Source organism: Variovorax paradoxus, assembly GCF_009755665.1.
Taxonomy (GTDB): Bacteria; Pseudomonadota; Gammaproteobacteria; order Burkholderiales; family Burkholderiaceae_C; genus Variovorax; species Variovorax paradoxus_G.
Genome location: NZ_CP046622.1, coordinates 1,123,883 through 1,181,426, shown reverse-complemented (window position 1 = coordinate 1,181,426; position 57,544 = coordinate 1,123,883). Strand labels below are relative to the sequence as shown.

The window sequence follows — 57,544 nt, the reverse complement described above, 5'->3', positions numbered from 1 at the left end:
CCGCGCGCCTGCGGAAAGCAGCAACGGCGCGGCCGGCAACATCTACGTGGTCTACCTGAAGAACGCCGACGCCGTGCGCCTTGCGGCCACGCTGCGCGCCGCCATGGCCGCCAACCAGCTGCCCGGCACGCCGGGCTCACCGGGCGCTGCGGGCGGTGGTGGCCAGGCGCAGCCGCAAGCCAGCATTCCGCAGGCCATGCAGCAGACGAGCCTCAGCGGCCAAGGCGGCTCGGCGGCCGCCAATGCGCCGCTGAACAACGCCAACCAGCCCTCGACCGGCGGGCAGATCCAGGCCGACCCCTCCACCAACTCGCTGATCATCACGGCGCCCGAGCCGCAATACCGGCAGATGCGCGCGGTGATCGACAAGCTCGACGGCCGGCGTGCACAGGTGATGATCGAGGCGCTGATCGTCGAGGTCAGCGCCAAGAAGGCCGCCAACTTCGGCGTGCAGTGGCAAAGCGCGCTGGGCAACAACGCGGTCATCGGCACCAATTCGAGCCTGGCCAGCGCCAACATCCTGGCGCTGACACAGGCGCTGGCCACGCGCGACGTGGCCGGCGTGCGGCCTTCGTCGGGGCTGAACCTCGGCATCGCCGGCAAGATCGGCGGACAATACATCCTGGGCGCCATCGCAAACTTCTTCAACAGCGACGGCGACGCGAACGTGCTCTCGACGCCCAACCTGCTGACGCTGGACAACGAAGAGGCCAAGATCGTCATCGGCCAGAACGTGCCCTTCGTCACCGGCCAGTACGCCAGCACTTCGGGCTCGGTGGGCATCAACCCGTTCACCACGGTGGAGCGCAAGGACGTGGGCCTCACGCTGCGTGTGCGCCCGACCATCAACGAGAACGGCACCGTGAAGATGAGCATCTTCCAGGAGACCTCGACGGTCGACGGCAACACCATCAACAACCCCAACGGCCCGACCACCAACAAGCGCTCGATCGAATCGAGCGTGCTGGTGGAAGACGGCGGCCTCGTCATGCTCGGCGGGCTGCTGTCAGACGACTACGGCAACACGGTCGAGAAAGTGCCGGTGGCGGGCGACATTCCGGTGCTCGGCAACCTGTTCAAGAACGAGATCCGTACGCGCAACAAGAGCAACCTGATGATGTTCCTGCGCCCGGCCGTCATGCGCGACGGCGCCTCGACTGAAGCGTTTGCCTACGACCGCTACGACGAGATCCGCGGCATGCAGCAGCGCACGCAGCCGAACACCGACAACATCATGCTGCGCGGGGTGGACTCCGCACCCGTTCTGCCAGAAGCACCGGCGCCGCGCCCCGACCGCACAAGCAGCAGCAACAGCAGCAGCGAGCGCATCCAGGGCACGCAGCTCATTCCGCCGCCGCGCCCACCGGCCGACACGCGCAGCCTGCGCCCGAGCCCGCTGCGCGGCGCCTTACCGCCCACGGCCGACCCGACCAGCTCGCGCGAATTGCCCTGACGCCGCGGCCCGCCGCCCCTACGAAAACGCACCGCCGATCCTGCCCATGCGCCACCCCCTGCCCTACGCGTTCGCACGCAGCCAGCAGTTGCTGCTCGAAGAGGCCGACGATGGTCGCTACACGCTGTGGATGTCGAGCCATCCCTCGCGCAGCGCGCTCGGCGAAGTCACGCGCAAGTACGGCGTGCAGGCCTTCGAAGTGCTGGCCGACGGTCCGCTGGCGCAGCGCATCAGCGCGGCCTATGCGCAGGGCGAATCGAGCGCCGCCGCGGTGGTGAGCGAGGTGCAGAGCGACGCCGACCTCTCGCGCATGATGCAGGAACTGCCCGCGGTCGAAGATCTGCTCGAAAGCGCGGGCGATGCACCCATCATCCGCATGCTGAATGCGCTGCTCACGCAAGCCGCGCGCGACGGCGCGAGCGACATTCATATCGAGCCCTATGAGCGCACTTCGTCCGTGCGCTTTCGCATCGACGGCACGCTGCGCGAGGTGGTGCAGCCCAACCGCGCGCTGCACGCCGCGCTGATCTCGCGCCTGAAGATCATGGCCGACCTCGACATTTCCGAGAAGCGGCTGCCGCAGGATGGCCGCATCAGCCTTCGCATCGGCACCCGCGCGGTCGACGTGCGCGTTTCGACGCTGCCAAGCGCCCACGGAGAACGCGCGGTGCTGCGCCTCCTGGACAAGACCGAATCGAAGCTCACGCTCGAATCCGTCGGCATGCAGGGCGATACGCTGGAGCGCTTTGAAAAACTCATCGCACAGCCGCACGGCATCATCCTGGTGACCGGCCCGACCGGCTCGGGCAAGACCACCACGCTGTACGCCGCGCTGGCCCGGCTCGACGCGAGCCGCAGCAACATCATGACGGTGGAAGACCCCATCGAGTACGAGCTGCCGGGCGTGGGCCAGACACAGATCAACGCCAAGATCGAGCTCACGTTTGCGAAGGCGCTGCGCGCCATCCTGCGGCAGGACCCGGACGTGATCATGATCGGCGAAATCCGCGATTTCGAAACCGCGCAGATCGCCATCCAGGCTTCGCTCACCGGCCACCTGGTGCTCGCCACGCTACACACGAACGACTCGGTCAGTGCCGTCACGCGCCTCACCGACATGGGCGTGGAACCGTTCCTCTTGAGCTCGTCGCTCCTGGGCGTGCTGGCCCAGCGCCTGGTGCGCAAGGTGTGCACGGCATGCGGTGGCGCCGGCTGCGAGGTTTGCGGCCAGACCGGCTACCAGGGCCGCACTGGCATCTTCGAATTGCTGGTGGCCGACGACGAAGTGCAAGCGCTGATTCACGGCAAGGCCGCCGAGAGCCAGCTCTTCGAAGCCGGCGCCCGCGGCGGCCTGCGCTCCATGCGCGAGGACGGCGAGCGGCTGGTGCAGGCCGGCATCACGTCGCGCGCCGAGCTGTTGCGGGTCACACGCGAGTAATCTGTTCGCTCTGCCATGCCCGCCTATTCCTTCGAAGCCATCGATGCCAGCGGCCAGTCGCGCCAGGGGGTGCTCGAGGCCGACACTGCCCGCAGCGCCCGCAGCCTGCTGCGCGCGCAGGCGCTCATTCCGCTGTCGGTCACGCCGGTCGGTAGCAGCCACGTCAACGGCACGGGCAGCGGCGGCCTGCGTCGGTGGCTGGGTGGCGGCGCCAGGATCTTCAGCTCCACCGGTCTCGCGGTGTGGACGCGGCAGCTCGCAGGCTTGGTGTCTTCGGGCCTGCCGCTCGAGCGCGCACTGACGGCGCTCACCGACGAAGCCGAGACCGAGCCGCAGCGCAACCTCGTCGCGTCGCTGCGCGCCGAAGTCAACGCGGGCTCGCCCTTCGCGCGTGCGCTCGCGGCCCACCCGCGCGAGTTCTCGGCCATCTACACGGCCGTGATCGGCGCGGGCGAGCAGAGCGGCAATCTCGGCCTCGTGCTCGACCGCCTGGCCGACGACCTCGAAGAACGGCAGGCGCTCCAGCAGAAGCTCTTCGGCGCGGCGCTGTACCCGGCCATCGTCACGCTGGTGGCGATCGTGATCGTGATCTTTCTCGTGAGCTACGTGGTGCCGCAGGTGGCGCAGGTGTTCGCGGGCACCAAGCGCTCGCTGCCTTTTCTCACCACGGTAATGCTGTCGCTGAGCGCGGCAGTGCGCAACTACGGCTGGTGGATGCTGGGCGGCGTGGTGTTCGCTGCCATTGCCGCCCGCCTGGCGTTGGCGCAAGAAGCCTTTCGCCTGAAGTTCGATGCCGCATGGCTCAAGCTGCCGCTGGTCGGCAAGCTCGCACGCGGCTACAACGCGGCGCGCTTCGCAAGCACGCTGGCCATGCTTGCGACCGCGGGCGTACCCATCTTGCGCGCGCTGCAGGCCGCCTCTGAAACGCTTGGAAACCGCGCAATGCGTGCGGACGCACTCGACGCACTGGTGCTGGTGCGCGAAGGCGCGCCGCTCGCCTCGGCGCTGGCGCAGAAAAAGCGCTTTCCCGGGCTGGTGTCGATGTTCGCCCGCCTTGGCGAGCAGACCGGCACGCTGCCGCTGATGCTGCAGCGCGCAGCCAACCAGCTCGGCGCCGAAGTGCAGCGCCGCGCGATGCACCTGGCCACCATTCTCGAACCGCTGCTGATCGTGGCCATGGGCGGCGTGGTGATGCTCATCGTGCTGGCGGTGATGCTGCCTATCATCCAGCTGAACCAGTTCGTCAAGTAACCCCCGCCAGGGAATCCGAAAACTCATGCCCGTCACGCTCGAAGACAAGCTCGTGGTCGCGATATCGTCGCGCGCGCTGTTCAACCTCGAAGAAGAAAACAAGATCTTCGAGGCCGGCGACAACGAGGGCTACATGCAGCTGCAGCTCGACCGCATCGACGTGCCGGCCGCGCCCGGCATAGCGTATTCGCTGATCCGCAAGCTGCTGCGCTTCAACGACGACGGCGTGCAGCGCGTCGAGGTGGTGATCCTCTCGCGCAACGATCCGGTCTCGGGCATGCGCATCTTCCGCTCCAGCGCGGCCGCCGACATCAAGCTGCAGCGCGGCGTGTTCACGCAAGGCCGCCCGCCCTTCGGCTATCTGCGGCCGCTGCGCGCGCATCTGTTCCTTTCGGTCAACGCGCAAGACGTGCGCGAGGCGCTCAACGCGGGCTTTCCGGCCGCGCGGGTGCTGGTCGAATCGGTGAAGGCCAGCGATGCCTGGCCCAACGAAGTGCGCATTGCCTTCGACGGCGACGCGGTGCTGTTCTCCGACGAGGCCGAGCGCGTGTTCCAGGCCGAAGGCCTGGACGCCTTCCAGGCGCACGAGCTCAGCAAGGCCGACCTGCCGCTGCCCGAAGGCCCGTTCAAGCCGCTGCTGTCCGCACTGCACCGCCTGCAGCTGGCCGGCAATGCGCAGATGCGCATCCGCACCGCGCTGGTCACCGCACGCAGCGCGCCCGCGCACGAGCGTGCGATCCGCACGCTGATGAAGTGGAACATCCGCGTCGACGAGGCGATGTTTCTCGGCGGCCTGCCCAAGGGTGAATTCCTGCGCGAGTTCGAACCCGATTTCTTCTTCGACGACCAGACCGGCCACGTCGATGCCGCGGCACGCCACGTACCCGCGGGCCACGTCTCCAGCGGCATCAGCAACGAGGGCTGAGCCTCTCGCGGGGCGGGCGCCTTCGCGGCGCCCCGCTCCCTTGGCGCGTCCAGCGCTTTTGCGTTGTCATCGCTCCTTCATGGCGATGTAACGGGTTTTCCCTAGTCTTGCGGTCTGTCCGGTGCGGGGTGCCTTCATGGCGCCTTTTTTTCGTCGCATCCGACCGTCCATACACGACAACACCAAGGAACCCACCATGCGACTCTCCTTCCCCTCCGTGCGGCTCTTTTCCGCACTGGCCCTGGCCTGTGCCCTTTCCGCCTGCGGCGGCGGCGATGGAGGCGGCGGCTTCTCCGGTTTCCCGCCCGGCACCGGCGTGCCCACTACGCCTGAAACGCCGGCCAACCCGCCCGCACCCGACACGGGCGTGAAGCCCGAGATGCGCTGCGCGCCTTGAGCGCATCCACGCAACGCCCACCGCATCTCCTCATGACCAAACACAACAAGACCATGAACTCACGCCGCAAATTCCTGCAGGGCACGGCCACCACAGGTGCCGCCGCGCTCGCACTCGCCGCCTTCCCGCCGAGCATCCGCCGCGCGCTGGCCATTCCCGCCAACAACAAGACCGGCACCATCCAGGACGTCGAGCACATCGTCATCCTGATGCAGGAGAACCGTTCGTTCGACCAGTACTTCGGCACGCTCATGGGCGTGCGCGGCTTTGGGGACCGCTTCACCATTCCGCTGCCCGACGGGCGCAGCGTGTGGCAGCAACTCGACGACACGGGCAAGGAAGTGCTGCCCTACCACCTCGACGGCTCGAAGGGCAATGCACAACGCGTGGCCGGCACGCCGCACAGCTGGAGCGACGGCCAGGATGCGTGGGCCGGTGGGCGCATGCATGAATGGGTGAAGTACAAGAAAACCAAGACGGCGCCTTTCACCCAGTCGATGGGTTACCTCCAAGAGGCGGAACTGCCCTTCCAGTTCGCGTTGGCCAACGCGTTCACGCTCTGCGACGCGTACCACTGCAGCATGCACACCGGCACCAATTCGAACCGCATGTTCCTCTGGACCGGCACCAACGGCCCCACCGGCGCGAACGTGGCCACGGTCAACAATGAGTGGGACGGCATCGATAGCTCCGCCAACGGCTACAGCTGGAAGACCTATCCCGAGCGCCTGCAGGAAGCCAAGGTCAGCTGGATCGTCTACCAGAACATGCCCGACAACTTCACCGACAACTCGCTGGCCGGCTTCAAGCAATACCGCCTCGCCAACGAAGCCTCCGGCAAACCAGTGAGTGGCAGCGCCATCTCGCCTGCCTACGATCCGGCCAGCGACGACGCCGGCAATCCGCTCTACAAGGGCATTGCCAACACCATGCCCGACGGCGGCTTTCTCGAACAGTTCCGCCAGGACATCAAGAACGGCAAGCTGCCCCAGGTGTCGTGGATCGTCGCGCCCGCTGCCTATTCCGAGCACCCCGGCCCTTCGAGCCCGGTGCAGGGTGGCTGGTACACCCAGGAAGTGCTCGACGCGCTCACCGCGGTGCCCGAGGTGTGGAGCAAGTCCGTGCTCTTCATCAACTTCGACGAGAACGACGGCTACTTCGACCACGTGCCTTCACCGGCCGCACCGTCGATCAACGCCGACGGAACGCCTGCCGGAAAAACCACGCTGCCGCTCGAAGCGCTCTCGGCCGAGTATTTCAATCACCCGAGCCCGCCCGGCACCACCGACCAGCCCCCGCCCGATGGCCGCGTCTACGGCCCCGGCGTGCGCGTGCCGATGTACGTGATCTCGCCATGGAGCCGCGGCGGCTGGGTCAATTCGCAGGCCTTCGACCACACCTCGGTGATCCGCTTCATCGAAGCGCGCTTCGGCGTGAAGGAAACCAACATCAGCGGATTCCGCCGCGCGGTGTGCGGCGATCTCACCAGCGCCTTCAACTTCGTGTCGCCCAACGACGAAGCACTGCCCACGCTCGCAGGCCGCAAGACCAAGGCGCAGGCCGACCAGCTGCGCACGGATCAACAGGCACTTTCGCAGGTGCCGTTTCCGGCGCTGCCTCAGCTGCCGCTTCAACCCAAAGGCACGCGCCCCTCGCGCGCGCTGCCCTACGAGCTGCACACGAGCGCCCGCATCGACGTCACCGGCGGAAAAGCCCAGCTGCTGTTTACCAACACCGGCACGGCCGCCGCGGTGTTCCACGTGTACGACAAGCTCAACCTCGACCGCCTGCCGCGCCGCTACATGGTCGAGCCCGGCAAGACGCTGGACGACGCCTGGAACTCGCTGAGCGACAACAGCGGCTTCTACGACCTGTGGGTGCTGGGTCCGAACGGCTTCCATCGCCACTTCAAGGGCGACCTGAACGCCCTTCGCAGCGGCGACGCGGCCGCGCCTGAAGTGCGCGTGTGCTACGACATCGCCAACGGCAACGTGTACCTGGAAATGCTCAACGGCGGCAAGAATGCCTGCAAGTTCACCGTGCGCGCCAAGGCCTACCGCACCGACGGCCCGTGGACCGCGACGGTAGCGGGCGGCGCCAAGGCCGAACTGCACTGGGAGCTGGCTAGCAGCGGCGCCTGGTACGACTTCGAGGTGACCTGCGATGCTGACGCGAAATTCGCGCGCCGCTTTGCAGGCCGTGTGGAAACCGGCAAGCACTCGGTGAGCGACCCCGCCATGGGCCTGGCCGACCTGTGAGGGCTGCACACGCAATGAACTCACGCCGCAGATTTCTCACAGGCGCTGCCACCACGGGCGCCGCGGCGCTCGCGGTCTCGGCCTTTCCGCCGAGCATCCGGCGCGCACTCGCCATTCCCGCCAACAACAAGACCGGCACCATCCAGGACGTCGAGCACATCGTCATCCTGATGCAGGAGAACCGTTCGTTCGACCACTACTTCGGCACGCTCATGGGCGTGCGCGGCTTTGGCGACCGGTTCACCATTCCGTTGCCCAAGGGCCTGAACGTGTGGCAGCAGACCGACGCCAGCGGAAAGCTGGTGCTGCCCTATCACCTGGACAGCCGCAAGGGCAACGCACAGCGCGACGGCGGCACGCCCCACGACTGGGCCGACAGCCAGAACGCCTGGGACGGCGGCCGCATGTACCAGTGGCCGCGCTACAAGACCAGCAAGGCGATGGGCTACCACAAGGAGGCGGAGATCCCGTTTCAGTTTGCGCTGGCCAACGCCTTCACGCTCTGCGATGCATACCACTGCAGCATGCACACCGGCACCGATGCGAACCGGGCCTTCCATCTCACCGGCACCAACGGTGCGACCGCCGCCGGCACAGCCTTCGTTACCAACGAGTGGGACTGGGTCGACGGACGCCCCGAATCGGTGAACACCGGCTACACATGGAAGACCTATGCCGAGCGCCTCGAAGAAGCGGGCGTGCGCTGGATCAGCTACCAGAACATGCCTGACGAATGGGGCGACAACATGCTGGGTGCGTTTCGGCAGTTCCGCCAGGCCAACCTCGACTCGGGCTTTCCGGTGTCCAGCGGCGGCAAGCCGAACACGCCCTATGCCAACACCGGCCAGCCGCTGCCCTACCGCGCCTACGACCGCGCCACCGACGACGCGAAGAGCCCGCTCTACAAGGGCGTGGCCAACACGCTGCCGGGCACCCGGCCCGAGGACTACCTGGACGCCTTCAGGCGCGATGTCCGCGAAGGGAAGCTGCCCCAGGTGTGCTGGATGAACGCGCCTTCGATCTACTGCGAGCACCCGGGCCCGTCGAGTCCGGTGCAAGGCGCATGGTTCCTGCAAGAGGTGCTGGACGCACTCACGGCCGTGCCCGAGGTCTGGAGCAAGACCGTGCTGCTCGTCAACTTCGACGAGAACGACGGCTACTTCGACCACGTACCCTCGCCTTCAGCACCATCGCCCGTCGGCGACGGCGCCTTTGCCGGCAAGACCACGCTGCCCGATGCGGACCTGGCTCCGGAATATTTCACCCAGGCGGCGCCGCCCGGCAGTACCAAGCAGCCTGCGCCCGACGGCCGCGTGTATGGCCCCGGCCCGCGCGTGCCGATGTACGTGATCTCGCCATGGAGCCGCGGCGGCTGGGTCAACTCGCAGGCCTTCGACCACACGTCGGTGATCCGCTTCATCGAAGCGCGCTTCGGCGTAAAGGAGCCGAACATCGGCGCGTTCCGGCGCACGGTGTGCGGTGACCTCACCAGCGCCTTCAACTTTGCCAACCCGAACGACGAGCCTCTGCCCACGCTGGCGGGCCGCAGCACCCGCGACCAGGCCGACCAGTTGCGCCTGAGCCAGGAGGCGCTGGGCCAGGTGCCGCTGCCGATCGACCCGCAGCTGCCACGCCAACCGACCGGCACCCGCCCCTCGCGCGCGGTGCCTTACGAGTTGCACGTCAGCGCGCGCGCCGATGCGGTGGCCGGCACGGTGCAATTGCTGTTCTCGAACACGGGCAAGGCGGGCGCGGTGTTCCACGTGTACGACAAGCTCAACCTCGGCCGTCTGCCGCGCCGCTACACGGTGGAAGCAGGCAAGACACTCGACGACACCTGGAATGCGGCCGTCGACAACAGCGGCTTCTACGACCTATGGGTGCTTGGCCCCAATGGCTTTCACCGCCACTTCAAGGGCAACCTGGACGCGCTTCGCACGAGCGGCGCCAACCCTGAAGTACGGGTGTGCTACGACATTGCCAACGGTAATGTCTACCTCGACATGCGCAACGGCGGAACAAAGAGCTGCAAGTTCACTGTGAGCGCCAAGGCTTACCGCAATGACGGCCCGTGGATTGCAACGGTCGACGGCGGCGCCGCGGCCGAACAGCACTGGGAGCTCGCCACCAGCGGCCAGTGGTACGACTTTGCCGTCACCTGCGATGCCGACCCCGGCTACCTGCGCCGCTTTGCCGGCCGTGTGGAAACCGGCAAGCACACCGTGAGCGATCCGGCGATGGGCCTGTCAGACCTCTGACGAGCCTTGCATCGCGGCGGCGCGGGCGTTGCGCGCTACGCCGCCGCGGTGCGAAGCCACAGCTTGCGAACCCTGAACGTCAGCAGTGCCGCGATGCTGACGTTCAGCAGGTTCCACCCAATGCCGTTCAGGAACGCCGCGTGGTAGCTGCCGGTCAGATCGAAGATCTTGCCCGACATCCAGCCGCCCAGCGCCATGCCGAAGAGCGTGAACATCAGCACCGTGCCGACGCGCGCGCCTGCTTCCGCGGGCGGAAAGTGCTCGCGCACGATGATGGCGTAAGACGGCACGAGCCCGCCCTGGAACAGGCCGAACAGCGCCGAGATCACATACAGCGGCACCAGCCCGTCGAACGGCAGGAAGAGCAGCAGCGCCACGCACTGCAGCACGCCACCAAGCAGCAGCGTGCGCAGCCCGCCGATGCGGTCGCAGATGGCGCCCGACACCAGCCGGCTCACCACGCCGAAGCCCAGCATCAGCGACAGCATCTGCGCACCCCGCGCGGCGCCGTAGCCGAGGTCGCCGCAATAGGCCACGATGTGGACCTGCGGCATCGCCATGGCCACGCAGCAGGCCACGCCCGCCACGCACAGCAAGCCTTGGGCGGTGCCCATGCTGAAGCCGAAGGGCCGCATCATGTCGCGCACCGGCGCAGCGCTACTGGATGTCGCTCCCACCGGCGCGGCGGCCAATGCGGGTGGCCGTGCACGGAAGAACAGCGCGAGCGTCGCCATCGCCAGGCCACAGAAAATACCCATGCCGATGTAGGTCTGACGCCAGCCGACCGTCTCGATGAAGTGCTGCGCAATGGGCGGCCAGATCGCGCCGGCCACATAGTTGCCGCTTGCGCACACAGCCACCGCAATGCCGCGCCGCTTGACGAACCACAGCGACGTGTCGGCCACCAGCGGCGCAAAAGCCGCGGCACTTCCCAGCAAACCGACCAGCACGGCCTGCGCCGCAATGAAGGCGATGATGTTGTCGGCCATGCCGCACGCAACATAGCCGACACCGAGGCTCAGCGACCCGATCAGCAGCGGCCACATCACACCGAAGCGATCGGCGAGCCGGCCCATCAGCACGCCGCCCACGCCGAAGCCCAGCATCAACAGGGTGTAGGGCAAGGAGGCATCGGCGCGCGCAACGCCGAACTCGGCCTGCACCGCAGGCAGCATCACCGACACCACGTACATGCCGCTGCTGCCGACCGTCATGACCAGCAGGGTGATGCCGAGCCGCAGCATGGCATAGCGCGAATCCGCCTGGTGGATAGTTGTCTCTGGTGTTCTCATTGTTTTTTCTCCGCACCGAGAATACCCCCGGATGCGAAGACGCATGGACGCGAGCGCGCAATGCCCGGCGGCGCGCGGCCACCTGGCGCCCGATGCGGCGAATCAGCCTGCGGACAGCGCCGGCACCACGACATTCGCCGAAGCCTTGGGCATCGGCCCACCCGGCTTGGGCTTGTCGTTGCAGCCGGCCGTCACCAGGCCGATGCAGAACAGAAGAACGAAGGCTGTGCTTCTCATGCGGCGGATGCTATGCCCGCCACCCTGCAAGTCAAGTCGGACGCGGCGCCGTGCCGCGCGGCATCAAAAAAAAAGCCGTCAGGCGGCAGCCGGCCGCTCGCCGCCGTGCAGACGGCGCTCGATGTCTTCGAGCACATTGGGCAGGTCGGCCACGCTGTCGATCACGTAGTGCGCGCCCGCAGCCCGTAGCTGCGCAGTAGCCCGTTCTCGGTGTTCCTGCTGCTGTGCAGCATCGAGCGCCTGCCATTCGGCGAGCGTGAGGCCGACCGCGTTCCCGCTCACCGCAAGGCCCACGGCCCAGGTCCCCGCGTTGAGGCCTTCCTGCAGGCCCACGCCGGTGTCGTCGACCTTGACCACCATGCGCGGCGGCCACACGCCAAGGTCGGCAAAGCAGCGGTACATCATGAGCGGCGAGGGGCGGCCTTCGGCAAGATCGCCGGCGCACACGAGGTTGTCGGGCGCATAGCCGCCGGCCGCAGCAATGGGCACCACCACTTCCATGATCGGTCGGTTGTAGCCTGTGGTCGAACCGATCTTGAGGCCACGCTCGCGCGCGGCGTCGACGGCCTCCAGCGCGCCGGGAATGAAGCCCGCATGGTCGCGCACGCTGGCGGCGTTCATCGGCGTGAATACTTCGTAGAGGCGGTCGACATCGGCATCGCTGAAGGCATGGCCCTGCGCAGCCTCCCACTGCGACGCGATGCGCGGCAGCGTGCCCAAGGCCTTGATGTGGTCCCACTTCGCCATGCCCATGGGGCCGCGTGCCTCGGCGATGGTGATGTCCACGCCGAACTGCTCGAACAGCTTCACGAAGGCGCCCATGGGCGCGCAGGAACCGAAGTCGATGATGGTGCCGGCCCAGTCGAAAACGACGGCCTGGAGCTTGGAGTGGTTGTGGGCGTTCATAAAAAGGGGTTGATCACCATGTCTCGAATACGTCGTGCGCAATGCCGAAGCCGGTGCTCGCGCCGGTACCGCTGGTGACCAGCACCACGCGCGTCGCGTCGTCGGGCGCATCGATCACGCAGGGCGCGCTCTTCGACGAGGGATAGACGCCGGTCCACCGCTCGGTGACCTGCGCGGTTTCGAGATTGAGCGTGCTGCGCAGGTGGCGCAGGATGAGCTGGTCGACCTCTTCCATTGCAAACGGCTCGGGCGCATCGCCGTAGTGATGCGAGTCGCCGACCACCAAAGAGCCGTCGGCGCTCTGCACCACGATGAGGTGAATGCCGCGCGCGAGCGAAGCGTCCTCTTCCTCCCGCAGCCGCGCGCGCAAGGCGGCCGCTTCGGGCAAGGTGCTGTAGCCCTCGTAGCGCACCAGGCTCAGGTCCATCATTACCGAGCCCGGCAGGCGAAAGCCGGCCTCCGGCTTGACGCGCAGCATCTGCAGGCGGCACAGCGTGAGCTCGTATGCCGCAATGCGCTCGGCAAACAGGCCGTGCAGGTCGGTGTTGGTGCACACCACCACGCGCTCGCCGCGCAGCGTGCCGCGCGACGTGCGCACGCGCGGCGTTTCCACCTCGTGCACCGTCTCTCCGAAGCGGAACACCACGCTATGCACATCAGCCAGCCACTTCGCAAGCAGGCCGATGGCGGTGCGCGATTCCACGCGCAGCTCGTGCGGGCTGAAGAGCACCGAGCATGCATCGGCCAGGCTCAGTGCCGGCGCCTTGGCCTGCGCGTCGACCGCATCGAGCAGTTCGCAGCCTTGGCCCATGGGGGTTCGCATGAAGGCTTCGAGCACATCGTGCGCCTCGCGGCGGTAGGCCGCGAGCCAGAGGTTGCGATGCACGATGTCGATGCCCGCCTGCGGCGCGATGTGCTGCCAGACCTCGCGGGCGTGCATCGCGCGGCGCCAGGTGTCGCCCCGCGCCTGTCCGGTGATGGTGATGAACCCGAAGTTGCGGATCGATGCGCCGATGCAGGCCGCATCGCGCTCGACCACGCACACCTTCAGGCCGCGCTGTGCCGCGGTGTAGGCATGGGCCATGCCCACGATGCCGGCGCCGACGACGATCACGTCGAAGCTGTCTTTGCTGTTGCTGCTGCTGAATTGGGGGCCGGGCATTACCGGTTTCTCCAGGTTTGGGTGCGCGCGAGCGCCCAGTGCCCCGCCAACGCGAAGACACCCCGGCCTATAGCAGCCGTGAGCATGATCAGCGAAGCCATGGCGGCGGCGGGCGCCACGTCGCCGGCATCGTCCATGTTGAGCACTGCAATGGCGGCCAACGTGGTCTGCGGCGAGTAGAGGAACACGACGGCCGACACGGTCGTCATCGCGTTGACGAAGAAATAGCCGGCCACGTTGAGCACAGTGGGCAGCGCCACCGGCAGGTGCACGCGCCAGAGCGTGCGCCAGAAGGGAACGCCCATCGATTCGGACACCAGCTCGTATTCGCGGTCGAGCTGGCGCAGCGCGGTGACCGAAGTCAGATGCGCCACCGAGAAGAAATGCGCCACGGTGCACACCACGAGGATGGTCATGCTGCCGTAGATGGCGCGCAGCGGGTTGGCCGGAGAGATGAAGAAGAAGATGTAGCCAACGCCCAGCACAAGCCCCGGCACCGCGAGCGGCAGGTTGGCCAGCAGGTTGAGCAGCTCGCGTGGCAAGCCGAAGTGGCGCGGCTTCTCGACCAGGTAGGCCGAAATGAAGGTAACGAATGCACCCACCACTGCGGCACACACGGCGAGCCGCAGCGAGTTGAAGTAGCTGCCCCAGCCGCCGCCGTCCATGTTGCTGAAGTCGTAGTTCTTGAGCGACGGCGCGAGCTTGTAGGGCCAATAGGTGGCGAGCGATGCGAACACCGCCATGCCGATCATCACGAGGATGGCACAGGCCGTGATCGTGCAGAACACGAGCAGTGCGCGGTCGCGCGTCTTAACTGGCTCCGGTCGGTAGGGCGTGGCGCTCGCCGAGAGCGCTGCGGCCTGCTTGCTGCGCACGTGCCGCTCGACGAGGAACGACAGCACCGCCGGAATCAACAGCACCAAGCCGACCACCGCGCCCATCTGAAAGTTCTGCTGCCCGACCACCTGCTTGTAGATGTCGGTAGCAAGCACGCCGGTCTGTCCGCCCACCACTTTGGGGACGCCAAAGTCGGTAATCACCAGTACAAACACCACCATCGCCGCCACGATCAGGCCGTAGCGGGAAGACGGCAGTGTGACGGTGCGAAAGGTGCGCCAGCGAGAAGCACCGAGCGTTTGCGCCGCCTCGTAGAGCCGGCCATCCGAAGTGCCCATGGCGGTGGTGAGAATCAGCAGCGCATGCGGCAGTGTCCAGAACACCGACCCCAGCACAATGCCGAGCGGGCCATAGATCGACACGTCGCCGAGCAGCCCCTTGAAGATCCCCTGGTTGCCAAACAGATAGACCAGGCTGATGGCCGGCAACAGCGAAGGTGCAAGCAGCGGGATGAGCGCCACGGCACGCAGCACGCCCTTGGCCGGCATGCGAGAGAGCGTGAGACCGTAGGCGTACACATAGGCAATGGCCGTACAGATCACGGCGCTGATCGCAGCGAGCCCCAGGCTGTTGAAAGCCGACTGCACCAGCGCAGGGTTCTCGAGGTAGCGCGCAAAGTTGGCAAGGCCGACGAACACGCCGGTGCGGTCGAAGAAGCTCTGGCCAACCAGTGCGCCAACGGGCAGTGCGACGATCACCACCAGCAGCAATACGACGAGCCACACGGCGGCGCCTGTCAGCCAGCGCTCGCGGTCCAATGCGCTGCTGCGTGGCGCCACCGTCGGAAGGGTGGCGATGGCTTCAGGAGAGCTGCTCATGTCAGCAGGGCCCCGCTCGCGATTTGGTGGTGGTTGAGTTCAGGGCGGGTGCAAAGGCCACCGGGTACTCCCCTCCGCGAATGTCCCCCGCCTTCGGCTCCTCCTTTATTTCGCTGCGGGGAGCACCCGATGCCCTGTGCACCGAGGCACGCTGCTGGTGCTCGGCCGATCGACGACCACCGTTCATAACGCTCCCGTCGATGGGGTGCCTTGCGCAGCGAAATAAAGGAGGAGGCCGAAGGCCGGGGGACATTCGCGGAGAAAGGTACCCCGTCGGCGGGAGCGCACCCCGATCGACCCACCGCAATCAGAAAGCGAACTCTCATTCAATGCGCCAGAACAGACAGCGCATTCAAAGGCAACTGGATATGTACCATGCTGCTGGGCACCAGCGGCTCGCCGCCATCGCCACGCGCATCGGCCGGCAGCTCGGCCTCGATCTCGATACCCAACGGCTCGCAAGCCAGCCGGGCCGAGGTGCGGTTGCCGAAGAATTCCGTGTCCAAAAGCCGCGCCGCAAAGCTGTTGGCGCCGAGCTCCGAGCCGAAGCGCTTGACCACCACATGCTCGGGCCGAATGCCCACCGTGGCCTGCGCACCGACGCTCAGGCTACCCGGCGCGCAGAACAGTTCACTGTCGCGCACACGCACCTTGCCATCGGCCAACACCGTGGCGGGCAGCATGTTCATGCGCCCGACAAAGCCCGCTACAAAGCGCGTGCGCGGTTGCCGGTAGAGCTCGTCGGGTGTGCCCGCCTGCTCGATGCGGCCGTTGTGCATCAACACCACGCGATCGGCCATCGAAAGAGCTTCTTCCTGATCGTGCGTGACCATGATGGTGACGATGCCCAGGCGCTTCTGCAGTGAGCGTATTTCACTGCGCAGGCTTGCGCGCACCTGCGCATCGAGTGCCGACAACGGCTCGTCGAGCAACAGAAGGCGCGGGTTGGGTGCCAGTGCACGGGCCAGTGCCACCCGCTGCTGCTGGCCGCCCGAAAGCTGCACCGGGTATTTGTCGGCATGGGCGGCCAGCCCGACCAGGTCGAGCATTTCGCGCGAGCGCTTGGCCATCTCGCGGGCCAGTGCACCTGTGGGATGCAGCCCGTAGGCAATGTTCTGCGCGGCCGTGAGATTGGGGAACAGCGCATACGACTGGAACACCACGCCAAAGCCGCGTGCTGCCGGCGGCAGGCCCGCGATGTCCTGCCCGCCGAGCAGAATCTGCCCGCTGTCGCCACGCTCGATGCCACACACGATGCGCAGCAGCGTGGTCTTGCCGCAGCCCGAGGGTCCGAGCAGGCAGACGAACTCGCCTGGCTCGATGTCGAGGTCGATGCCGTCGAGCACCCGCGTGGCGCCAAAGGACTTGCCGATGCCGCGAAGGGAAAGAAAGCTGGTCATCACATCGGCTTCTTTTCCGACTTGGATTCGTAGCGCTTCGACCATTCCGTCAGGATGCGGTCGCGGTTGGCAGCGGCCCAGGTGAAGTCGTTCTTGGCGAGAAGCTTCTCCACGTCGCCCGGCACGAACTCGAGCTTTTCCTGGATGCCCGGCAGCGCGAGCACCGCAAAGTTCTTTGCATACAGCTCATTGGCCTGCTTGGTCACGGCCCAGTCAGCGAGCGCCTTGGCTGCTTCCTGCTTCTTGCTGGTCTTCATGATGCCGGTGGCTTCCATGTCCCAGCCCAGGCCTTCCTTGGGCAGCACGATGTCGATGGGCGCGCCGTCGCGCTTGGTCTTGTTGGCGCGGTATTCGAACGACATGCCAAGCGCGAACTCGCCGGCGCCGGCCTGGCGGCAGGGCTTGCTGCCCGACTGACTGTAGATGCCGATGTTCTGGTGCAGCGCGTCCATGTACTTCCACGCTTTTTCTTCGCCCATCATCTGGATCCAGCCCGACACCATCAGGTAGCCCGTGCCCGACGCGGCGGGGCTGGGCATGGTGATCTGGCCCTTGTAGACCGGGTTGGTCAGGTCGGCCCAGCTGGTAGGCTTGGGCAGGCTCTTCTTCGTGGCTTCGGCGGTGTTGAAGCAGATGGCCGACGACCACACGTCCATGCCCACCCACTTGGGCGGGTTGGCCGGATCGCGCATCGTGGGCTTGATGGCATCGAGACCCTTGGGCGCATAGGGCTGCAGCATGCCTTCCTTGTCGAGCAGCATCAGCGAGGTGGCGGCCAGGCCCCACACCACGTCGGCTTGCGGGTTGGCTTTCTCGGCCAGCAGCTTGGCGGTGACGATGCCGGTGGAGTCGCGCACGAACTTCAGTTCGATGGCCGGGTTCTCCTTTTCGAACGCGGCCTTGTAGGCCTGCACCTGGTCGGCCTCGAGCGCGGTGTACACCAGCAGCTCGGTGCGGCCCTGTGCCGAAGCGGCAAAGGCCAGCGAAAGCAGAGCGGCCGGCACGGCGGCCCAGCGGATAGAACGACGCAGCATGGGGAATACCTCGGAAGGAAAAGAAGACGAAGCGGGAAGTAACGCGGAAGAAGAAAGTACCCACGGCTAGCGCCATGAACGCGGCGATGCTGGCAGCGGCATGTGACAGGCATTTGTCAGAAGGCACGCGCCGGCATGGTGCTTGCAGGGCTTCGTCACGCCCTCGTCACCGCAATGCACGAAGCTGGCGCCCTGCCGCCTGCGCTTTTCGCCTTTTGTTTCAGAGCCATGACACTCGACCTCGCCGAGATCGCCCGCCTGTTCGCCGACCGGGGCGGGGTTGCCTATGCAGGCGAGCCGGTGTCGCAGCTCGAACATGCGCTGCAATGCGCCTGGCTGGCCGAGCAGGCCGGCGCGGACGATGCGCTGGTCACGGCCTCGCTGCTGCATGACCTTGGCCACCTGCTGATCGCAGAGCACCAGACGCTCTCGCGCTCACCCACCGAGCTGGGCATCGACGACCGGCACCAGTACATTGCCATGCCGGTGCTGCGCGGCGCCTTCGGGCTGGAGGTGCGCGAACCCATCCGCCTGCATGTGGATGCCAAGCGCTACCTTTGCGCGACCCGGCCCAGCTACTTCGCGCGGCTTTCGCCCGATTCGGTGCGCAGCCTGGCACTGCAGGGCGGGCCGATGAGCGCCGAAGCCGCCCGGCGCTTTGCCGACCATCCCTGGTCGGGCGATGCGATCCGGCTGCGGCTCTGGGACGAAGAGGCCAAGGTGGCTGGACTGGAGACGCCGCCGCTCAAGCACTTTCTGGAAATTGCGGCTCGAGTCATGCTGCGCTGAGGCTGCGGCCCCGCGGGCCTGCGGGCCTGCGCGCGCGAGCTTCAGGCCGGCTTAAGAAATTTGTCTAGGATGGCTTCCTCAAGATCTCCGCGCGCAAGCGCCTCCGAGGAAAACCCCGCATGTCTCCTTCCGTCAATGAACGCGCCAAAACCTTCGTTCAGGTGCTGCGCCGCGTCTTAGCGCTCGCGGCCCCCTACTTCCGGTCGGAGGAGAAGTGGCGTGCGCGGATCATGTTCGCGGCCATCGTCGCGCTCAATCTGGCCTATGTCTATGCGCTGGTGCTATTCAACCAGTGGTATGGCCGTTTCTACGACGGGCTGCAGAACAAGGACGCGGTCGTGTTCTGGCGCGAAGTCCGCGTGTTCTGCGTGCTGGCCTTCTTCAATATCGCGCTGCAGGTGCTCAAGTTCTACGTGACGCAACTGCTGCAGCTGCGCTGGCGCGCCTGGATCACGCGCAATTATCTCGGCCGCTGGATGGCCAACCGCACCTTTTACGAGCTGGAGCTTGCGCGCTATGCCAAGGGAGACGGTGCCACGCCCGACAACCCCGACCAGCGCATCCAGGAAGACATGCAGCTCTTCACGGCCGCGACCATGACGCTCTCGATGGGCCTGCTGAACGCCGTGGTCACGCTGATCAGTTTCGTGGGCATTCTCTGGGGCCTGTCGGGCATGGTGGCGCTGCCGATCGGCGGCAGCACCTACGAGATCGCGGGCTCGATGGTCTGGCTCGCGCTTGTCTACTGCGTGGTCGGTACCGTGATCACCCACTACATCGGCCGGCCGCTGATCGGGCTGAACTTCCGTCAGCAGCGCTTCGAAGCCGACTTCCGGCACCACCTAGTGCGTGTGCGCGAGTACAGCGAGGCAATCGCCCTCGATCGGGGCGAGACGGTGGAACGCGGCCAGCTCGACCTGCGCTTTGGTGCGGTGTTGCGCAACTATCTCGCGCTCATCAAGCAGCAGAAGAACCTCGTGACCTTCACCGCCTTTTTTGGCCAAGCGGCGGTGATCTTCCCGTTCGTTGTGGCGGCACCGCGCTTCTTCAGCGGCGCGATCCAGCTGGGACAGCTGATGCAGATCTCGTCGGCCTTCGGCCGGGTGCAAGACGCGCTGAGCTGGTTCGTCGACAACTACGACAACGTGGCTTCCTGGCGCGCCACGGCCGACCGCCTCACCAGCTTCGACGACGCGATCCGTGCGCATGCCGAAAAATCGAACGCCTTCGAACGCAGCGATGCAGAGGTGCTGCGAACCGACGGCCTCTCGCTGCGTCTGCCGGGTGGCAGCAAGCCGCTGCTCGCGAATGCAGCGCTTTCGGCCGCGGCCGGCGACAGCGTGCTGGTGCAGGGCCCCTCGGGCAGCGGCAAGTCCACGCTGTTCCGCGCCTTCGCGGGCATCTGGCCGTTCGGAAGCGGCAAGGTACAGGTGCCGGCGGACGCGATGTTCTTGCCGCAGCGGCCGTACGTGCCCAACGGACCCCTGCGCCAGGCACTGGCCTATCCCGAAGATGCCGCCAAGTACAGCGACACCGAACTGCGCCAAGCCTTGGCCGACGCCCTGCTGCCTGACCTGGCCGCACGGCTGGACGACAGCGACGCGTGGAGCCAGAAGCTCTCGGGTGGTGAGCAGCAGCGGCTCGCGATCGCGCGCGTGCTGCTGAAGAAACCGCGCTGGGTCTTCGCCGACGAGATCAGCAGCGCGCTCGACGCGCCGGCCGAGCACACGCTTTATCAGCGGCTTTCGGAGATGGTGCGCAGCCGAAACGGCGCAATGGTCTCCATTGCGCACCGCGCAGCCGTGGGCGAGTTCCACACCCAGCGTTGGACGCTGGTGCCGGAGGCAGAGGGCTCTGCCGCGCGCTATCGCGTGGAGGTGACGCCGGCAGGCGCCGCCGCCGCGTAGCGCTCCCACCCCTTCTTGCGCAAATCGCAAGCGGGGCATTCGCCGCAGCCGTAGCCCCAGGCCTGGCGATGCTCCCGATCGCCCAGATAGCAGGTGTGGGTTTCTTCCACGATCAGGTCGACCAGCGGCTCGCCGCCGAGGCGGTGCGCCATCTGCCAGGTCTCGGCCTTGTCGATCCACATCAGCGGCGTTTCGATGACGAGGCGGCGCTCCAGCCCGAGCGAGAGCGCGAGCTGCATTGCCTTCATGGTGTCGTCGCGGCAGTCGGGGTAGCCCGAAAAGTCGGTTTCGCAGACGCCGGTAACGATCACCTGCAGGCCGCGCCGGTAGGCCAGCGCGCCAGCAAGCGTGAGGAACAGCAGGTTGCGGCCGGGCACGAAGGTGTTGGGCAGGCCGTCGGCCTGCATTTCGAACGCTACCTCTTCCGTGAGCGAAGAGCCGCCGAGCTGCGCCAGCGCGGCGAGCGTGAGCACGTGGTCTTCGCCCAGGCGCGGCGCCCAGTCTGGAAAGCGCTCGCGCATCTTCGAAAGGATGGTGCCGCGCACGTCGAGTTCGACGCGGTGCCGCTGGCCGTAGTCGAAGCCCAGCGTTTCGACGCGCTGGTATTTGGAGAGCGCATCCGCGAGGCAGGTGGTCGAGTCCTGGCCACCGGAGAACAGGACGAGGGCGGTGGTGTGCAGGGGCATTTCTCTTCGACGGCAGTGAGCCGTCGCGGGTACAAAAGCCCTGATTTTCGCAGCCTGCTAGAGAAAGCGCTCGAGCAGCTTGCGCGATGGGCGGTCGAGCGCCTTCACGTCGGGAATGCGGAACTGCACGCCGTGCGCGCTGGCAATCAGCAACGCGCCGCCTTCGAGCCGGCGGATGTCTTCCTCGGCCTTGAGCACGAAGGTGGTTTCGCCGCGGTCGGTGTTCACGGTCCAGGTGCTGGGCACGCCGAAGCTCGACACGCCGTGCAGCTTCAGCAGCGTGGGCGCAAAGTCGCGCACCGCCAGCTCTTGCTCGAGCAATGCACGCGTTTCAGGCGGCAGGGCCTCGACGCGATCGATCCAGACCAGCTCGCGGCCTTCGCCGCCAACCAGCGACACGCCCTCTCCGGGCGCGCTGAGCGGAAATGCACGCACTGGCGTCACGCCCACGTGGCGCTCGCCCCCGGCATCGGTCAGCACAAGGCGGTCGAAGGCATCGCGCGCAAGGTCAAAAACCGGGGCAGCGGCTGTGTTGTTGCTGTTGCTCATCACGCGTCTCCCGCCGGGTGCGCCGCATGGCTCGGCACCAACTGCACCTGGGCGCCCGCACGTTCGTTCACCGCGCCTTCGCTCGCATCGTCGTCCGCCTGGCGCAGTTGCGCCTGGTAGAGCCGCCAATAGGCGCCCTGCTTCGCCATCAGGTCGTCGTGCGGACCGACCTCGACCACCTCGCCGCGGTCCATCACAACCAGCCGGTCGGCCTTGCGCAGCGTCGAGAGGCGGTGCGCAATCGCAATGGTGGTGCGGCCCTGCACGAGGTTGTCCAGCGCCTTCTGGATTTCTTTCTCGGTCTCGGTGTCCACGGCCGAAGTGGCCTCGTCGAGGATGAGGATGCGCGGGTCGATGAGCAGCGCGCGCGCAATGCTGATGCGCTGGCGCTCGCCGCCTGAAAGGCCCTGGCCGCGTTCGCCCACGAGCGAGTCGTAGCCATGCGGCAGGCGCAGGATGAAGTCATGCGCATGCGCGGCGCGCGCTGCGGCCACGATTTCTTCGCGCGTGGCATCGGGCTTGCCGTACGCGATGTTCTGCGCAATGGTGCCGAAGAACAGGAATGGCTCCTGCAGCACCAGCCCCACGTGGCGCCGGTAGTCGGCCACGGCAAAGCGGCGGATGTCGGTGCCGTCGACCTTGATGGCGCCATCGGTCACGTCGTAGAAGCGGCAGATCAGGTTGACCAGCGTGCTCTTGCCCGAGCCGCTGTGGCCCACCAGGCCGATCATCTCGCCCGGCTCGATGGTCAGGTCGAGGTCGCGGATCACCGCGCGCGAACCGTAGCGAAAGCCGAGCCCGCTCATCTCGATGCGGCCCTGCACGCGTTCGATCTTCACCGGGTTGGCGGGCTCGGGCACGTTGCTCACGTGGTCCAGGATGTCGAAGATGCGCTTGGCGCCCGCCGCGGCCTTTTGCGTGACCGACACGATGCGGCTCATGGAATCGAGCCGCGTGTAGAAACGGCCGATGTACGCGATGAAGGCGGTGAGCACACCCACGGTAATGCTGCCGCGCGCCACCTGCCAGATGCCGAAGCCCCACACCACGAGCAGGCCGATTTCGGTCAGCAGCGACACGGTGGGCGTGAACAGCGACCAGGTGCGGTTGAGCTTGTCGTTGACCTGCAGGTTGTAGACGTTGGCAATGCGAAACCGTTCGGCTTCGCGGCGCTCTTGCGCAAAGGCCTTGACCACGCGAATGCCGGGAATGGTGTCGGCCAGCACGTTGGTGACCTCCGACCACACGCGGTCGATCTTCTCGAAGCCCGTGCGCAGACGGTCGCGCACCACATGGATCATCCAGGCGATGAAGGGGAGCGGCACCAGCGTGACCACCGCCAGCAGCGGATTGATGGACACGAGGATGACCGCGGTCATCACGATCATCAGCACGTCGTTCGCAAAGTCGAGCGCATGCAGCGAGAGAAATACGTTGATGCGGTCGGTTTCCGAGCCGATGCGCGCCATCAGGTCGCCCGTGCGCTTGCCGCCGAAATAGTCGAGCGGCAAGGTCAGCAAGTGCTCGTACGTGGTGGTGCGCAGGTCGGCGCCAATGCGCTCCGACACCAGCGCCAGCAGGTAGGTGCGCGCCCAGCCCAGGCCCCAGCCGACCAGCGCCGCGCCGAGCAGCCCGCTCAGGTAAAGCGCCACACGTGAGGGATCGATCTTCTGCCCGTTCTGGAACGGAATCAGGATGTCGTCCATCAGCGGGATGGTCAGGTACGGCGGCACCAGCGTCGCGGCGGTCGAAATAAGGGTCAGGAAGAAACCCGCGATCAGCTGCTTGCGGTAAGGCTTGGCAAAGCGGCCCAGGCGCAGCAGCACCCAGGTCGAAGGGGGGGTCTGCAGCTCGGTGTCGGCGGCGCCCGGGTCGTCGCCATCGGGCTCCGCTACCGCTTCGGCGACAACTCCGTTCGCCCGCTGGCCGAACAGCTTGAGCAGCCGCAGCGCGGCTGGCTGGTTGGCCAAGGTGTAGCGCCAGCGCGCCAGCCGGCCCTTTGCGCCGACCAGATCAAGGGTTCCAACGCCCGAATGGTCGTTGAGATACAGTTCCAGGGATTCATCGGCTAGTGACCACTCACACCATTGCCCGCCCGGTTGCAGCGCCATGAGCCGCCGGTCGGTCAGGGCCACGAGGCCAAACGTAAACAGAAGTTCTTCGTCGAGGTCAACCGGTAATGTGACCAGAACGTTTTCCGCGGCAGCGAGCCGGCTTTTCAGCGCGTCTGATGCCGCCTCTGTTTCGCCCTCCCGGGTGCCGACTGGATCGTGATGTTGCATTGTGTTTCTTTGACTCTTGCCCGTCGCGGGCCTCAGGGACCGCGCCATGGCGTCCTTTGTCGGGCGCCGATTCTGACCGATTGCCATGGGCGCGCTTGAAGGCGCCGTGGTGCTCGGCCAAAGCACATCGAACGTTTGCATGACCCGTTTCGACGACATCCGCCTGCTGCGCATCAACTATTTGCGCGGTCCCAACCTCTGGACCTACCGTCCGGTGCTCGAAGTCTGGCTCGATCTGGGCCAGCTGGAAGACTACCCCTCCAACAAGATCGACGGGTTTACCGACCGCCTGACGACCCTGCTGCCGGCGCTCATCGAGCACCATTGCGGCGTGGGCGAGCGCGGCGGCTTCATCCAGCGGCTGACTGAAGGTACCTGGTCAGGCCACGTGCTCGAACACGTGGTGATCGAGCTCTTGAACCTGGCCGGCATGCCGACCGGTTTCGGCCAGACGCGCAGCACCTCGGAGCACGGCGTCTACCGCATGGTGTTCCGCGCGCGCGACGAGCAGGTCGCCCGCGTGGCGCTGGCCGAAGGCCATCGCCTGCTGATGGCGGCCATCAACAACGACCCGTTCACCGCCGCCGACGTGCAGAAGGCGGTCGATGCGGTCAAGGCCAAGGTTGAAGACTGCTACCTCGGCCCGAGCACCGCGGCCATCGTGTCCGCGGCCACCGACCGCGGCATACCGCACATGCGGCTGAACAGCGGCAACCTGGTGCAACTGGGCTACGGCGCCAACCAGCAGCGCATCTGGACCGCCGAAACCGACTACACCAGCGCCATCGGCGAGTCGATTGCCAGCGACAAGGAGCTGACCAAGTCGCTGCTCGCGAGCTGCGGCGTGCCGGTGCCCGAAGGACAGGTGGTGGCCAGCGCCGAAGAGGCCTGGGAAGCCGCCGAAGACATCGGCCTGCCGGTGGTCGTGAAACCGTCGGACGCCAACCACGGCCGCGGTGTGTCGCTCGAACTCACCACGCGCGAAGAAGTCATGGCCGCCTATGCGGTGGCCGAGCCCGAAGGCAGCGACGTGATGGTCGAGCGCTTCATTCGCGGCCACGAACACCGCCTGCTGGTGGTGGGCGGCGAAGTGGTGGCGGCTGCGCGCGGCGAAATCATTACCGTGACCGGCGACGGCAAGAGCACCGTGGCCGAGCTCATCGAAAAGCAGCTCAACAGCGATCCGCGCCGCGGCGCCGAAGAGGAATATCCGCTCGACCTGATCGTGCTGGCCACGGATGCCAAGCTGCAGCTCGAACTCAAGCGCCAGGAGCTCGACGCTGCTTCCGTGCCGGCCGCCGGCCGCGTGGTCACCATCCAGCGCAACGGCAACATGGCCAATGACTGTACCGACCAGGTCCACCCTGAAGTGGCGCATGCCGCCGTGCTGGCCGCGCGCGTGGTGGGGCTCGACATTGCGGGCATCGACCTCGTGGCGCAGGACATCGGCAAGCCCCTCGGCCCTCAGCGCGGCGCTATCGTCGAAGTGAATGCCGGCCCCGGTCTCCTGATGCACCTGAAGCCGGCCGTCGGCTCGCCGCGCCCGGTGGGCCGCGCGATTTGCGACCACCTGTTTCCCAACGACGCGCCGGGCCGCATTCCGGTGGTGGGCGTCGCGGGCTCCAAGGGCACCGCCGTGCTCGCGCGGCTGGTTGCCTGGGTTATCAACCTCGGCGGGCGCCACACCGGCCTTGCCTGCCGAGACGGCCTCTTTCTCGAGCGCCGCCGCGTCGATGCACGCGACAGCGCCAACGGGGACGCCGGCCACCGCCTGCTCGTAAACCGCGCGGTGGAAGCCGTGGTGATCGAGAACGGTGCCGAAACGATTCTGCGCGACGGCCTGGCGTACGACCGCTGCGAAGTAGGCATCGTCACCGACCTCGAAGGCGTCGAGGCGCTGGCCGACTACGACATCACCGAAAGCGACCAGATGGTCAAGGTGTTGCGCACGCAGGTCGACGTGGTTCTGGCCGAAGGCACGGCCGTGCTCAACGCGGGCGATCCGCGCGTGGCCGGCCTGGCGCCGCTGTGCGACGGTTCCGTCATCCTGTATGCCGCCGATCCGCAGGCCCCTGCCCTCACCGCGCACCAGGCCGCGGGCGGCAAGGCCGTGCTGGTGCGGCAAGACCGCGTGGTGCTGGCCACCGGCAGCAGCGAATCTTTCCTGCCCGGCCTTGGCCGCCTCACCGTCTGGCGTGCCACGCACGCGGGTGTCAGCCTCGAGAGCCTGCTGGCCGCCGTGGCCGCAGCCTGGGCGCTGGGCATTCCGCTGAACCTCATCGGTGCGGGCGTCGAGGCTTTCGAGGCCGACCTGCAGGCCGCGCTGGCCTCGCTGCAGCTCTCGCAGACGCAGCCGCTTTCGTCCCAACCCCAATTTGCCTGATGCGCGCCGCCCCATGAAAGTTACCCGTACCCGCGCCTTGCGCGGTCCCAACCTCTGGAGCCGCCACACTGCCATCGAAGCCGTCGTTGCCTGCGAAGGCGATGAAAACGCCGTCAGCCGGTTGCCGGGCTTCGAAGCTCGCCTGCGTGCACGCTTTCCCACCATCGGCGAACTGCATCCGATGGTGCTGGGGCAGCCGCTCGCGCTCGCGCACGTGCTCGAGAACGCCGCCGTGGCGCTGCAGGCCCAGGCTGGCTGCGCCGTCAATTTCGGCCACACCTCTCCCACCGTGGAAGAAGGCGTGTACCAAGTCACCTTCCAGTACAGCGAAGAAGCCGTCGGGCGCCGCGCACTCGCGCTGGCCGAAGAGCTGATTGCAGCCACACTGGCCGACACGGCGTTCGACGCCTCCGCCGCCATCACTGAATTGCGCGACCTCGACGAATCGGAGCGGCTCGGCCCGAGCACCGGCTCCATCGTCGATGCCGCCGTGGCGCGCGGCATTCCGTACCGCCGCCTCACCAGCGGCAGCCTGGTGCAGTTCGGCTGGGGCTCCAAGCAGCGCCGTATCCAGGCGGCCGAAATCGACAGCACCAGCGGCGTGGCCGAATCGATTGCGCAGGACAAGGAACTCACCAAGCAGCTGCTCAATGCCGCCGGCGTGCCCGTGCCGCTGGGCCGGCCCGTCGCCGATGCCGACGACGGCTGGGCCGCGGCCATGGAAATCGGCCTGCCGGTGGTCGTAAAGCCGCAGGACGGCAACCAGGGCAAGGGTGTCACGGTCAACATCACGACCCGCGAGCAGCTCACGGCTGCCTGCGAATCGGCCGCGGCATACGGCGAAGTCATGGTCGAGAAATTTCTGCCGGGCTTCGATTTCCGCCTGCTGGTGGTGGGCGACCGCCTCGTGGCCGCCGCGCGGCGCGATCCGCCGAACGTGATCGGCGATGGCAGCTCCACCGTGCGCCAGTTGGTGGACGCGGTGAACCTCGACCCGCGCCGCGGCGAAGGACACGCCACCTCGCTCACCAAGATCCGGCTCGACGACATCGCCATCGGCCGGCTCGAGGCCCAGGGCCTCACGCCCGAGAGCGTGCCCGCGCGCGGCGAGCGCGTGGTGCTGCGCAACAACGCCAATCTTTCCACCGGCGGCACCGCCACCGACGTAACCGACACCGTGCACCCCGAAGTGGCTGCGCGCGCGGTCGATGCGGCGCAGATGGTCGGCCTGCACATCTGCGGCGTGGACATGGTGTGCGAGAACGTGCTGCGTCCGCTCGAAGAGCAGCACGGCGGCGTGGTCGAGGTCAATGCCGCGCCCGGCCTGCGCATGCATATCTCGCCCTCGTTCGGCCGCGGCCGCGCGGTCGGCGAGGCCATTGTGGACACGCTCTTCGCCCCCGGCGACGACGGCCGCATTCCGGTGGTGGCCGTGACCGGCACCAACGGCAAGACCACCACGGCGCGCCTCATCAACCACCTGCTCGCATCGAGCGGGCTGCGCACCGGCATGACCAACACCGACGGCGTGTACGTCGACGGCCGCCAGACCGACAGCGGCGACTGCAGCGGCCCCAAGAGCGCGCGCAACGTGCTCATGCACCCTGACGTGGATGCGGCCGTGTTCGAAGTGGCGCGCGGCGGCGTGCTGCGCGAAGGCCTCGGCTTCGACCGCTGCCAGGTGGCCGTGGTCACCAACATCGGCAGCGGCGACCACCTCGGCCTGAACTACATCACCACAGTCGAAGACCTGGCGGTGCTCAAGCGCGTGATCGTCCGCAACGTGGCGCCCGATGGCTATGCGGTGCTCAACGCCGCTGATCCCAACGTGGCCGCCATGGCCGCCGGCTGCCCCGGCCACGTGATCTTCTTCACCGCCGACCGCCAGCATCCGGTGATGGCCACGCACCGCGCGCAAGGCAAGCGCACCGTGTACGTCGACCAGGACACGCTGGTGGCGGCCGAGGGCTCGTGGCGCGAGCGCATTGCGCTGCGCGACGTGCCGATCACGCGCAACGGCACCATCGGTTTCCAGGTCGACAACGTGATGGCCTCGGTGGCCGCGGCATGGGCCGTTGGCCTGGACTGGGACACCATTCGCAGCGGCCTCGCCAGCTTCATGAACGACGCGGCCGGCGTGCCTGGGCGCTTCAACGTCATGGACTACCGCGGCGCCACCGTGATTGCCGACTACGGCCACAACACCGACGCCATGCGCGCGCTGGTGTCGGCCGTGGACACCATGCCGGCCAACAAGCGCTCTGTGGTGATCAGCGGCGCCGGCGACCGGCGCGATTCCGACATCCGCGACCAGACAGCCATCCTGGGCCAGGCCTTCGACGACGTGATCCTCTACCAGGACGCGGCCCAGCGCGGCCGTGCCGACGGCGAGGTGATGGCGTTGCTGCGCCAGGGCCTGCAGGGCGCGGCACGCACGCGCTACATCGACGAGATCCGCGGAGAGTTCGTCGCCATCGACACCGCGCTCGCGCGGCTGCAGCCGGGCGACCTGTCGCTGATCCTGGTCGACCAGGTCGAAGAAGCGCTCGCGCACCTGGCGCAACGCATCGCAGCGGGCTGACCGCCGCCCGGGGCTGACGGACACGTCCCACACGCATCGGCGAGTCTGGCCGGGCCTGCTGTCTCTGCAGTCCCACACCCCGCAAGGGGTGCGCCGGGCCAGACTGTTGCTCCGGTCGCGCTTTCGGAGGGCGCGCCTCAACCAGGAGCATCCGATGACAACAACAGTTCGTTCCGCCCTTTCTGCTGCCGCGCTTTTTGCGGCAAGCGGTTTTCTCATACCCGGCCCGGCCTCGGCGCAAGCCCAGGCGCCAGGTTCGGCCGCACGCGCGCAGCAGGAGCGCGCCGTGTGCGACGGCGTCCAGCAGGACCGCGCCGCATGTCTTCGCGAGGCCGGTGCCGCGCGGCAGGAAGCGCAGCGCAATGGCCTGACCAACGTTGGCCCGGGCCGCGCAGACGCCAATGCCATGGCGCGTTGCCGCGAACAGCCGGTTGCCGATCGCGCCGATTGCGAAGCCCGCCTGCAGGGCGGCGCACGCACCACCACCGAAGGCAGCGTGATGGGCGGCGGCGTCATCCGCGAAACCGTGACACCCCTGCCGCCGCAACCTGCCGCGCCTTCGCGCTGAGCAGCAAACCCACGCGTGGAACCCGACGGGAACATGCCTGTCGAACAGTTTTCGTTTCGCGCCACTTAGAGGAGCACACCATGAACAGCACCACACGTTCGATGATTGCCGCCCTGATTGCCGTGGGCGGTATTGCCGCGGCCACATCGGCCTCCGCGCAGCCGCGTCGCGGCGATTCCACCTACCAGCAGGAGATCGCGGTCTGCGGGCACAACCAGCAAGACCGCGCCGCCTGCATTCGCGAAGCCGGCGCCGCACGCCAGGAAGCCGCTCGCGGCGGCCTGACCAGCGCGCCCGACTACCAGCGCAACGCGCTCGCGCGCTGCGGACTGCAGCCGCCGGCCGATCGCGCCGACTGCGAAGCACGCGTGCTCGGTGGCAGCGGCAACACCCGCGGTGCAGTGGACGGCAGCGTGATGGGCGGCGGCGTGATCCGCGAATCGGTCACCACCGTTGTCATGCCGGCCCCCGCCGTGATGCCAGCCCCCACCGTGATGCCGGCTCCGGTGCCCGCGCCTTCTCGCCTACCGGCTCCGGCGATCGCGCCGATGGCACCCATGACGCCGATCGCGCCCATGCAGCCGGCGCCGCTGCCCGCACGCTGATGCAGCGCTGAGCGTCGCAGCTGCGGCACCCGTCGTCGCCTTTCGATGCGGCGACGGGGCTGCATACAACAGGCCCGCACGCTCTTTGATGACCCCGCTTGTCACACGACTGTCATAAAGCACGGCGGGCTGCTAGCTATAGTTCTCGGTCTCTGCCTACCGAGGAAACCTTTCCCATGAATGCCATCAAGGTCGCTCGCCGATTCATAGAAACGGACCCGGCCAACGAATCGGCCAAGATCCTGGCCCAGCTCGTGTTGGCGCTCGAATCCGAACGCAGTTTCGAGCTGGTCACGCTCTACAGCCTTGACTACAAGAGCTTCGAGCTCGCCATGGACATCCTGAAGGAATGGCGGCTCGACCGCTACTACGCGAGCAAGTCGAAGCTGTTCGACCTCTCGCTGCAGGTCAGCGAACTCGAGAAGAGCTGAGCGCCCTTCTCTTTCACGTCTTTTCTCTTCAGCGCGCCCAGCGCAGCACCAGCGGATCGAGCCGTTTCGCGGTTTCGATCAGCCCTGCGCGCGTGTCCGGGTGCATTGCCGGCAGAGGATGCCGCGGTGCCTCGCAGGCGATCACACCGCCCTCCTTCATGAGCGACTTGCAGGCCAGGAGGCCGGCCTGCCGGTTCTCGTAGTTGATGAGCGGCAGCCACTGCTGATAAAGCGCGAAGGCCTTGTCACGGTCCCCCGCGCGATGCGCCTCGATGATCGGACGGATGCCGTCCGGGTAGCCGCCGCCGGTCATTGAGCCTGTCGCGCCGGCATCAAGGTCGGGCATCAGCGTGATGGCCTCTTCGCCATCCCACGGGCCTTCGATGGCATCGCCGCCAAGGCGGATCAGCTCGCGCAGCTTCGAGGCTGCACCGGGCGTTTCGATCTTGAAGTACGCGACGTGTTCGATCTCCTTGGCCATGCGCGCGAGGAACGGCGCCGACAGCACCGTGCCGCTCGCCGGTGCGTCCTGGATCATGATCGGAATGTCCACCGCGTCGGAAAGGCCGGCATAGAACTCGAAGATCTGCGGCTCGGGCACGCGGAACGTGGCGCCGTGATAAGGCGGCATCACCATCAGCATGGCCGCGCCCATGTCTTGCGCGCGCCGGCTGCGCTCGGCGCATACCTTGGTGCTGTAGTGCGTGGTGGTCACGATCACCGGCACGCGGCCGTTCACGTGCTCCAGCATCGTGCGCGTGAGCACCTCGCGCTCTTCGTCCGACAACACGAACTGCTCCGAGAAGTTGGCCAGGATGCACAGGCCGTCGGAGCCCGCGTCGATCATGAAATCGACGCAGCGCTTCTGGCTCTCGAGGTCGAGTGCGCCCTGTTCGGTGAAGGTGGTGGGCACCACCGGAAAGATGCCGCGGTATCTGGGAGTCATGATGAATCAGTGTGAATGACGGGGAACGGCGGAGCCTCTGCAGCCCACCAGAAAATCGAAGTCGCAGCCTTCGTCGGCCTGCAGCACGTGGTTGACGTAGAGCTTCTGGTAGCCGCCGCCGCGCGTGCTCATGGGCTGTGCGTCTTTGCTCGAAAGCGAGGCCAGACGCGCCGCCAATTCTTCGTCGCTGATGTCCAGGTGCAACCGGCCTGCGTCGCAATCGAGCTCGATCCAGTCGCCGTCGCGCACCGCCGCGAGCGGCCCGCCGTCGGCCGCTTCGGGCGCCACGTGCAGCACCACCGTGCCGTAGGCGGTGCCGCTCATGCGGGCGTCCGAAATGCGCACCATGTCCTTCACGCCCTGGCGCAGCAGCTTGGGCGGCAGGCCCATGTTGCCGACTTCGGCCATGCCGGGATAGCCCTTGGGGCCGCAGTTCTTCATCACCATCACCGACGTGGCGTCGATCTCCAGGCTTTCATCGACGATGCGCTCCTTGTAGTGCTCGAGGTTCTCGAACACCACGGCGCGGCCACGGTGCTTCAGCAACTCGGGCGAGGCGGCCGAGGGCTTGAGCACTGCGCCGCGCGGCGACAGATTGCCGCGCAGGATGCGAATGCCGCCATCGGCAATCAACGGCTTGTCCAGCGGCCGGATCACTTCGTCGTCGAGGCTCGGCGCTTCGCGCACGTTGTCCCAGATCGATTGGCCGTTGACGGTGAGTGCGCCAGGGTGCGGCAGCAGGCCGGCTTCGCCAAGGCGCCGCAGCACCGCGGGCAGGCCGCCCGCGTAGTAGAACTCTTCCATCAGGAAGCGGCCGGAGGGCATCAGGTCCACGATGGTCGGCGTGTTGCTGCCGATGCGCGTCCAGTCCTCCAGTTCGAGGTCAACTCCGATGCGGCCCGCAATGGCTTTCAGGTGAATCACCGCGTTGGTGGAGCCGCCGATGGCCGCGTTGACGCGGATCGCATTCTCGAAAGCCTCGCGCGTGAGAATCTTCGAGAGCGTGAGCCCCTCCTTCGCCATTTCAACCGCGCGCATGCCCGACATCTGCGCAAGCACATAGCGGCGCGCGTCCACCGCCGGAATGGCCGCGTTGTGCGGCAGCGAAGTGCCCAGCGCCTCGGCCATGCAGGCCATGGTCGAGGCCGTGCCCATGGTGTTGCAGGTGCCCGCCGAGCGCGACATGCCGCCTTCGGCCGAAAGGAACTGGTGCAGGTTGATCTCTCCGGCTTTCAGCGACTCGTGCAGCTGCCACACGGCCGTGCCCGAGCCGATGTTCTTGCCTTCGAGCTTGCCGTTGAGCATGGGCCCGCCGGTGACGACGATGGCGGGAATGTCGCAGCTTGCAGCGCCCATCAGCAGTGCGGGCGTGGTCTTGTCGCAGCCCGTGAGCAGCACCACCGCATCGACCGGGTTGCCGCGAATGGCCTCTTCCACGTCCATGCTTGCGAGATTGCGCGTGAGCATGGCGGTAGGCCGCAGGTTCGATTCGCCGTTGGAGAACACCGGAAACTCGACCGGAAAGCCGCCCGCCTCGGAGATGCCGCGCTTCACATGCTCGGCAATCTTGCGGAAGTGGGCATTGCAAGGCGTGAGCTCGGACCATGTGTTGCAGATACCGATGATCGGGCGACCGTCGAACTCATGGTCCGGTATGCCCTGGTTCTTCATCCAGCTGCGGTACATGAAGCCGTTCTTGTCGGCCGAGCCGAACCATTCGGTCGAGCGAAGCTTCTTCTTGGGAGTTTGGTCCGGCATGCGGAAGTTTCCTGAAAGCGAGAGAAAAGAGAAAAAACAAGGAACGCGTCAGCGCCGTGGCGTACGCGAAGTGAAAAAGCGCTGCAGGAGGCAGAACACGAAGAGCAGCGCACCCACCACGATGCGCGTCCACCACGAGCTCAACGTGCCGTCGAAGGAAATCAGCGTCTGGATGATCCCGAGCATCAGCACACCGAAGAGCGTGCCCGCCACATAGCCCACCCCGCCTGTGAGCAGCGTACCGCCGATGACCACCGCCGCGATCGCATCGAGCTCCAGCCCCAGCGCATGCAGGCCGTAGCCCGAGAGCATGTAGAACGTGAAGATCACCCCCGCCAGCGCCGAGCAGAAGCCCGACAGCGTGTACACGCCAATGAGCGTGGAGCGCACTGGCAGGCCCATCAGCATGGCCGACTGTTCGCTGCCGCCAATGGCGTACACCGCGCGGCCGAAGGGCGTGCAATGCGCAATGAAAATCGCGGCCAGCAGCACCGCGACGGCGATCACCGCGCTGATCGACAGCGAAGCCTCGCCCCAGATGGGAATGCGGATCTGCGAGACCTCGGAGTAGAACTCGTTGGTGATGCTGATCGAATCGATGCTGATCAGGTAGCAAAGGCCGCGTGCCAGGAACATGCCCGCCAGCGTGACGATGAAGGGCTGCAGCCTGAAACGCTCGATGAGCAGGCCCATGAATGCGCCAAAGGCCGTGCCCATGGCCAGCACCAGCGGAATGACCACGGCGGGGCTCCAGCCGTGCTTCTCGACCAATGAGGCCGAGACCATCGTGGTGAGTGCAATCACCGAGCCCACCGAAAGATCGATGCCGCCCGAAAGAATCACGAAGGTCATGCCAACGGCCACGACGATCAGGAAGGCGTTGTCGATCAGCAGGTTCAGGAACACCTGCGCCGAGAAGAAGCCGTCGTAGAACACCGAGCCCAACGTGGCCATCAGCATGAACAGCGAAACGGTCGCCGTGAGCGGCAAGTACTTCGGATTGAGCCCCGCCCTGCCACCTCTCCCTCCTCCTCTCCCACTGGCGGGAGAGGGTTGGGGTGAGGGTGCAGTTTCGATCACCGCGCTCATGCCCGTCTCCCTTCATGCACCGGCCGCTGCACCAGCGCGCGAACCTCCGACCTGAATTCAGGCGACTGCAGCAGCATCACCGCAAACACCACGACGGCCTTGACGACGAGGTTGATCTCGGGCGGCACGCCCAGCGAGTAGATGGCATAGGTCAGCGTCTGGATGATCAGCGCGCCGATCACGCTGCCCATGAGGCTGAAGCGTCCGCCGGTGAGTGCGGTGCCGCCCAGGGTCACGGCTAGGATGGCATCGAGCTCCAGCAGCTGGCCCGCGTTGTTGCCGTCCGCGCTCTTGACGTTCGAACTGATCAAGAGGCCCGCAATGCCCGCGCAAACGCCGCAGAACGCATACGCTCCAACGATGAGCCGCCGCGCCTGCACGCCAGCCACCCGCGCCGCCGTCGGGTTGATGCCCACCGCCTGGATGAACAGGCCGAGTGCCGTGCGCGTGATGGCCAGGTACAGCAGCACGAACACGGCCGCCACGATGAACAGCGAGAACGGCAGGCCCAGCAGATAACCGCTGCCCAGGAAGAAAAAGGGCTTGTAGTAGATGGTGATGATCTGCCCGTCGGCAATGAGCTGCGCAATGCCGCGCCCCGCCACCATGAGAATCAGCGTCGCGATGATCGGCTGCATGCCGACCTTGGCCACAAGCAGGCCGTTCCACAGGCCGCACAGCAGAGCAACGCCAAGGGCGCCCAGGATGGCTAGCCACATGGGAAAGCGGCTCACGTCGCTGGCCACCGAGCCGCCGATCATCCAAGCCGCCACGGCCGCCGCAATGGCCACCACCGCGCCCACCGAGATGTCGATGCCGCGCGTGGCAATGACGAGCGTCATGCCCAGCGAGACCAGCACCAGCGGCGCCGCGCGGTTCACGATGTCGATCAGGCTGCCGTAGAGGTGGCCGTCCCGCCACTCGAGGTGCAGGAAGCTGGCGTTGAAGGCGGTGTTGACTGCCAGCAGGAGCAGCAGCGTGACGATGGGCCAAGCCAGGCGGTGGCGCATGAGCGATGAAAGGCGTGTCATGCTGTCGCTGCAATCATTTCGTAGACCTCGTCCTCGGTCGAGCCGCCCGGCAGCTCGCCCACCTTCTTGCGGTCCCGCAGCACCACGATGCGATGCGCCACGCGCACCACTTCGCTGATTTCGGAAGAGATGAAGACCACCGCCATGCCCGCGCGCGCAAGCCGAAGGATCTCTTCCATGATTTCCTGCTTGGCCGCCACGTCGATGCCGCGCGTCGGCTCATCGAGTATCAGCAGGCGCGGCTCGGTTGCGAGCCATCGCGCGATCATGGCTTTTTGCTGGTTGCCGCCAGAAAGCAGGCCAATGGGCGTTTCCACGCTCGCGGTCTTGATGCCCAGCGACGCTACAAAGCGCTCAGCCATCGCGGTCTGTTCGGCGTGCGGCAGAAAGCGCCGCGTGCCGAGCCGCGCCTGCAGCGCGAGGGCGATGTTCTCGCGCACGGACAGCTCGGCCACGATGCCGTCGGTCTTGCGCTCTTCGGGGCACAGTGCCAACCCTTCGCGAACGGCGTCCGCGGGGTTCGAGAAACTGACCGTCCGGCCGTCGATCTTCAGCACGCCGCGGTCGGGCGTTTCGAGCCCGAACAGCAGGCGCGCAAGTTCGGTGCGCCCGGCGCCCAGCAGGCCCGCAATGCCGACCACTTCGCCGGCACGCACGCGCAAATCGGTCGCCTGCAGTTGTCCGGCCTGCCCGAGGCCTTCCGCCTGCAGCAAGGCCGGCGCCGCTTCGTCGAACGCCGGCAGTGCAGCGGGCCGGGCGGACTGGGCCGCGAGTTCCCGCCCCAGCATCGCGGCGATCAGCGCCTGGGGTCCTAGATCGGCCGCGCGCCACTCACCCACCCAGCTGCCGTTGCGCAGCACGGTGATGCGGTCTGACACTGCATACATCTGGTTCAAAAAGTGGGTCACGAAGACGATGGCCAGTCCCTCGCCACGCAGGCGCCGCAGCACTTCGAACAGCTTCTCCACCTCGTCGTCGTCCAGGCTCGAAGTCGGCTCGTCGAGGATCAGCACCTTCGACGAGACGCCGAGCGCACGCGCAATGGCCACCAGCTGCTGCACCGCCACCGAGTAGCTCGACAGCAGCCGCGTCACGTCGATGTCGAGCCCGATGCGCGCCAGCAGTTCCGCGGCACGCCGGTTGACGGCCGCCCAGTCGATGCGAAAACCTTGCGCCGCGCCACAGCGCGGATAACGTCCCGCAAACACGTTCTCGGCCACCGAGAGGTTCGGGCACAGGTTCACCTCCTGGTAGACCGTGCTGATGCCCAGCTTCTGCGCTTCGAGCGGCGATGCGGGATGAATGGCTTGCCCGTCCAGGCGTATCTCCCCGGCGCTCGAAGGCAGCACGCCCGTGAGCACCTTGATCAGCGTCGACTTGCCCGCGCCGTTCTGTCCCATGAGCGCATGGATCTCGCCCGGATAGAGCCGCAGCTGCACGTCGCGCAGCACAGGAATGTCGCCAAACTGCTTGTGGATGCCCCGCAGTTCGAGCACGGGTGAAATGCTGCCGCCCGTCATGCGCTTACTTGTTCTTGTTGTAGACGTCGATGAACACCGCGGCCAGCAACACCAGGCCCTTGATCACCTGCTGGTAGTCGATGCCGATGCCCAGGATCGACATGCCGTTGTTCATCACGCCCATGATGAAGGCGCCGATCACCGCGCCCATCACCCGGCCCACGCCGCCCGAGGCCGAGGCTCCGCCGATGAAGCAGGCCGCGATCACGTCGAGTTCGAAACCGAGGCCAGCCTTGGGCGTAGCGGTGTTGAGCCGCGCCGCAAACACCAGGCCCGCAAGCGCTGCCAGGGCCCCCATGTTCACGAAGGTGAGAAAAGCAAGCCGCTGCGTCTTCACGCCGGAAAGCCGCGCAGCCTTCTCGTTGCCGCCCAGCGCGTAGATGCGCCGGCCGATGGTGGTGCGGTTGGTGACGAAGTCGTACACCACGATGAGCACCGCCATCACGATCAGCACATTGGGCAGGCCCTTGTAGGTCGAGAGCAGGTAGCTGAAGAACAGGATGATGGCCGCGAAGAACAGGTTCTTCACCAGGAAGAACACATAGGGCTCCGTTTCCATTCCGTGCGCCGCGAGCTTGGCGCGCCCGCGCAGCTTGAAGAACACCAGCGCCGCCGCGGCCAGCGCGCCCACCACCAGCGAGGTGGTGCGCAACGTGTCGCCACCCAGCGGATCGGGAATGAAGCCCGAACTCAGCCGCTGGAACTCGACCGGAAACGGCCCGACCGACTGCCCCGCCAGCAGCGCCAGCGTGAGCCCCTTGAACACCAGCATGCCCGCAAGCGTGACGATGAACGACGGAATCTTGCGGAACGCGACAAACCAACCCTGCGCCGCGCCGATGACCGCGCCCGCCGCAATGCTGATGAGGGCCGTGGGCACAAAGTGCCATTCATACTCGACCATCAGCACCGCCGCCAGCGCGCCGATAAAGCCGCAGACCGAGCCCACCGACAGGTCGATGTGCCCCGCCACGATCACCAGCAGCATGCCGAGCGCCATGATGACGACGTAGCTGTTCTGCAGCAGCAGGTTGGTGAGGTTCAGCGGCCGCAGCAGCGTGCCGTCGGTCAGCACCTGGAACAGCACCATGATCGCGACCAGCGAGATCAGCATGCCGTATTCGCGCAGGTTGTTCTTCAGGAAGCCGGCGTGCAGCTTCGGGGCAGCCTCTGCAATGGGGACTGCGGCATTCACCGCGTTGACTTCAGGCTGCGACATGGACGGAACTCCCCGCGCTCACGATGGCGTGCATGATGCGTTCCTGCGAAGCTTCAGCCGCTGTAAATTCGGCCACGAAGCGGCCCTCGTTCATCACATAGATGCGATCGCACATGCCCAGCAGTTCCGGCAGTTCGGAAGAAATCATGAGAATGCCTTTGCCCTCGCTCGCGAGCTGGTCGATGATGGTGTAGATCTCATATTTGGCGCCCACGTCGATGCCGCGCGTGGGCTCGTCGAGGATCAGGAGTTCGGGTTTTGTAAAGAGCCACTTGCTGAGCACCACCTTCTGCTGGTTGCCGCCCGACAGGTTGACCACCAGCTGCTCCACGCCCGAAGACCGGATGTTGAGCGCCTTGCGGTAGTCGCTGGCCACCTTGAATTCGCGTGCGTCGTCGATCACCATCGAACTCGACACCGCCTCCAGGTTGGCCAGGCTCACGTTCTTCTGGATGTTTTCTTCCAGCACCAATCCCAGGCCCTTGCGGTCCTCGGTGACATAGGCAATGCCCTGGTCGATGGCCTTGCGCACGGTGCCCACGTCCACCGGCTGGCCGTGCATCAGCACCGTGCCGCTGATGCGCTGGCCGTAGGACTTGCCGAACACGCTCATTGCAAGCTCGGTACGGCCCGCGCCCATGAGGCCTGCAATGCCGACGATTTCGCCTTGGCGCACATGCAGGTTCACACCCTTGATCTGCTCTCGGTCGGCATGCAGCGCGTGGTGCACGCGCCAGTCGCGCACTTCGAAAACGGTGTCGCCGATCTTCGGATGGCGCTGCGGATAGCGGTGCGCCATGTCGCGGCCGACCATGCCGCGGATGATGCGGTCCTCGCTGATCGGCTGGTTGCGGCAGTCCATGGTTTCCACCGTGGCGCCGTCGCGCAGCACGGTGATCGAATCGGCCACCTTCGCGATCTCGTTCAGCTTGTGCGAGATAAGGATCGACGCAATGCCCTGGCGCTTCAGTTCGAGCAGCAGCATCAGCAAGGCATCGCTGTCGTTCTCGTTGAGGCTGGCGGTGGGCTCATCCAGAATCAGCAGCTTCACCTCCTTGGCCAACGCCTTGGCAATCTCTACCAGCTGCTGCTTGCCCACACCCAGGTCGGTCACCAGCGTGGTGGGCGGCTCTTTCAAGCCCACCTTGGCAAGCAGCTCGCGCGTCTTGGCATAGGCGGCAAACCAGTCGATCACGCCGCCGCTCGCAATCTCGTTGCCGAGAAAGATGTTCTCGGCGATGGACAGCAGCGGCACCAGCGCCAGCTCCTGGTGAATGATGATGATGCCGAGCTTCTCGCTGTCCGCAATGCTCTTGAAGCGGCGCAGCTCGCCCTCGAAGTGGATCTCCCCGGTGTACGAGTCGCACGGGTAGACGCCGCTCAGCACCTTCATGAGCGTCGACTTGCCCGCGCCGTTCTCGCCGACCACCGCATGGATCTCGCCCGCGCGCACCGCCAGGTTGACATTGCTCAGCGCCTTCACGCCGGGAAACGTCTTGGTGATGCCGCGCATCTCGAGGATGCTGCGCGAGTCTGCTTCCATGCCGCTTCTCACTTGACCTGGCTTTCCTTGTAGTAGCCGCTGTCGACCAGCACCTGCTTCCAGTTGCCGCCATCCACGCTCACGGGCTTGAGCAGGTATGAGGGCACCACTTTCACGCCGTTGTTGTAGGTCTTGGTGTCATTCACTTCAGGCGTCTTGCCGGAGAGCATGGCGTCCACCATGGCCACGGTCACCTTGGCCAGCTCGCGGGTGTCCTTGAACACGGTCGAGGTCTGCTCCTTGCGCAGGATCGACTTGACCGAAGGAATCTCCGCGTCCTGGCCCGAGACGATCGGCATCGGCTGCGAAGCCGAGCCGTAGCCCACGCCCTTGAGCGACGAGAGAATGCCGATCGACAAGCCGTCGTACGGCGACAGCACCGCATCGACGCGGTCCTTGGTGTAGTAGGCCGACAGCAGGTTGTCCATGCGCGCCTGCGCCACCGCGCCATCCCAGCGCAGCGTGCCGACCTTTTCCATGCCCATCTGCTTGCTGCGCACCACCAGCTTGCCGCTCTTGATGTACGGATCGAGCACCGACATGGCGCCGTTGTAGAAGAAGAAGGCGTTGTTGTCGTCCGGCGAGCCGCCGAAGAGCTCGATGTTGAACGGGCCCTTGCCGCTCTTCAGGCCGAGCGCCGCCTCGATGGACTGCGCCTGCAGCACGCCCACCTGGAAGTTGTCGAAGGTGGCGTAGTAGTCGACGTTCTTCGAGCCCTTGATGAGCCGGTCGTACGCGATGACCTTCACGCCCTTGTCGGCTGCTTTCTGCAGCACGTCGGACAGCGTGGTGCCGTCGATGGCCGCGATCACCAGCACCTTCGAGCCCTTGGTGACCATGTTCTCGATCTGCGCGAGCTGGTTCGGAATGTCGTCGTCCGCGTACTGCAGGTCGGTCTTGTAGCCCTTCTCCTTGAAGTACTTGACCATGTTGGCGCCGTCCGCGATCCAGCGGGCCGACGACTTGGTGGGCATCGAGATGGCGATCGGGCCCTTGTCCTGCGCATGCGCGAGCGGAGCGATGCCGGCGACGGCCAGCGCGAGGCCTGCGAGCGAGGCCTTGAGGAAGTTGCGTTTCATGTTGTGGTCCGTTTTTTCAATGGGTACTGTCTTTTCCAGGGGCACCGCGGAACCGGCTTGGCCGGGCCGCTGGTGCCGCCCCCGGTGAGGGGGTTGGCGCAGCGACACGAAGTGCGCGAAGACTGGGGGAGAGCTCAATATTTGCGATTGGGGAATTCTTTGGCGGCGACTTCCATCGGGAAGATCGTCTCTTCGGTCACGATGCGCTTGGGCAGCTGCTTGCCGGCCTTGATGTCTTTCACGGCGCTCATCAGCTGCGGGCCGAGCAGCGGGCTGCATTCGACCGACACGTTGAGCTTGCCGGCGATCATGGCTTCGAAAGCGCCCTTGACGGCGTCGATCGAGATGATCGTGATGTCCTTGGCCGGCTTCAGGCCTGCTTCCTCGATAGCCTGGATGGCGCCGATGGCCATGTCGTCGTTGTGCGCATACAGCACGTTGATCTTCTTGCCCTCGGCCTTGAGGAAGGCCTCCATCACTTCCTTGCCCTTGGCGCGCGTGAAGTCGCCGGTTTGCGAGCGCACGATCTTGAACTTGGGATCGGCCTTGATGATTTCCTCGAAGCCCTTCTTGCGGTCGATGGCCGGTGCCGAGCCCACGGTGCCCTGCAGCTCGACGATGTTCACGTCGCCCTTTTGGTCTTTCATTTTCTCGACCAGCCAGCGGCCGGCCTTGCGGCCTTCCTCGACGAAGTCGGAGCCCATGAAGGTGACGTAAAGCGAGTCGTCCTTGGTGTTGACCGAGCGGTCGGTCAGCACCACCGGAATCTTTGCGGCCTTGGCTTCGCGCAGCACGGTTTCCCAGCCCGATTCGACCACCGGCGAGAAGGCGATCACGTCCACCTTCTGCGCAATGAACGAGCGGATCGCCTTGATCTGGTTTTCCTGCTTCTGCTGCGCGTCGGAGAACTTGAGCTCGATGCCCGCCTCCTTGGCGGAAGACTTGATCGATTCGGTGTTGGCGGTGCGCCATTCGCTCTCGGCGCCAACCTGGCTGAAGCCCAGCACGATTTTTTTCTGCGCCAGTGCCGTGGCAGGCAGAAGCCCGCCGAGCGAAGCTGCGGCGAGCGCGATATTGAGGGTGCGGCGATTGAGTTTCATGGCTTGTCTCCTTCTTTCTAAGTGCTTGTTGAAAACCGTCCGTGGTGGTCAGGCCCGCATGAAGCCGGTCTTGACCGTCGTGTAGAACTCCGCGGCGTGGCGCCCTTGTTCGCGCGGCCCGTAGCCCGACCCCTTGCGGCCGCCGAAGGGCACGTGGAAGTCCACCCCCGCGGTCGGCAGATTGACCATCGTCATGCCGACTTCGGCATGGCGCCTGAAATGCATCGCGTGCTTGAGCGAGTTGGTGCAGATGCCCGCGCTCAGGCCCGAGGGCGTGTCGTTGCACAGCGCCAGCGCCTCGTCGTAGTCGGCGGCGCGCAGCACGCAGGCCACCGGACCGAAGATTTCCTCCCGCGCGATGCGGTGTTGCGGCTTGGCCAAGAAGAGCGCCGGGCTCATGTAGTGGCCGGCCGTGGCGCGCTTGAGCGGCTCGCCGCCCCACACATGCTCGGCACCTTCTTCTTTCGCGATTTCGACCCAGGCCAGGCTGCGCGCAAGCCGCTCTTCATCGACCATGGGCCCGATGTCCACGCCGCGCTCCAGCGCGTGGCCGATCTTCAGCGTCTTGAGCCGCTGGTGCAGCCGCGCGACGAAGACGTCGTGCACGGCGGCCTCGACGATGAGCCGGCTCGACGCCGTGCAGCGCTGCCCGTTCGAAAAGTAGGCGCCTTGCACCGCGCAATCGACCGCGTGGTCGATGTCGGCATCGGCCAGTACGACCAGGGCGTTCTTGCCGCCCATCTCGAGCTGCACCTTGGCGCGCCGCGCAGCAGCCGCCTGGAGAATGCGCTCGCCATTGCGCGCCGAGCCGGTGAAGCTCACCGCATCCACCAGCGGGCTGTCGACCAGCGCCTGGCCCGCCTCGCGGCCGCTGCCCATCACCAGGTTGAAAACACCTGCCGGCAATGCGGCGCGGCTGATGATTTCGGCCAGCGTCCAGCCGCAGGCCGGCACCAGCTCGGCCGGCTTGAAGACCACGCTGTTGCCATGCGCGAGCGCCGGCGCAATCTTGGTGGCGGGCACCGCGAGCGGCGAGTTCCACGGCGTGATGAGTCCCGCCACGCCCACCGGCTCACGCGTGACGTCGACCTGCACCCCCGCGCGCAGCGAGGCCATGTTTTCGCCGCCGCCGCGCATGGCCTCGCCCGCGAAGAACTTGAAGGTCTGCCCGGCGCGCGTGGCTTCCGCCACGGCTTCCGGCAAGGTCTTGCCGACCTCGCGTGCCAGCAGCAGGCCGAGTTCGTCCCGGCGCGCCAGGAGCTCGGTGCCGATGCGGTCGAGCACGTCGGCCCTGCGCTGCGGGGTGCTGTGGCTCCAGTGCGGAAAGGCGTCGGCAGCCGCGCGGATCGCGAACTCGACCTGGCGGCGATCGGCGCGCGCGTACTCGGCCACCACTTCGCTGGTGTCCGATGGATTGGCGCTCACACCCGTGGTCGCGCTGGTTTCCCAGCGGCCGTTGATGTATTGCCGCACGCTCTGATGAAGCTCGCCGTGGATCACCTAGCTTCTGCCTCTCGTTTTCTTGAAGTGCCGCGAGTCTAGAAACAGAATTGATATCAATCCAATCATTTTTTCGACAAAATGCATATCAATCGCGGGATTCTGGAAAACCCGGCAGCCCAAAGTTTCAATAACAAATGACCAACTACAACCACTGGTTCATCCGTGCCCGCCTCAAGACGAGGCAGCTGCTTTTGCTGGTGGCCCTGGCGGAGGAAGGCAACATCCACCGTGCGGCGCAGGTGCTCAACATGACGCAGCCTGCAGCGTCCAAGCTGCTGAAGGACCTGGAAGACGTGCTGGAGGTGCCGCTGTTCGACCGCCTGCCGCGCGGTATGCGCCCGACCTGGTACGGCGAAACCATGATCCGCCATGCCCGCGTGGCGCTGGCCAGCCTGAACCAGGCGCACGACGAGCTCACCGCGCTGAAGGCGGGCCGCTTCGGCCAGGTGGGCGTGGGCGCCATCACCGCGCCGGGCCTCACGCTGATGCCGCCCGCGGTGGCCATGGTGAAGCGCGAACAGCCCGACCTGCGCGTGTCGCTCGAGATCGAGACCAGCGCGGTGCTGATCGACCGGCTCGAGCAGGGCAAGCTCGACATCCTGGTGGCGCGGCTGTTCGCCGAGCACGACAAGTCGCAGCTGCGCTACGAGGCGCTGGCCGAGGAGCCGGTGTGCGCGCTGGTGCGCCCCGGCCATCCGCTGCTGGGCATGAGCAGCCTCACGCTGCGCGACGTGGTGGGCGCCGGCTGGATCGTGCCGCCCGCGGGCAGCGTGCTGCGCCACCGCTTCGAGCTGATGTTCCAGGAGGAAGGCCTTTCGCCGCCGGGCAACATCATCGAAAGCTCGGCCCTGCTCTTCATCACGCGCATGCTGCAGCAAAGCGACATGGTCGCCGTGCTCGCCAGCGACGTGGCGCGCTATTACGCGGCGCACGGCATCGTGTCGCTGCTGCCGCTGGACATGCCCTGCCACATGGACGCCTTCGGCATCATCACGCGCACCGACCGGCTGCTCTCGCCCGCGGCCAAGGTGATGATGAAGGCGCTGAAGACCGCGAGCTTCAGCGTCTACGGCCGCAAGCTCGAGATGGACTGATCAGGTCCAGCCCGCGTCCACCGTGAACTCCTGCGCGGTGCACATCTTCGCGTCGTCCGACGCGAGGAACAGCACCATGCGCGCGATGTCCTCGGGCATGAGCTTGTCGGGCAGGCACTGATTGCGCTTGAGCGCCTGCTCGCCCTCGTCGTCGAGCCAGAGCTTCACCTGCCGGTCGGTCATCACCCAGCCGGGCGACACGGTGTTGATGCGGATGCGGTCGCGGCCCAGGTCGGCCGCCAGGCCGCGCGTGAGGCCGTTGACCGACGACTTGGCAATGGCATAGCACGGGTAGCCCGAGCCCTTGGTCTGCCAGCCCGTCGAGCCCAGGTTGACCACCGAGCCGAAGCCCAGCCGCCGCATGCCCGGCACCACCGATTGAATGGCGAACAGCGCGGGCCGCTCGTTGATGGCCATGCGGTTGTCGTAGTAGTCGGGCGTGACCGACTCCAGCGTGTGGCGGTCGTCGCTCGCCACGTTGTTGACCAGCACGGCAAAGTCGCCGAGCTCGGCGGCTGCGTCGGCAATGGCCTTCTGCATGGCGCCAATGTCGCGCACGTCGCAGGCGCGCCACCACGGCGCCGCATGGCCTTCATCGGCGATCCGTTGCGCGAGCGCCGCACTGGCGCCTTCGGCAATGTCGATGAACGCCACGCGTGCGCCCTGCGCCGCAAAGGCGGCAACAATGGCCGCGCCAATACCGCTGCCGCCGCCGGTGACGAACACGGCGCGCCCCTTCAGGCTGGGGTGAATCGATAACTTCGGGGAATCCGTCAAGGTGTGTGTCTCCAGGCTTGGCTATGACATTGCAAAATCAATATCGATTAATGCCATAAACTTTGATTTCTATTATCAATATGCCTTGATACGATCCGCCGCGTCAAGGACCCGAGACAACGAAGGCGCAAAAACAAATGACCCAGAACGGCAGCACATCCACGCCCGCACCCCTCGGTGCGCCAACCATCCTCGGCCAGCCCGAATGCCTGTGGCGGGCGGAGGCCACGCTCGGCGAGGGCACGCTGTGGTCGCCGCGCGAACGGGCTCTCTACTGGATCGACATCCTCGGATGCCGCCTGTACCGCTACGACCCGCGAAGCGGCGCGCGCCGCAGCTGGCAGTTCGATGAAGAGATCACCGCACTGGCCGAACGCGCGGGCGCGCCGGGGCTGATCGTCACCATGCGCCGCGGCTTCGCCCTGTTCGACCCCGCACTCGATGTGCCGCCGCGCTACCTGCACCAGCCCGAATCCGACCGGCCCGGCAACCGCTTCAACGACGGCAAGTGCGACAGCAAGGGCCGCTTCTGGGGCGGCACCATGGACTTCGACTGCGTGGCGCCGACCGGTGCGCTCTACCGCTTCGATGCCGACAGCCGCTGCACGCGCCACGACGACGGCTTTGCAGTCACCAACGGCCCCGCGTGGTCGCTCGACGAGCGCACGATGTATTTCAACGCCACGGTCGAAGGCTGCGTGTATGCGTATGACTTCGACAGCGAAGCCGGCACCGTGAGCAACAAGCGGGTGTGGCTGCGCTTTGCGGATGGCGACGGCCTGCCCGACGGCATGACGACCGACGCGGCCGGCCGGCTGTGGATTGCGCGCTGGGGCGGCCATTGCGTGAGCTGCCATGACCCGGTGAGCGGCGCCGAGCTGTGCCGCATCGAGCTGCCCGCGAGCAACGTCACCGACTGCGCGTTCGGCGGCGACGACATGTGCACGCTCTACATCACCACCGCGCGCAGCGGGCTCACGGCCAAGCAGATCGAAGCGGAGCCACTGGCCGGCGCGCTGTTTTCGGTTCGCATCGGGAGCCCCGGCCTGCCCGCCGCGGAGTTCGGCGCGGCAGTGGTCAACAGCTAGCTAGTCAAGCAGCGCCGAAGCGGTGCAGCGTGCTGCTGCTGAAGGTTTCTCCGGGCCGGAGCACCGTCGAAGGAAAGCCCGGCCGGTTCGGCGAATCGGGGTAGTGCTGCGTTTCCAGGCACAGCCCCGCGCCCTGGCGAAAGCTCTCGCCGCTGGGCCCGCGAAGGCTGCCGTCGAGAAAGTTGCCCGAGTAGAACTGCACTGCCGGCTCCGTCGTCAGCACCTCCATCACGCGGCCTGAGGGCCCGTGCTCGAGGCGCGCCGCAAGCGCCATGCCGGCCGGCTCGCGGTCGAGCACCCAGTTGTGGTCGTAGCCGCCCGCCACGCGCAACTGCTCGTGCGGCTCGTCCATGCGCGCGCCGATCTGCGTGGGTACGCGAAAGTCGAAAGGGGTTCCGTCGACGGGCGCGAGGCCAAGGGGAATCAGCCCCGCGTCCACAGGGCAGAAGCGGCTCGCCGGAATGGTCAACTTGTGGTCTTGCACGGCGCCGCCGCCGGCCAGGTTGAAGTAGTCGTGGTGGCTCAGGTTCAACACCGTGGCCCGGTCGGCCACGGCGCGGTAGTCGATGCGCCATGTGTTTTCGGTGGTGCCGAGCACGTAGCGCACCGTCACCTGCACCTCGCCCGGGAAGCCTTCTTCGCCGTCCGCACTGGTGTAGCGCAGCTCGATGGCCACTTCATCCGCCGCGGCATCGGCAGGCACTTCTTCAATTTGCCAGAAGCGCGTACCGAAGCCCTTGTGCCCGCCATGCAGCGAATTGGCGCCGTTGTTCACCGCAACTTGATGCGCAACGCCATCGAGCGTGAAGCGCCCACCCGCAATGCGGTTGGCATAGCGGCCGACGATGGTGCCAAAGTGAGGATGCGGCTTCAGGTAGTCCTCGAGCGTGGGCAGGCCGAGCACGATGTTGCCGCTTTGCCCTTCGCGATCGGGCACATGCAGCGCGGTGACGATGCCGCCGAGGTTGATGGCGCTGAGACTGAGGCCCCGGCCGTTGTCGAGGGTGTATTCGGTCACGGCGCGCCCGTCGGGCATGCGGCCGAACTCACGCGAGGTGATGCTGCTGTTCATCGGCGGTATTTCCAGTAGGCGACGAGGCCCGAAAGATAGTGCTCCACGTCGTCGATGCGAACGCGGAAGCTGTGGTGCTTGATAAAGAACGAGCCGGCCACGCGGTCGGGGTTCCGGAAAAACATGGCGAGCTCGGGCCAGAAGTAACCGTTGGCCAGGTACCGCGCGCGATGCTCGAGCGCACGGTCGAACTTGTCGCGGTCGAGCCCTTCGAGCAGCGGTCGCAGCGCGGGGTCGGCGTCAAGCCGCGCCACCATTTCGCGTGCGGCCATCATCAGTTCGAGCAGCGTGGGAAAAGTGGTGATCCGCTGCAGCACGAAGTCGAGGTAGTCCGCCACGTTCTGCAGGCCGAACTGGTAATAGCGTGTTTCGGGACGATAGCGCGTGAGCTCGTTGACGCAATAGCTCAGCCAGTGGTCATGCGCGCGCCAATGCTCCGCGGCAATGAAATGCTCGAAGGCCTTTTCGACCACGGCCAGCCACCGCTCATCGCGCGTGAGGCCATAGAGGCGCATCAGTCCGAAGGCGGCTTCGCCGTCGTAGTAGATGACGCGGAACTCATCTTTCACGTCGAGGCCCGGATGGTTGAGCACGTGCACGAAGCGCCCGCTCGCCGGGTCTTGCATGGCACGTATGCCGAGCGCGAGTTGCTCCATCAGCGGCTGGTACTGCATATCGCCGGTGAGTTCGGTGTACTTGACCAGCGCCAGCAGGCACACCGCATTGCCGCCGAGCTTGATTTCATTGCCCACGTCCAGCAGGTAGGCGGCGCGCGTGCCGTCGGGCAGTTCGACTTGGCGGATGAGCCGGTTCTTCAGGAAGGCCAGCGAGCGGTCGATAGCCGCCTTCTGCGTGTCGCTGCGGGTCAGCTCCCAAGCCTCGAGCAGCGCGTAGGTCGAGCTCGCGTGCCGCAAGGTGTTGTAGGTGGGAATCGGCCGGTCGAAACACGGGAACCATCCGTAGTAGAACTCGCCCGAGGGCTTGACCTGCGCGGCGAGATAGTCGCTCGCGGTGTCCACCAGGCGGCGCACCTGGCTTGCGCTCCACTCGGGCAGCGTTCGATAGCCCGCGGCCTGCCCCTTGGCCGTAAGGGGCCATGCCCCCTCGGCGTCGACGTAGACGCCACGGGTCGTGAAGCACCACACCGGCGCGTCGTCATCCGAGGGAAAGTCGATGTCTCTTCCGAAGCGCCTCTGTCCGTGCAGGCGCAGGTTGCCCGGGTTGGGCTCCGCATGTTCCACGGTGCCGTTGTAGAAGATCGCGCTGCCGTTGATCTCGGGCGCGAGCAGCGCCACTTCAAACTTGGCGTCGAACGACACGCCCCGGTTGAGGTAGTTGCGCTTGGTGCGCGACAGGCGCTCTTTCAGTGCGCCCCAGGTCATGGGCTCGACCTCGTCGACGATTTCCACTCGCATGCGGCAGGGCTCCAAGCCGATGCGCCGAACGAGCGCAAGCGCGGCATCGCTCGCCTGCTGCCAGGCGTCTTCCGCGGTGGCGCCGCGCCCGGCCGTGACACGTGCGCGGCTCGCGCCGTCGCCCAGCGCAACGAAGGCCACGCAGCCCGCCTCGGGTGTGGCGGCGGCACCCGGAAGCGTGCCGTCGGGTGCGGCCAAGACCTGCCTGGCGCGATTCAACAGATCCATGGGGAGGGTCGTTTCCTGGTTCATGCAGGCGCGAATGATGACAGGCCTCGCCGAACCGGACACGCTAGCCCAGCGACCGGTAGAAGTAAGTGGTATCGCACGGCTCGCCGCCCGGCAGCCGTGCAAAGCCCGGAATCACGCCAACGCGCGTCCAGCCCTGCCGGGCATAAAGGCGCTCGGCCTCGGCGCTCGAGGTGTCGAGCACCAGCAAGGTCTTTCCCGCTTCACGGGCAAGCCGCTCGGCGGCCTGCATCAGCAGCGCTCCAATGCCCTGCCGCCTGGCCCGCCGGTGCACGAGCATCTTCGACACCTCCGCGCGGTGCGGCTGGTTCTCGGGCTGGTCGATCACGAGTTGCACGGTTCCGACGATGCCTTGCGCGTCTTCGGCCACCAGCAGCGCGCGCTCGCCGCGTGCCACGCCCTCGCCCACGCGTTGCCAGAAGGCGAGTGCGCGATCGCGCGTGAGCGGCAGCATGAAGCTGACGGATGCGCCGCCTTCCACGCAGTCGATGAGCACATCGGCCAGTTGCCAGATGTGCGCGTCGTTGACGCTGGTAAGGGCGCGAATGCTTGGCGCGAGTGTTGCCGTATCTGTCATCTCATCTCCACGATCATCTTGAAACAAGGGGCAAGGTTGCGATCACGACGGCATAGCGCGCGATCTTGCGGGTGGGGTTGTAGTAGCTCATGGGCCGGTCGAGCACCATCGCGAGGCAATCGCCTGCGCCGAGCCGGTGGTGTTCGTCGCCGAGCGTGACTTCGATGGTGCCTTCGAGCATCCACACCTGCTGGTGCACCTGCGGCTCTCGCGCAGCGGTTTCGTAGGCCACACGCGCCTTGGGCGGAAACAGCACCTCCACGATGTGGATGGGCGATGCGGTGCCGTCGGGCGACACATTGCGGCGCACATAGCCGGAATGCGGATCGCGCCATTGCGGCTGGTCGGCCAGCCGCGACACCGGCCCTGCCTCGGGCCGGGGTGCCTCGAACAACGAGGCCAGCGGCACGCCGAGGCCCGTGGCGAGCTTCTCGAGCAGCACCGCTGTCGGGCTGCTTTCGCCGCGCTCGATGAGCGAGATCATCGAGCGGCTGACGCCGCAGTGCACCGCCAGCGCGTCCAGCGAAAGGCCGCGCCCGGCGCGCAGGTCTCGCACGCGCTGCGCGATGCGTTCATTCAGGCTGGAGGGTTGGTTTTCCATGATGTCGGAGGAATATCCAACATGATGGAAGCAAAGTCAAGGCGCAATGAGAGTTGCCTCAGCGGCCCGAGGGCTTGGACGAGGGCTCCCACGAATCGGGCGTGGTCGCGACCAGCTCTTTCAGGTTCGACCACGGCTTGGCGCCGGGCACAACGGTGCCGCCTGCAATCGCCACCTTGGCAAACGCGACCATCCGCTCGCGCAGGTACTGCCTCTCGCTTTCGGGCCAGGTCTCGATTGAGTGAGGTGCGCGGGCCACCACGATTTCGCGCGCACCGCGAATGCGGTCGTAGGCCGCTACGGTGCCCTGCAGCGTTTCCGCACGGTCCCACAAGCCCTTGCCGAAGAAGGCGGCCGGCCACCTGTGCATGCCCGCGAGCGGCGCCGAGTTGGGATAGAACAGGATGTGATGGTCCGCTGCCATGGCGCCGAGAAACAGGTTGCGGTCGGCCAGGTCGGGCGACGACGGCAGGTACCCCGCGCCGCTCGCAAAGGATGCCAGCAGAATCGCGCCCTTGATGTTCGCGAGCCCCTTGGGCGGGGCGCATTCGGGCACCGGCATGTCGTAGCTGCATGCGCCTGAAAAGTTCTTGGCCATGGCCCAGGCCGTCGACATGGAGCCGCGCGAATAGCCGCCCAACAGGATGGGAATGCGGGTCGACTTCATACCGCCCAGCAGCTTGCCGGCGGCCTCATCGCCCGCAAGCGTGCGCCCATCCGGCGTGAGAAGCCGCAAGCCACTGCCGGTGTCGAACTGCGCCAGCACGCGAAAGACGTCTTCGCCCTGCTCCAGCGTGTTGGTGTCGCTGAACCCGCCCGAGATGCCCTCGCCGCGCCGGTCGTAGGCCAGCACGTCGAAGCCTGCCTGGTTCAGCGCATCGAGGTTCTCGCGCCACCAGCGCTGCCCCATCGTTTCGGTGGTGGCATTCGGAAAGCGGATGTCCATTGCCCTGCCCGTCGCCGGATCGATGCGGTAGGGCTTTTCATGGGGATGCTGGATGGCCGTGAGCTGCCCACCGCCGCCCGGTGCCATGACCACCAGCGCGCGCGTGGTGCCGCCCTTGCCGTTGTCGACGCCCCGGCCTTCGATGTACCAGCCGCGCAGCTTGACGGGGTCGGTCATCTTCAGGTCGATGCGCTCGAAGGTGTCGCGCGGCACGGTGAACTCGACGATGTAGGTGCTGGCGTCCGCCCGCGCAATGGCCTCCGCATAAGGCGCCTTCGCGAAGAAGGCCGGGCGGCGGATGTGCCGCAGGTCCACCGCGCCATCCGGATCGATTTTTCCCGACGGGTCGACGGTGCCGGTCGAGCGGGTCGACCGCGCCTTGTTCGGCGGCAGCCAGCGCTGCAACTGCGCGTTGATGCGCGCAAAGCAGGCGGCGTCGGCCTTGCAGGCACGCCAGCGCTCCTTCAGGCGGGCGTCGGTGAACTCGTCGACGTAGTAGTCGCCCCTGTATCCGGCGGGAGGGCGATGGGCGGTAACGCCGAGCGGCACGCACACGGTATGGCCGCCGGGCTGCGGCAGCAGGTAGCCGGGCAGTTCGTGGTTGCGGTCGGCGCCTACCCAGGCGCGGCAATCGGTGGGCGGCGGCTCCGGGCGGGCGTGCATGGAAGCGGCGCCGCCCTGGTAGGTGCAGCCGGCCGTTGCCAGGGCAATGAACGCCGCGCCTGCGGCCCAGCCCGTGCGACGACGCATGAACATGTTCTTGCCTCCTTCATCTGCGTGCACGGCGCGAGACACCGCTGCCGATCTTCACGCGCCGGGCGGCCGTTGCGCTACAGCAGCATGAATGCGGCGGCAGCCACCGCAGTCGGCCCGAGCGCCCCCAGCAGCAAGCCGCCCGCGCCGATAGTTTCGTCCGAGAAGCCGCGCTTGAGCAACGCCACGCCTGCCGGGTTGGGCGCGTTGGCGATCACCGTCAAGCCGCCGCCGGCCACCGCACCGGCGACCAGCATGTATTTGGATTCGTCCGAGATGTTCCCGATCAGCGAGCCCAGGTAGGTGAGCGCCGCGTTGTCGGTAATGGCCGTGAGGCCCAGCGCGCCGAAGAACAGCGCGAGCGGCTCCAGGCTCGAAACCACCGGCTCCAGCCACCACTGCTGCATGCCGCCCAGCACCACCAGCCCGGCCAGGAAGAAGCCGACGAGCAGCGCCTCCTTGATGATCAACGGGCTCTGGTGGCGTTCGTAGGCTTGCGTGAACCCCAAGAACATCAGGAAGAGCCCGAGAAACGCCACCGGATGATGGGCGAACAGCACGATGCCGGCGAGCAGCGCCAGGTGCACCAGGGCCACGGTGGGCGGCACGGGCGCTTCGGCATCTGCCGCCGACGGCGCGGCGCCCAGGTGCTTGCGCAGCACGAAGGTGGCCACGGTCGCGTTGACGAGCACGGCAACGGCCGCCTTCCACCCGAAGGTGGCGAGCATGAACGCGGTGTCCCACTGCCATGTCGAAGCGACCATCAGCACTGGCGGCGCGGCGTACGACGTGAGCGTGCCGCCAATCGAGATGTTGACGAACAGCACCCCCAGGGCCAGGTACTTCACCGCTTCGGGCACCTGCGGCCGGAAGATCTGCGGCGCGAGCATTAGCGCCGCAATGGTCATGGCCGCAGGCTCGGTGACGAGCGAGCCCAGCAGCGGCACGGCCGCCAGCCCGAGCCAGGCCGATGCCATGGGCGTGGGCACCGGCAGCACCCGCGCGATGAGGCTCACGCCCGACATCACGGTGCGCAGCACGGGCCTTGAAGCGGCCACCACCATCACCACGAAGACGAAGAGCGGCTCGGTGTAGTTGCGCGATTCCGCATAGCCGAGCGCCGGACCGCCTCCGACCACCAGGGCCATGGCAATGACGAGCACGATGGCCCAGAAGCCGAAGACGACTTCGACCTCGCCCAGCAGGTGGAACAGGCCGGCATGACGGGGGAAGCGGTGCGACAGCCGCTCGAACTGCTTGGCCGCAAAGGTGTGCAGGAGCGCGACAGCAAAAAGAGCAGCGGCGACGTACTGGATGGTGGGTTCTTGCATTGAACTGACGTGAATGAACCGCGTGGCGGCCCGACCATCGCTAGAACCTGCGACGCCAGAGAAAGGCCTCGCACCCGATGCCAGTTTAACGGGCTATGGCTGCTGCAGGCGCTGCAGCAATTCGGCGCTCGGGTAGCCGTCCGCAGGCAGGTCGACGCTGCGCTGGTAGCGGCGCAAGCCATCGCGTGTGGCAGGCCCCATCACCCCGTCGGCGGTGCCCGCCGCAAAGCCTCGCCGGTTGAGCGCGGTTTGCAGCTCGACCATCTGGCTGCGCGAAAGCGCGGGCAGGTCGCGCGGCCAAGCCGCCTGCACGCCCGGCCCGCCGCCCAGGCGCTGCGCAAGAAGGCCGACCGCGAGCGCGTAGTTGGTCGAGTTGTTGTAGCGCAGAACGGCACGAAAGTTCGGCCCGATCAAAAAAGCCGGCCCGCGTGCGCCCGCGGGCAGCAGCACCGTGGCCTCGGCAAATTCCGGCAGCGGCTGGTCGTCGATCGCGCGCAGCCCCTCGGCCGCCCATTGCGCGGACGACTGGCGCACCGACGTATCGGCACGGCCGTAGTCGAAGCCTGGCGGCAGCCGCACTTCCACACCCCACGGCACGCCTGCCTGCCAGCCGGAGCGCGAAAGAAAGTTGGCGGTGGAAGCCACCACATCGGGCATGCTGCCCCAGATGTCGCGCCGCCCGTCGCCGTCGGCATCCACCGCATAGGCCAGGAAGTTGGAGGGCAGGAACTGCGTCTGGCCCATGGCCCCGGCCCAGGAGCCGATCATCCGGTCGCGCGCGATGTCGCCGCTGTCGAGAATTTTCAGTGCGGCCAGCAACTCTCGTTTGGCCCAGTCTTCACGGCGCCCTTCGAAGCCGAGCGTGGCCAGCGCATCGATGATCGGGGTATTGCCGTAGTTGCCGCCGTAGTTGCTTTCCATGCCCCAGATGGCGACGATCACCGCGGGCGGCACGCCGTAGCGCGCAGCGGCCGCTTCCGCTTCGGTGCGAACCTGCAGGAGCTTGTCCTGCCCCGTTGCCACGCGTTGCGGCGTAACGGCGTTGTCCAGATAGTCCCAGACGGTGCGCGTGAACTCGGGCTGGACGCGATCGAGCTCGATCACGCGCGGCAAGTATTGAACCTGGTCGAATGCGCTGCGCAGGGTGGCGTCGCTGATGCCTTCGGCGCGCGCGGTGGCGCGGAAGTCGGCAACCCACTTTGCGAACCGCTGTTCGACGGCTGCATCGTCGGCACTCACCGCTCCCGGCGCCGTGGGCCCGGCAGCGGGCCGGGCGCCCGTTGCCGATGCGGGCGGCTTCGCGGTAGCGGCCGGTGGAGCGGATGCGCAGCTGGCCAGCAGTGCGGCAACGGCCGCCGATGCGGCCAGGAGTGCGAACCTGTTGAAACGCGGAACGGAAAGATTGCTTGCTTGATGCATTCATCGATTCTCACCGCTGGCTCGCACGGCCTGTTACGAGACGCTGCACCGCCCGGCTCGCCCGCCGCGCGGGCACAGGGCGCACGAACCCGGGCTGGAAGCACCGCTGGCTGCCATCGGCAAATTCGATCGTGACGGAGACCGCATCGGCACTTGCCACGGACCCGACGCCATAGCGCGGAACGCGCACCGAATCACCTTTCGCAAAGGCAATGCGCGGCGAAGCGCCGGCTTCTTCTTCGGCCGTCGCTTCCGCCTGCAGAGCCCGCGCGGCTTCAACCCGCTCGTGCCTGGCCAGGCGCACGCAGTTGTCGCACGCGCCGCAACGCTGCGCGAGCTCATCGCTTCCCAAGCCAGAGAGGAGCACCTGCCATCGGCACATGCCGGTGGTCGCATAGAAGGTCATGCGCTCCAGCGCCTCGCGCTCCTGCTCGCGCTTTTCGCGGTGGCCGTTCAGCAGCATGTCGAGCTCGGCGTCTTCGAGCGGCTGCTTTCTTGCCCAGCGCATCAGGCCCTCTCTGTTGCGCTTCAGCAGGCCCTCTTGCCGCAGCAGGCTCAGCAACACGCCAAGCTTGCCGCGCGGAAGACGCGCACGCTGCTGGAGCTCTGCCGCCGTCCAACCCTCGGCCGCGGGAGGCGGGCTCGACAATGCCTGCTGAAGCGCGCGCAGTTCAGGCACCTCGGGCAACCAGCCGGCCAGAAAGAACTGCTGCACGGCCTTGTCGCGCCGCAGGTAGAGCAGCACGCAATCCGCGCGCTCGCCATCGCGGCCGGCGCGGCCCGACTCCTGGTAATAGGCATCCAGGCTCGAGGGCATCTGGTAGTGCAGCACAAAGCGGATGTCGGGCTTGTCAATGCCCATGCCGAATGCGTTGGTGGCCACCATCACGCGTAGCTTTCCGGCCATGAACGCGTCTTGCGCGGCATGCCGCTCGCCCGAGCGCTGCTTGCCGTGGTACAGGCCCACCGACTCGCCCGCATCCGCCAGCCGGGCGGCAAGCGATTCGGCCGCCTTTACCGTGGCGGTGTAGACGATGCCGGTGCCTTCAAGTCCTGCAACCAGCGCCAGCGCACGCTGCAGCTTGTCTTCCTCCCGCATCATCGGCTCGACCGCGTAGTGCAGGTTGGGCCGATAGGCACCGGTGTCGATCAGGCCCGCACGCGGAATGCCGAGCTTCTCCATGATCTCTTCGGCCACCTCGTCGTTGGCGGTGGCCGTGAGCGCCAGCACCACCGGTTTGCGCAGGGCGCGCACCGCCGCGCCTATCTCCAGAAACGCGGGCCGGAAGTCGTGCCCCCACTGCGAGATGCAATGCGCCTCGTCGACCACCAGCAAGGACGTGGGCCGCTGCTGCAGCAGCTTCAGAAAGGCAGCGTCCGCCAATCGTTCCGGCGTGCTGAAGATCACGCGCGCGGAGCCGTCGGCAATGGCTGCTTCCGCCGCATCGATCTCATCGGCTGCACACAGGCTGTTCAGCTGAACGGCCCGCACGCCGTTGGCGTTGAGCTTCTCGCACTGGTCTTTCATGAGCGCAATCAGCGGCGAGACCACCACCGTCTGCCCGGATGCGAGAACCGCGGGCACCTGGTAACAGAGCGATTTGCCAGCGCCAGTGGGCATGACCGCGAGCGTCGATTCGCCCGCGACCACCCTGTCGATCACGCTGCGCTGCCCAGGGCGCAGGCGCTCATGGCCGAACACTTCGTGAAGCACCCGGTCCACGCCAGCCTCTGCCGTCGGCGCAGGCAGTTTCTTGCGGGTGGAAGGCCGTCTGGGGTTTTTTAGTTGCGTGCTCTTCTCCAGTTTGCTTCTCCTCGGTTGCATGTGCTGGCCGTCAATCTGCCTGCCGCACGGCAGCCTCCTTGTGAGAGCGCGCCCACGCGCCGTGTCGGCGCGGCGCGCGCTGACTGCATGGCGGCACAAATTGCCGCAAATGCTGCGAACGTGCGCTGGCCCTCGGGCCGGGCCGATGCGGGCGCACGCGGGCATGGCCGTTGCCCTGCACAGGTGCCGCGCCAGCACGGCGTTCATCCCCGACAAGAAGAGAGCCACCTTGAACACAGCCGTACCGCCTTCGCAAGAACGCAGCGACCCGCAGCCGCCCTCCGCCAAGCCACTGTTCCGCTCGTTCTGGATGGGAGGCTTCGAAGGTGCCGACCATGTGAACAGCCGCGGCGAACAGGTGCTGATGAACCGCAGCAACGGCCACTGGGAGCGGCTGGAGGAAGACTACGCCCAGCTCGCGCGCTTCGGCATTCGAACCATTCGCGAGAGCATCGGCTGGCGCGCATGCGCCGCGGCAGCGCCCGGCGCCGAAATGGCGCGCCTTGCGCGCACCGCCCAGGCCGCCCGCAAGTTCGGCCTGCAGGTCATCTGGACGATTCACCACTACGGTGTGCCGGACGGCGTGGACATGTTCTCGCGCGACTTTCCCGCGCGCCTTGCCGGCTTCTGCGACCAGGTTGCGCGCGCCTTGAAAGACAGCAGCGAGGGCGAGCCGCTTTTCTTCCAGCCCGTCAACGAGATCTCATTCCTGAGCTGGGCCGCGAGCAGCACCTCGCTGATCCACCCGTTTCAGCCCGACTCGCCCGAGCGCGGCTATGAGCTCAAGTGCAACCTTGCGCGTGCCGCATTGCAGGCGTGCGATGCGCTGTGGGCCACCTGCCCGGATGCGCGCATCGTGCACACCGATCCCATCATCCACATCGTGCCCACGGGGGACCAGCCCGAATGGGCCGAGGAGGTGCGCGCGCTTTCCGCCGCGCAATACCAGGCCTGGGACATGCTCTGCGGCCGTCTCGAGCCGGGCCTTGGCGGCGCACCGCGCTACCTGGATGTTCTGGGCCTCAACTATTACCACAACAACCAGTGGGAGCACCCGACCAACGAGCGCCTCCACTGGCATCTGCGCGATGCGCGCCGCCGC

46 protein-coding genes (2 of these 46 cut by a window edge) are annotated in these 57,544 nt (G+C 66.5%); 17 read left to right on the top strand and 29 right to left on the bottom strand.

Translation table 11 applies throughout. From position 1 onward, the window contains the following. From gspD to GOQ09_RS05395, 7 genes are all read left to right on the top strand, one after another. Nucleotides 1-1,453, top strand: partial view of a type II secretion system secretin GspD gene (gene gspD, locus GOQ09_RS05425; protein ID WP_157612342.1) — the 3' portion only. Its footprint begins 866 nt before the window's first position; the window shows 1,453 of its 2,319 coding nt (coding positions 867-2,319); the start codon falls outside the window, past its left edge; it ends in the stop codon at nt 1,451-1,453. Nucleotides 1,454-1,499: 46 nt separating this feature from the next. Beyond that, entirely contained in the window at nt 1,500-2,891 is a 1,392-nt protein-coding gene (locus GOQ09_RS05420; protein WP_157612340.1) for a GspE/PulE family protein, read from the top strand. Nucleotides 2,892-2,906: 15 nt separating this feature from the next. Then, nucleotides 2,907-4,142, top strand: a complete 1,236-nt coding sequence (gene gspF / locus GOQ09_RS05415; protein WP_157612338.1) for a type II secretion system inner membrane protein GspF — start codon at nt 2,907-2,909, stop codon at nt 4,140-4,142. Between the two features lie 25 nt (nt 4,143-4,167). Continuing rightward, the gene (locus GOQ09_RS05410) at nt 4,168-5,067 is read left to right on the top strand and encodes a 5'-nucleotidase (protein WP_157612336.1); all 900 of its coding nucleotides are present in this window, start codon (nt 4,168-4,170) and stop codon (nt 5,065-5,067) included. Nucleotides 5,068-5,263: 196 nt separating this feature from the next. Then, nucleotides 5,264-5,464 carry a hypothetical protein gene (locus GOQ09_RS05405; RefSeq protein ID WP_157612334.1) on the top strand — a complete coding sequence of 67 codons (201 nt, stop codon included), beginning with the start codon at nt 5,264-5,266 and terminating at the stop codon, nt 5,462-5,464. A gap of 53 nt (nt 5,465-5,517) precedes the next feature. Next, a complete protein-coding gene (locus GOQ09_RS05400; protein ID WP_157616597.1) occupies nt 5,518-7,722 on the top strand; it encodes a phosphocholine-specific phospholipase C in 2,205 nt (734 codons plus the stop codon). Between the two features lie 14 nt (nt 7,723-7,736). Next, complete coding sequence (locus tag GOQ09_RS05395; protein WP_157612332.1) at nt 7,737-9,980, top strand: phosphocholine-specific phospholipase C; 2,244 nt, start codon at nt 7,737-7,739, stop codon at nt 9,978-9,980. 35 nt (nt 9,981-10,015) lie between these two features. On the opposite strand, the gene GOQ09_RS05390 is transcribed toward GOQ09_RS05395, so the two are convergent. The 7 genes from GOQ09_RS05390 to GOQ09_RS05365 form a co-directional block, all read right to left on the bottom strand. Beyond that, entirely contained in the window at nt 10,016-11,272 is a 1,257-nt protein-coding gene (locus tag GOQ09_RS05390; RefSeq protein WP_157612330.1) for an MFS transporter, read from the bottom strand. 102 nt (nt 11,273-11,374) lie between these two features. Continuing rightward, on the bottom strand, nt 11,375-11,509 hold the full coding sequence (locus GOQ09_RS26480) for a hypothetical protein (RefSeq protein WP_260590408.1): 135 nt from the start codon (nt 11,507-11,509) through the stop codon (nt 11,375-11,377). Between the two features lie 78 nt (nt 11,510-11,587). Next, complete coding sequence (phnX, locus tag GOQ09_RS05385) at nt 11,588-12,415, bottom strand: phosphonoacetaldehyde hydrolase (protein WP_157612317.1); 828 nt, start codon at nt 12,413-12,415, stop codon at nt 11,588-11,590. Nucleotides 12,416-12,428: 13 nt separating this feature from the next. Then, nucleotides 12,429-13,577, bottom strand: a complete 1,149-nt coding sequence (locus GOQ09_RS05380) for a TIGR03364 family FAD-dependent oxidoreductase (protein WP_157612315.1) — start codon at nt 13,575-13,577, stop codon at nt 12,429-12,431. Further along, nucleotides 13,577-15,292 carry a putative 2-aminoethylphosphonate ABC transporter permease subunit gene (locus tag GOQ09_RS05375; RefSeq protein ID WP_157612313.1) on the bottom strand — a complete coding sequence of 572 codons (1,716 nt, stop codon included), beginning with the start codon at nt 15,290-15,292 and terminating at the stop codon, nt 13,577-13,579. Before GOQ09_RS05375 ends, GOQ09_RS05380 begins: the two co-directional genes overlap by 1 nt. A 326-nt stretch (nt 15,293-15,618) precedes the next feature. Beyond that, nucleotides 15,619-16,692 (bottom strand): ABC transporter ATP-binding protein, encoded by a 1,074-nt coding sequence (locus GOQ09_RS05370; RefSeq protein WP_157612311.1) that lies wholly within the window; start codon nt 16,690-16,692, stop codon nt 15,619-15,621. After that, nucleotides 16,692-17,726, bottom strand: coding sequence for a putative 2-aminoethylphosphonate ABC transporter substrate-binding protein (locus GOQ09_RS05365; protein WP_157612309.1), 1,035 nt, complete (start codon nt 17,724-17,726; stop codon nt 16,692-16,694). Before GOQ09_RS05365 ends, GOQ09_RS05370 begins: the two co-directional genes overlap by 1 nt. Before the next feature lie 228 nt (nt 17,727-17,954). Between GOQ09_RS05365 and GOQ09_RS05360 the strand changes: the two genes are divergently transcribed. Both GOQ09_RS05360 and GOQ09_RS05355 read left to right on the top strand, forming a co-directional pair. Beyond that, nucleotides 17,955-18,515, top strand: coding sequence for a phosphonate degradation HD-domain oxygenase (locus GOQ09_RS05360; RefSeq protein ID WP_157612307.1), 561 nt, complete (start codon nt 17,955-17,957; stop codon nt 18,513-18,515). A gap of 119 nt (nt 18,516-18,634) precedes the next feature. Next, complete coding sequence (locus GOQ09_RS05355) at nt 18,635-20,422, top strand: ABC transporter ATP-binding protein/permease (protein WP_157612305.1); 1,788 nt, start codon at nt 18,635-18,637, stop codon at nt 20,420-20,422. Here the strand turns inward: GOQ09_RS05355 and queC are convergent. Genes queC through GOQ09_RS05340 form a run of 3 tightly spaced genes read right to left on the bottom strand, consistent with a single transcriptional unit; the run spans nt 20,380 to nt 23,939 of the window. Then, entirely contained in the window at nt 20,380-21,108 is a 729-nt protein-coding gene (queC, locus tag GOQ09_RS05350; protein ID WP_157612304.1) for a 7-cyano-7-deazaguanine synthase QueC, read from the bottom strand. The two genes, GOQ09_RS05355 and queC, sit on opposite strands and share 43 nt — an antisense overlap. A 57-nt stretch (nt 21,109-21,165) precedes the next feature. Then, nucleotides 21,166-21,657: a DUF1854 domain-containing protein gene (locus tag GOQ09_RS05345; protein WP_157612302.1), complete on the bottom strand. Its 492-nt coding sequence runs from the start codon at nt 21,655-21,657 to the stop codon at nt 21,166-21,168. Continuing rightward, the gene (locus GOQ09_RS05340; protein ID WP_157612300.1) at nt 21,657-23,939 is read right to left on the bottom strand and encodes an ABC transporter ATP-binding protein; all 2,283 of its coding nucleotides are present in this window, start codon (nt 23,937-23,939) and stop codon (nt 21,657-21,659) included. The genes GOQ09_RS05345 and GOQ09_RS05340 overlap by 1 nt, the downstream gene beginning before the upstream one ends. 139 nt (nt 23,940-24,078) lie before the next feature. Here GOQ09_RS05340 and cphA (GOQ09_RS05335) point away from each other — a divergent pair, with 139 nt between their 5' ends. The 5 genes from cphA (GOQ09_RS05335) to GOQ09_RS05315 all read left to right on the top strand — a co-directional run bounded on the left by cphA (GOQ09_RS05335) (nt 24,079) and on the right by GOQ09_RS05315 (nt 30,507). Next, nucleotides 24,079-26,322: a cyanophycin synthetase gene (gene cphA, locus GOQ09_RS05335; protein ID WP_242631008.1), complete on the top strand. Its 2,244-nt coding sequence runs from the start codon at nt 24,079-24,081 to the stop codon at nt 26,320-26,322. Nucleotides 26,323-26,335: 13 nt separating this feature from the next. Further along, on the top strand, nt 26,336-28,903 hold the full coding sequence (gene cphA / locus GOQ09_RS05330) for a cyanophycin synthetase (protein ID WP_157612296.1): 2,568 nt from the start codon (nt 26,336-26,338) through the stop codon (nt 28,901-28,903). A gap of 154 nt (nt 28,904-29,057) precedes the next feature. Continuing rightward, nucleotides 29,058-29,471, top strand: a complete 414-nt coding sequence (locus tag GOQ09_RS05325) for a hypothetical protein (RefSeq protein ID WP_157612294.1) — start codon at nt 29,058-29,060, stop codon at nt 29,469-29,471. Nucleotides 29,472-29,551: 80 nt separating this feature from the next. Beyond that, nucleotides 29,552-30,076, top strand: coding sequence for a hypothetical protein (locus GOQ09_RS05320; RefSeq protein WP_157612292.1), 525 nt, complete (start codon nt 29,552-29,554; stop codon nt 30,074-30,076). 176 nt (nt 30,077-30,252) lie between these two features. After that, nucleotides 30,253-30,507 carry a hypothetical protein gene (locus GOQ09_RS05315; protein ID WP_012746204.1) on the top strand — a complete coding sequence of 85 codons (255 nt, stop codon included), beginning with the start codon at nt 30,253-30,255 and terminating at the stop codon, nt 30,505-30,507. 28 nt (nt 30,508-30,535) lie between these two features. Here GOQ09_RS05315 and GOQ09_RS05310 read toward each other — a convergent pair whose 3' ends face one another. The 10 genes from GOQ09_RS05310 to GOQ09_RS05265 form a co-directional block, all read right to left on the bottom strand. After that, entirely contained in the window at nt 30,536-31,453 is a 918-nt protein-coding gene (locus GOQ09_RS05310; RefSeq protein ID WP_157612290.1) for a dihydrodipicolinate synthase family protein, read from the bottom strand. Between the two features lie 6 nt (nt 31,454-31,459). Then, nucleotides 31,460-33,211: an IlvD/Edd family dehydratase gene (locus GOQ09_RS05305; RefSeq protein ID WP_157612288.1), complete on the bottom strand. Its 1,752-nt coding sequence runs from the start codon at nt 33,209-33,211 to the stop codon at nt 31,460-31,462. Nucleotides 33,212-33,259: 48 nt separating this feature from the next. Further along, nucleotides 33,260-34,300: a galactofuranose ABC transporter, permease protein YjfF gene (gene yjfF / locus GOQ09_RS05300; protein WP_157612286.1), complete on the bottom strand. Its 1,041-nt coding sequence runs from the start codon at nt 34,298-34,300 to the stop codon at nt 33,260-33,262. Further along, on the bottom strand, nt 34,297-35,331 hold the full coding sequence (locus tag GOQ09_RS05295; RefSeq protein ID WP_157612284.1) for an ABC transporter permease: 1,035 nt from the start codon (nt 35,329-35,331) through the stop codon (nt 34,297-34,299). Before GOQ09_RS05295 ends, yjfF begins: the two co-directional genes overlap by 4 nt. Next, nucleotides 35,328-36,851, bottom strand: a complete 1,524-nt coding sequence (locus tag GOQ09_RS05290) for a sugar ABC transporter ATP-binding protein (RefSeq protein ID WP_157612282.1) — start codon at nt 36,849-36,851, stop codon at nt 35,328-35,330. Before GOQ09_RS05290 ends, GOQ09_RS05295 begins: the two co-directional genes overlap by 4 nt. 4 nt (nt 36,852-36,855) lie before the next feature. Continuing rightward, nucleotides 36,856-38,070, bottom strand: a complete 1,215-nt coding sequence (gene mmsB / locus GOQ09_RS05285; protein WP_157612280.1) for a multiple monosaccharide ABC transporter permease — start codon at nt 38,068-38,070, stop codon at nt 36,856-36,858. Then, nucleotides 38,057-39,613, bottom strand: a complete 1,557-nt coding sequence (gene mmsA, locus GOQ09_RS05280; RefSeq protein ID WP_157612278.1) for a multiple monosaccharide ABC transporter ATP-binding protein — start codon at nt 39,611-39,613, stop codon at nt 38,057-38,059. Before mmsA ends, mmsB begins: the two co-directional genes overlap by 14 nt. An 8-nt stretch (nt 39,614-39,621) precedes the next feature. Next, nucleotides 39,622-40,692, bottom strand: coding sequence for a multiple monosaccharide ABC transporter substrate-binding protein (chvE, locus tag GOQ09_RS05275; RefSeq protein WP_157612276.1), 1,071 nt, complete (start codon nt 40,690-40,692; stop codon nt 39,622-39,624). 134 nt (nt 40,693-40,826) lie between these two features. Continuing rightward, nucleotides 40,827-41,792, bottom strand: a complete 966-nt coding sequence (locus GOQ09_RS05270; protein ID WP_157612274.1) for an ABC transporter substrate-binding protein — start codon at nt 41,790-41,792, stop codon at nt 40,827-40,829. Between the two features lie 48 nt (nt 41,793-41,840). Continuing rightward, nucleotides 41,841-43,292: an aldehyde dehydrogenase family protein gene (locus tag GOQ09_RS05265; RefSeq protein WP_157612272.1), complete on the bottom strand. Its 1,452-nt coding sequence runs from the start codon at nt 43,290-43,292 to the stop codon at nt 41,841-41,843. Nucleotides 43,293-43,429: 137 nt separating this feature from the next. On the opposite strand from GOQ09_RS05265, the gene GOQ09_RS05260 reads away from it, so the two are divergent. After that, nucleotides 43,430-44,389 (top strand): LysR family transcriptional regulator, encoded by a 960-nt coding sequence (locus GOQ09_RS05260; RefSeq protein ID WP_126745424.1) that lies wholly within the window; start codon nt 43,430-43,432, stop codon nt 44,387-44,389. Here the strand turns inward: GOQ09_RS05260 and GOQ09_RS05255 are convergent, their stop codons facing one another. Beyond that, nucleotides 44,390-45,166 carry an SDR family NAD(P)-dependent oxidoreductase gene (locus tag GOQ09_RS05255; RefSeq protein ID WP_157612270.1) on the bottom strand — a complete coding sequence of 259 codons (777 nt, stop codon included), beginning with the start codon at nt 45,164-45,166 and terminating at the stop codon, nt 44,390-44,392. A 137-nt stretch (nt 45,167-45,303) separates the two neighbouring features. Here GOQ09_RS05255 and GOQ09_RS05250 point away from each other — a divergent pair, with 137 nt between their 5' ends. Next, a complete protein-coding gene (locus GOQ09_RS05250; protein ID WP_157612269.1) occupies nt 45,304-46,254 on the top strand; it encodes an SMP-30/gluconolactonase/LRE family protein in 951 nt (316 codons plus the stop codon). Nucleotides 46,255-46,258: 4 nt separating this feature from the next. On the opposite strand, the gene GOQ09_RS05245 is transcribed toward GOQ09_RS05250, so the two are convergent. From GOQ09_RS05245 to GOQ09_RS05210, 8 genes are all read right to left on the bottom strand, one after another. Beyond that, the gene (locus GOQ09_RS05245; protein ID WP_157612267.1) at nt 46,259-47,326 is read right to left on the bottom strand and encodes an aldose epimerase family protein; all 1,068 of its coding nucleotides are present in this window, start codon (nt 47,324-47,326) and stop codon (nt 46,259-46,261) included. After that, nucleotides 47,323-48,969 (bottom strand): Mur ligase, encoded by a 1,647-nt coding sequence (locus GOQ09_RS05240; RefSeq protein WP_242631007.1) that lies wholly within the window; start codon nt 48,967-48,969, stop codon nt 47,323-47,325. The genes GOQ09_RS05245 and GOQ09_RS05240 overlap by 4 nt, the downstream gene beginning before the upstream one ends. A 64-nt stretch (nt 48,970-49,033) precedes the next feature. Then, nucleotides 49,034-49,567, bottom strand: coding sequence for a GNAT family N-acetyltransferase (locus GOQ09_RS05235; RefSeq protein ID WP_157612265.1), 534 nt, complete (start codon nt 49,565-49,567; stop codon nt 49,034-49,036). A 13-nt stretch (nt 49,568-49,580) separates the two neighbouring features. Next, a complete protein-coding gene (locus GOQ09_RS05230) occupies nt 49,581-50,168 on the bottom strand; it encodes a helix-turn-helix domain-containing protein (RefSeq protein ID WP_157612263.1) in 588 nt (195 codons plus the stop codon). Between the two features lie 58 nt (nt 50,169-50,226). Beyond that, nucleotides 50,227-51,870: an alpha/beta fold hydrolase gene (locus GOQ09_RS05225; protein WP_431769299.1), complete on the bottom strand. Its 1,644-nt coding sequence runs from the start codon at nt 51,868-51,870 to the stop codon at nt 50,227-50,229. Nucleotides 51,871-51,944: 74 nt separating this feature from the next. Continuing rightward, nucleotides 51,945-53,198, bottom strand: coding sequence for a putative Na+/H+ antiporter (locus GOQ09_RS05220; RefSeq protein WP_157612261.1), 1,254 nt, complete (start codon nt 53,196-53,198; stop codon nt 51,945-51,947). Nucleotides 53,199-53,291: 93 nt separating this feature from the next. Continuing rightward, entirely contained in the window at nt 53,292-54,617 is a 1,326-nt protein-coding gene (locus GOQ09_RS05215; RefSeq protein ID WP_157612258.1) for a lytic murein transglycosylase, read from the bottom strand. 10 nt (nt 54,618-54,627) lie between these two features. Continuing rightward, nucleotides 54,628-56,340 (bottom strand): RecQ family ATP-dependent DNA helicase, encoded by a 1,713-nt coding sequence (locus tag GOQ09_RS05210; protein WP_242631006.1) that lies wholly within the window; start codon nt 56,338-56,340, stop codon nt 54,628-54,630. Nucleotides 56,341-56,671: 331 nt separating this feature from the next. Here GOQ09_RS05210 and GOQ09_RS05205 point away from each other — a divergent pair, with 331 nt between their 5' ends. Beyond that, nucleotides 56,672-57,544, top strand: the start of a protein-coding gene (locus tag GOQ09_RS05205; RefSeq protein ID WP_242631005.1) for an FAD-dependent oxidoreductase. It continues 3,012 nt past the right edge of the window; only the first 873 of its 3,885 coding nucleotides appear in the window; it begins with the start codon at nt 56,672-56,674; its stop codon lies beyond the right edge, outside the window.

Coding starts and splice junctions, on each gene's coding strand:
- GOQ09_RS05410 (WP_157612336.1), top strand. CDS start 4,168: ATGCCCGTCACGCTCGAAGACAAGCTCGTGGTCGCGATATCGTCGCGC.
- chvE (WP_157612276.1), bottom strand. CDS start 40,692: ATGAAACGCAACTTCCTCAAGGCCTCGCTCGCAGGCCTCGCGCTGGCC.
- GOQ09_RS05360 (WP_157612307.1), top strand. CDS start 17,955: ATGACACTCGACCTCGCCGAGATCGCCCGCCTGTTCGCCGACCGGGGC.
- GOQ09_RS05375 (WP_157612313.1), bottom strand. CDS start 15,292: ATGAGCAGCTCTCCTGAAGCCATCGCCACCCTTCCGACGGTGGCGCCA.
- mmsB (WP_157612280.1), bottom strand. CDS start 38,070: ATGTCGCAGCCTGAAGTCAACGCGGTGAATGCCGCAGTCCCCATTGCA.
- queC (WP_157612304.1), bottom strand. CDS start 21,108: ATGCCCCTGCACACCACCGCCCTCGTCCTGTTCTCCGGTGGCCAGGAC.
- GOQ09_RS05240 (WP_242631007.1), bottom strand. CDS start 48,969: ATGGATCTGTTGAATCGCGCCAGGCAGGTCTTGGCCGCACCCGACGGC.
- GOQ09_RS05345 (WP_157612302.1), bottom strand. CDS start 21,657: ATGAGCAACAGCAACAACACAGCCGCTGCCCCGGTTTTTGACCTTGCG.
- GOQ09_RS05305 (WP_157612288.1), bottom strand. CDS start 33,211: ATGCCGGACCAAACTCCCAAGAAGAAGCTTCGCTCGACCGAATGGTTC.
- GOQ09_RS05290 (WP_157612282.1), bottom strand. CDS start 36,851: ATGACGGGCGGCAGCATTTCACCCGTGCTCGAACTGCGGGGCATCCAC.
- GOQ09_RS05250 (WP_157612269.1), top strand. CDS start 45,304: ATGACCCAGAACGGCAGCACATCCACGCCCGCACCCCTCGGTGCGCCA.
- phnX (WP_157612317.1), bottom strand. CDS start 12,415: ATGAACGCCCACAACCACTCCAAGCTCCAGGCCGTCGTTTTCGACTGG.
- GOQ09_RS05365 (WP_157612309.1), bottom strand. CDS start 17,726: ATGCTGCGTCGTTCTATCCGCTGGGCCGCCGTGCCGGCCGCTCTGCTT.
- GOQ09_RS05315 (WP_012746204.1), top strand. CDS start 30,253: ATGAATGCCATCAAGGTCGCTCGCCGATTCATAGAAACGGACCCGGCC.
- GOQ09_RS05395 (WP_157612332.1), top strand. CDS start 7,737: ATGAACTCACGCCGCAGATTTCTCACAGGCGCTGCCACCACGGGCGCC.
- GOQ09_RS05420 (WP_157612340.1), top strand. CDS start 1,500: ATGCGCCACCCCCTGCCCTACGCGTTCGCACGCAGCCAGCAGTTGCTG.
- GOQ09_RS05245 (WP_157612267.1), bottom strand. CDS start 47,326: ATGAACAGCAGCATCACCTCGCGTGAGTTCGGCCGCATGCCCGACGGG.
- GOQ09_RS05370 (WP_157612311.1), bottom strand. CDS start 16,692: ATGACCAGCTTTCTTTCCCTTCGCGGCATCGGCAAGTCCTTTGGCGCC.
- GOQ09_RS05310 (WP_157612290.1), bottom strand. CDS start 31,453: ATGACTCCCAGATACCGCGGCATCTTTCCGGTGGTGCCCACCACCTTC.
- GOQ09_RS05225 (WP_431769299.1), bottom strand. CDS start 51,870: ATGTTCATGCGTCGTCGCACGGGCTGGGCCGCAGGCGCGGCGTTCATT.
- gspF (WP_157612338.1), top strand. CDS start 2,907: ATGCCCGCCTATTCCTTCGAAGCCATCGATGCCAGCGGCCAGTCGCGC.
- GOQ09_RS05390 (WP_157612330.1), bottom strand. CDS start 11,272: ATGAGAACACCAGAGACAACTATCCACCAGGCGGATTCGCGCTATGCC.
- GOQ09_RS05270 (WP_157612274.1), bottom strand. CDS start 41,792: ATGAAACTCAATCGCCGCACCCTCAATATCGCGCTCGCCGCAGCTTCG.
- cphA (WP_242631008.1), top strand. CDS start 24,079: ATGACCCGTTTCGACGACATCCGCCTGCTGCGCATCAACTATTTGCGC.
- GOQ09_RS05380 (WP_157612315.1), bottom strand. CDS start 13,577: ATGCCCGGCCCCCAATTCAGCAGCAGCAACAGCAAAGACAGCTTCGAC.
- yjfF (WP_157612286.1), bottom strand. CDS start 34,300: ATGAGCGCGGTGATCGAAACTGCACCCTCACCCCAACCCTCTCCCGCC.
- GOQ09_RS05220 (WP_157612261.1), bottom strand. CDS start 53,198: ATGCAAGAACCCACCATCCAGTACGTCGCCGCTGCTCTTTTTGCTGTC.
- GOQ09_RS05230 (WP_157612263.1), bottom strand. CDS start 50,168: ATGGAAAACCAACCCTCCAGCCTGAATGAACGCATCGCGCAGCGCGTG.
- GOQ09_RS05235 (WP_157612265.1), bottom strand. CDS start 49,567: ATGACAGATACGGCAACACTCGCGCCAAGCATTCGCGCCCTTACCAGC.
- GOQ09_RS05260 (WP_126745424.1), top strand. CDS start 43,430: ATGACCAACTACAACCACTGGTTCATCCGTGCCCGCCTCAAGACGAGG.
- GOQ09_RS26480 (WP_260590408.1), bottom strand. CDS start 11,509: ATGAGAAGCACAGCCTTCGTTCTTCTGTTCTGCATCGGCCTGGTGACG.
- GOQ09_RS05320 (WP_157612292.1), top strand. CDS start 29,552: ATGAACAGCACCACACGTTCGATGATTGCCGCCCTGATTGCCGTGGGC.
- GOQ09_RS05400 (WP_157616597.1), top strand. CDS start 5,518: ATGAACTCACGCCGCAAATTCCTGCAGGGCACGGCCACCACAGGTGCC.
- GOQ09_RS05340 (WP_157612300.1), bottom strand. CDS start 23,939: ATGCAACATCACGATCCAGTCGGCACCCGGGAGGGCGAAACAGAGGCG.
- cphA (WP_157612296.1), top strand. CDS start 26,336: ATGAAAGTTACCCGTACCCGCGCCTTGCGCGGTCCCAACCTCTGGAGC.
- GOQ09_RS05405 (WP_157612334.1), top strand. CDS start 5,264: ATGCGACTCTCCTTCCCCTCCGTGCGGCTCTTTTCCGCACTGGCCCTG.
- GOQ09_RS05355 (WP_157612305.1), top strand. CDS start 18,635: ATGTCTCCTTCCGTCAATGAACGCGCCAAAACCTTCGTTCAGGTGCTG.
- GOQ09_RS05295 (WP_157612284.1), bottom strand. CDS start 35,331: ATGACACGCCTTTCATCGCTCATGCGCCACCGCCTGGCTTGGCCCATC.
- GOQ09_RS05215 (WP_157612258.1), bottom strand. CDS start 54,617: ATGCATCAAGCAAGCAATCTTTCCGTTCCGCGTTTCAACAGGTTCGCA.
- mmsA (WP_157612278.1), bottom strand. CDS start 39,613: ATGGAAGCAGACTCGCGCAGCATCCTCGAGATGCGCGGCATCACCAAG.
- GOQ09_RS05325 (WP_157612294.1), top strand. CDS start 29,058: ATGACAACAACAGTTCGTTCCGCCCTTTCTGCTGCCGCGCTTTTTGCG.